Origin of the sequence: Flavobacterium azizsancarii (genome assembly GCF_027980145.1) — a bacterium.
GTDB classification, from domain to species: domain Bacteria; phylum Bacteroidota; class Bacteroidia; order Flavobacteriales; family Flavobacteriaceae; genus Flavobacterium; species Flavobacterium azizsancarii.
Genome location: NZ_JAMZNK010000022.1, coordinates 1 through 57,671 on the forward strand (window position 1 = coordinate 1; position 57,671 = coordinate 57,671).

The 57,671-nt window shown below is 33.5% G+C and carries 55 protein-coding genes, 1 tRNA gene and 1 pseudogene; 23 read left to right on the forward strand and 34 right to left on the reverse strand.

Annotated elements, in window-relative coordinates:
- Positions 1-282: 282 nt before the first annotated feature.
- Entirely contained in the window at positions 283-1,485 is a 1,203-nt protein-coding gene (locus NJT12_RS13725) for an alkaline phosphatase family protein (protein ID WP_271336489.1), read from the forward strand.
- A gap of 246 nt (positions 1,486-1,731) precedes the next feature.
- Here the strand turns inward: NJT12_RS13725 and NJT12_RS13730 are convergent, their stop codons facing one another.
- The 3 genes from NJT12_RS13730 to NJT12_RS13740 all read right to left on the reverse strand — a co-directional run bounded on the left by NJT12_RS13730 (position 1,732) and on the right by NJT12_RS13740 (position 4,648).
- Positions 1,732-3,261, reverse strand: coding sequence for a SulP family inorganic anion transporter (locus NJT12_RS13730; protein ID WP_271336490.1), 1,530 nt, complete (start codon positions 3,259-3,261; stop codon positions 1,732-1,734).
- A gap of 124 nt (positions 3,262-3,385) precedes the next feature.
- Positions 3,386-3,598 carry a hypothetical protein gene (locus tag NJT12_RS13735; protein ID WP_271336491.1) on the reverse strand — a complete coding sequence of 71 codons (213 nt, stop codon included), beginning with the start codon at positions 3,596-3,598 and terminating at the stop codon, positions 3,386-3,388.
- A 69-nt stretch (positions 3,599-3,667) separates the two neighbouring features.
- Positions 3,668-4,648, reverse strand: a complete 981-nt coding sequence (locus NJT12_RS13740; protein WP_271336492.1) for a hypothetical protein — start codon at positions 4,646-4,648, stop codon at positions 3,668-3,670.
- 180 nt (positions 4,649-4,828) lie between these two features.
- Between NJT12_RS13740 and NJT12_RS13745 the strand changes: the two genes are divergently transcribed.
- The 3 genes from NJT12_RS13745 (at position 4,829) to NJT12_RS13755 (ending at position 7,334) form a co-directional block, all read left to right on the forward strand.
- A complete protein-coding gene (locus NJT12_RS13745; RefSeq protein WP_271336493.1) occupies positions 4,829-5,830 on the forward strand; it encodes a sensor histidine kinase in 1,002 nt (333 codons plus the stop codon).
- Complete coding sequence (locus tag NJT12_RS13750) at positions 5,800-6,513, forward strand: LytR/AlgR family response regulator transcription factor (RefSeq protein ID WP_271336494.1); 714 nt, start codon at positions 5,800-5,802, stop codon at positions 6,511-6,513. The genes NJT12_RS13745 and NJT12_RS13750 overlap by 31 nt, the downstream gene beginning before the upstream one ends.
- A 353-nt stretch (positions 6,514-6,866) precedes the next feature.
- Positions 6,867-7,334 (forward strand): hypothetical protein, encoded by a 468-nt coding sequence (locus NJT12_RS13755; protein WP_271336495.1) that lies wholly within the window; start codon positions 6,867-6,869, stop codon positions 7,332-7,334.
- A 271-nt stretch (positions 7,335-7,605) separates the two neighbouring features.
- Here the strand turns inward: NJT12_RS13755 and NJT12_RS13760 are convergent, their stop codons facing one another.
- From NJT12_RS13760 to NJT12_RS13770, 3 genes are all read right to left on the reverse strand, one after another.
- Positions 7,606-8,247 (reverse strand): S24 family peptidase, encoded by a 642-nt coding sequence (locus tag NJT12_RS13760; protein WP_271336496.1) that lies wholly within the window; start codon positions 8,245-8,247, stop codon positions 7,606-7,608.
- 726 nt (positions 8,248-8,973) lie between these two features.
- Positions 8,974-9,579: a YkgJ family cysteine cluster protein gene (locus tag NJT12_RS13765; protein WP_271336497.1), complete on the reverse strand. Its 606-nt coding sequence runs from the start codon at positions 9,577-9,579 to the stop codon at positions 8,974-8,976.
- A gap of 142 nt (positions 9,580-9,721) precedes the next feature.
- Positions 9,722-10,147 (reverse strand): DoxX family protein, encoded by a 426-nt coding sequence (locus NJT12_RS13770; protein WP_271336498.1) that lies wholly within the window; start codon positions 10,145-10,147, stop codon positions 9,722-9,724.
- A 243-nt stretch (positions 10,148-10,390) separates the two neighbouring features.
- On the opposite strand from NJT12_RS13770, the gene NJT12_RS13775 reads away from it, so the two are divergent.
- From NJT12_RS13775 to NJT12_RS13805, 7 genes and pseudogenes are all read left to right on the forward strand, one after another.
- A complete protein-coding gene (locus NJT12_RS13775; protein ID WP_271336499.1) occupies positions 10,391-11,620 on the forward strand; it encodes a TMEM143 family protein in 1,230 nt (409 codons plus the stop codon).
- 99 nt (positions 11,621-11,719) lie between these two features.
- On the forward strand, positions 11,720-12,235 hold the full coding sequence (locus NJT12_RS13780) for a thioredoxin domain-containing protein (RefSeq protein WP_271336500.1): 516 nt from the start codon (positions 11,720-11,722) through the stop codon (positions 12,233-12,235).
- 259 nt (positions 12,236-12,494) lie between these two features.
- Positions 12,495-12,959 (forward strand): Mpo1 family 2-hydroxy fatty acid dioxygenase, encoded by a 465-nt coding sequence (locus tag NJT12_RS13785; RefSeq protein WP_271336501.1) that lies wholly within the window; start codon positions 12,495-12,497, stop codon positions 12,957-12,959.
- 90 nt (positions 12,960-13,049) lie between these two features.
- Entirely contained in the window at positions 13,050-13,535 is a 486-nt protein-coding gene (locus tag NJT12_RS13790; protein ID WP_271336502.1) for a YfbM family protein, read from the forward strand.
- 46 nt (positions 13,536-13,581) lie between these two features.
- Entirely contained in the window at positions 13,582-14,307 is a 726-nt protein-coding gene (locus NJT12_RS13795) for a hypothetical protein (RefSeq protein WP_271336503.1), read from the forward strand.
- Positions 14,308-14,392: 85 nt separating this feature from the next.
- Positions 14,393-15,125 (forward strand): annotated as a pseudogene (locus tag NJT12_RS13800) (YggS family pyridoxal phosphate-dependent enzyme).
- 29 nt (positions 15,126-15,154) lie between these two features.
- Positions 15,155-15,874 (forward strand): AAA family ATPase, encoded by a 720-nt coding sequence (locus NJT12_RS13805; RefSeq protein ID WP_271336505.1) that lies wholly within the window; start codon positions 15,155-15,157, stop codon positions 15,872-15,874.
- 8 nt (positions 15,875-15,882) lie between these two features.
- Here the strand turns inward: NJT12_RS13805 and NJT12_RS13810 are convergent, their stop codons facing one another.
- The 3 genes from NJT12_RS13810 to NJT12_RS13820 all read right to left on the reverse strand — a co-directional run bounded on the left by NJT12_RS13810 (position 15,883) and on the right by NJT12_RS13820 (position 18,449).
- Entirely contained in the window at positions 15,883-16,902 is a 1,020-nt protein-coding gene (locus NJT12_RS13810) for a hypothetical protein (RefSeq protein WP_271336506.1), read from the reverse strand.
- A 59-nt stretch (positions 16,903-16,961) separates the two neighbouring features.
- Positions 16,962-17,528, reverse strand: coding sequence for a DUF417 family protein (locus NJT12_RS13815; RefSeq protein ID WP_271336507.1), 567 nt, complete (start codon positions 17,526-17,528; stop codon positions 16,962-16,964).
- Positions 17,529-17,600: 72 nt separating this feature from the next.
- Positions 17,601-18,449, reverse strand: coding sequence for a helix-turn-helix domain-containing protein (locus tag NJT12_RS13820; protein WP_271336508.1), 849 nt, complete (start codon positions 18,447-18,449; stop codon positions 17,601-17,603).
- A gap of 459 nt (positions 18,450-18,908) precedes the next feature.
- Between NJT12_RS13820 and NJT12_RS13825 the strand changes: the two genes are divergently transcribed.
- Positions 18,909-19,616: a DUF2071 domain-containing protein gene (locus tag NJT12_RS13825; RefSeq protein ID WP_271336509.1), complete on the forward strand. Its 708-nt coding sequence runs from the start codon at positions 18,909-18,911 to the stop codon at positions 19,614-19,616.
- A 111-nt stretch (positions 19,617-19,727) separates the two neighbouring features.
- Here the strand turns inward: NJT12_RS13825 and NJT12_RS13830 are convergent.
- From NJT12_RS13830 to mraZ, 15 genes are all read right to left on the reverse strand, one after another.
- A tRNA-Arg gene (locus NJT12_RS13830) sits at positions 19,728-19,801 on the reverse strand.
- A gap of 76 nt (positions 19,802-19,877) precedes the next feature.
- Complete coding sequence (locus NJT12_RS13835; RefSeq protein ID WP_271336510.1) at positions 19,878-20,327, reverse strand: GatB/YqeY domain-containing protein; 450 nt, start codon at positions 20,325-20,327, stop codon at positions 19,878-19,880.
- 270 nt (positions 20,328-20,597) lie between these two features.
- Positions 20,598-22,640, reverse strand: a complete 2,043-nt coding sequence (gene ftsZ, locus NJT12_RS13840) for a cell division protein FtsZ (RefSeq protein WP_271336511.1) — start codon at positions 22,638-22,640, stop codon at positions 20,598-20,600.
- Positions 22,641-22,721: 81 nt separating this feature from the next.
- Positions 22,722-24,146 (reverse strand): cell division protein FtsA, encoded by a 1,425-nt coding sequence (gene ftsA / locus NJT12_RS13845; protein ID WP_271336512.1) that lies wholly within the window; start codon positions 24,144-24,146, stop codon positions 22,722-22,724.
- A gap of 6 nt (positions 24,147-24,152) precedes the next feature.
- Positions 24,153-24,875 carry a cell division protein FtsQ/DivIB gene (locus tag NJT12_RS13850; RefSeq protein ID WP_271336513.1) on the reverse strand — a complete coding sequence of 241 codons (723 nt, stop codon included), beginning with the start codon at positions 24,873-24,875 and terminating at the stop codon, positions 24,153-24,155.
- A complete protein-coding gene (murC, locus tag NJT12_RS13855) occupies positions 24,862-26,211 on the reverse strand; it encodes a UDP-N-acetylmuramate--L-alanine ligase (RefSeq protein WP_271336514.1) in 1,350 nt (449 codons plus the stop codon). Before murC ends, NJT12_RS13850 begins: the two co-directional genes overlap by 14 nt.
- Positions 26,212-26,364: 153 nt before the next feature.
- On the reverse strand, positions 26,365-27,450 hold the full coding sequence (gene murG / locus NJT12_RS13860; RefSeq protein ID WP_271336515.1) for an undecaprenyldiphospho-muramoylpentapeptide beta-N-acetylglucosaminyltransferase: 1,086 nt from the start codon (positions 27,448-27,450) through the stop codon (positions 26,365-26,367).
- A gap of 42 nt (positions 27,451-27,492) precedes the next feature.
- On the reverse strand, positions 27,493-28,812 hold the full coding sequence (locus NJT12_RS13865; RefSeq protein ID WP_271336516.1) for an FtsW/RodA/SpoVE family cell cycle protein: 1,320 nt from the start codon (positions 28,810-28,812) through the stop codon (positions 27,493-27,495).
- A 77-nt stretch (positions 28,813-28,889) separates the two neighbouring features.
- Positions 28,890-30,224 carry a UDP-N-acetylmuramoyl-L-alanine--D-glutamate ligase gene (gene murD, locus NJT12_RS13870; protein WP_271336518.1) on the reverse strand — a complete coding sequence of 445 codons (1,335 nt, stop codon included), beginning with the start codon at positions 30,222-30,224 and terminating at the stop codon, positions 28,890-28,892.
- The gene (gene mraY / locus NJT12_RS13875) at positions 30,225-31,457 is read right to left on the reverse strand and encodes a phospho-N-acetylmuramoyl-pentapeptide-transferase (protein ID WP_271336519.1); all 1,233 of its coding nucleotides are present in this window, start codon (positions 31,455-31,457) and stop codon (positions 30,225-30,227) included. It lies immediately after the preceding gene.
- 81 nt (positions 31,458-31,538) lie between these two features.
- Positions 31,539-33,002, reverse strand: coding sequence for a UDP-N-acetylmuramoyl-L-alanyl-D-glutamate--2,6-diaminopimelate ligase (locus NJT12_RS13880; RefSeq protein WP_271336520.1), 1,464 nt, complete (start codon positions 33,000-33,002; stop codon positions 31,539-31,541).
- Complete coding sequence (locus NJT12_RS13885; protein ID WP_271336521.1) at positions 32,999-35,008, reverse strand: penicillin-binding protein; 2,010 nt, start codon at positions 35,006-35,008, stop codon at positions 32,999-33,001. Before NJT12_RS13885 ends, NJT12_RS13880 begins: the two co-directional genes overlap by 4 nt.
- Positions 34,999-35,346, reverse strand: coding sequence for an FtsL-like putative cell division protein (locus tag NJT12_RS13890; RefSeq protein WP_271336522.1), 348 nt, complete (start codon positions 35,344-35,346; stop codon positions 34,999-35,001). Before NJT12_RS13890 ends, NJT12_RS13885 begins: the two co-directional genes overlap by 10 nt.
- A 16-nt stretch (positions 35,347-35,362) precedes the next feature.
- Positions 35,363-36,271, reverse strand: coding sequence for a 16S rRNA (cytosine(1402)-N(4))-methyltransferase RsmH (gene rsmH / locus NJT12_RS13895; RefSeq protein ID WP_271336523.1), 909 nt, complete (start codon positions 36,269-36,271; stop codon positions 35,363-35,365).
- Entirely contained in the window at positions 36,246-36,719 is a 474-nt protein-coding gene (gene mraZ / locus NJT12_RS13900) for a division/cell wall cluster transcriptional repressor MraZ (protein WP_271336524.1), read from the reverse strand. The genes rsmH and mraZ overlap by 26 nt, the downstream gene beginning before the upstream one ends.
- Before the next feature lie 378 nt (positions 36,720-37,097).
- Here mraZ and NJT12_RS13905 point away from each other — a divergent pair, with 378 nt between their 5' ends.
- Both NJT12_RS13905 and yihA read left to right on the forward strand, forming a co-directional pair.
- Positions 37,098-37,862, forward strand: coding sequence for an alpha/beta fold hydrolase (locus tag NJT12_RS13905; protein WP_271336525.1), 765 nt, complete (start codon positions 37,098-37,100; stop codon positions 37,860-37,862).
- Between the two features lie 42 nt (positions 37,863-37,904).
- Positions 37,905-38,525 carry a ribosome biogenesis GTP-binding protein YihA/YsxC gene (yihA, locus tag NJT12_RS13910; RefSeq protein ID WP_271336526.1) on the forward strand — a complete coding sequence of 207 codons (621 nt, stop codon included), beginning with the start codon at positions 37,905-37,907 and terminating at the stop codon, positions 38,523-38,525.
- Between the two features lie 162 nt (positions 38,526-38,687).
- Here yihA and gldC read toward each other — a convergent pair whose 3' ends face one another.
- Positions 38,688-39,023, reverse strand: a complete 336-nt coding sequence (gene gldC, locus NJT12_RS13915) for a gliding motility protein GldC (RefSeq protein ID WP_029273283.1) — start codon at positions 39,021-39,023, stop codon at positions 38,688-38,690.
- Positions 39,023-39,982, reverse strand: coding sequence for a gliding motility lipoprotein GldB (gene gldB, locus NJT12_RS13920; RefSeq protein WP_271336527.1), 960 nt, complete (start codon positions 39,980-39,982; stop codon positions 39,023-39,025). Before gldB ends, gldC begins: the two co-directional genes overlap by 1 nt.
- A gap of 99 nt (positions 39,983-40,081) precedes the next feature.
- Here gldB and nadE point away from each other — a divergent pair, with 99 nt between their 5' ends.
- On the forward strand, positions 40,082-40,888 hold the full coding sequence (gene nadE / locus NJT12_RS13925) for an NAD(+) synthase (protein WP_271336528.1): 807 nt from the start codon (positions 40,082-40,084) through the stop codon (positions 40,886-40,888).
- 93 nt (positions 40,889-40,981) lie between these two features.
- The gene (locus tag NJT12_RS13930; RefSeq protein WP_026730588.1) at positions 40,982-41,611 is read left to right on the forward strand and encodes a response regulator transcription factor; all 630 of its coding nucleotides are present in this window, start codon (positions 40,982-40,984) and stop codon (positions 41,609-41,611) included.
- 1 nt (position 41,612) lies between these two features.
- On the opposite strand, the gene dnaG is transcribed toward NJT12_RS13930, so the two are convergent.
- The 7 genes from dnaG to NJT12_RS13965 form a co-directional block, all read right to left on the reverse strand.
- A complete protein-coding gene (dnaG, locus tag NJT12_RS13935; RefSeq protein ID WP_271336530.1) occupies positions 41,613-43,676 on the reverse strand; it encodes a DNA primase in 2,064 nt (687 codons plus the stop codon).
- A 127-nt stretch (positions 43,677-43,803) separates the two neighbouring features.
- Complete coding sequence (locus NJT12_RS13940; RefSeq protein WP_271336531.1) at positions 43,804-44,832, reverse strand: hypothetical protein; 1,029 nt, start codon at positions 44,830-44,832, stop codon at positions 43,804-43,806.
- 160 nt (positions 44,833-44,992) lie between these two features.
- A complete protein-coding gene (locus NJT12_RS13945; RefSeq protein WP_271336532.1) occupies positions 44,993-45,733 on the reverse strand; it encodes a hypothetical protein in 741 nt (246 codons plus the stop codon).
- Positions 45,720-46,280, reverse strand: coding sequence for an RNA polymerase sigma factor (locus NJT12_RS13950; RefSeq protein ID WP_271336533.1), 561 nt, complete (start codon positions 46,278-46,280; stop codon positions 45,720-45,722). The genes NJT12_RS13945 and NJT12_RS13950 overlap by 14 nt, the downstream gene beginning before the upstream one ends.
- Positions 46,281-46,591: 311 nt before the next feature.
- The gene (locus NJT12_RS13955) at positions 46,592-48,511 is read right to left on the reverse strand and encodes a DUF2207 domain-containing protein (RefSeq protein WP_271336534.1); all 1,920 of its coding nucleotides are present in this window, start codon (positions 48,509-48,511) and stop codon (positions 46,592-46,594) included.
- A 13-nt stretch (positions 48,512-48,524) separates the two neighbouring features.
- Positions 48,525-49,079, reverse strand: a complete 555-nt coding sequence (locus NJT12_RS13960) for a LemA family protein (RefSeq protein WP_271336535.1) — start codon at positions 49,077-49,079, stop codon at positions 48,525-48,527.
- A 60-nt stretch (positions 49,080-49,139) separates the two neighbouring features.
- Complete coding sequence (locus tag NJT12_RS13965; protein ID WP_271336536.1) at positions 49,140-50,117, reverse strand: polyprenyl synthetase family protein; 978 nt, start codon at positions 50,115-50,117, stop codon at positions 49,140-49,142.
- Between the two features lie 162 nt (positions 50,118-50,279).
- Here NJT12_RS13965 and NJT12_RS13970 point away from each other — a divergent pair, with 162 nt between their 5' ends.
- Positions 50,280-51,140 carry a hypothetical protein gene (locus NJT12_RS13970; protein ID WP_271336537.1) on the forward strand — a complete coding sequence of 287 codons (861 nt, stop codon included), beginning with the start codon at positions 50,280-50,282 and terminating at the stop codon, positions 51,138-51,140.
- Positions 51,141-51,224: 84 nt separating this feature from the next.
- On the opposite strand, the gene rlmN is transcribed toward NJT12_RS13970, so the two are convergent.
- Positions 51,225-52,268, reverse strand: coding sequence for a dual-specificity RNA methyltransferase RlmN (gene rlmN, locus NJT12_RS13975; RefSeq protein ID WP_271336538.1), 1,044 nt, complete (start codon positions 52,266-52,268; stop codon positions 51,225-51,227).
- 411 nt (positions 52,269-52,679) lie between these two features.
- Between rlmN and NJT12_RS13980 the strand changes: the two genes are divergently transcribed.
- The 6 genes from NJT12_RS13980 (at position 52,680) to NJT12_RS14005 (ending at position 57,619) form a co-directional block, all read left to right on the forward strand.
- Entirely contained in the window at positions 52,680-53,273 is a 594-nt protein-coding gene (locus tag NJT12_RS13980; protein ID WP_271336539.1) for a YceI family protein, read from the forward strand.
- A 442-nt stretch (positions 53,274-53,715) separates the two neighbouring features.
- Positions 53,716-54,285 (forward strand): YceI family protein, encoded by a 570-nt coding sequence (locus tag NJT12_RS13985; protein WP_271336540.1) that lies wholly within the window; start codon positions 53,716-53,718, stop codon positions 54,283-54,285.
- Between the two features lie 5 nt (positions 54,286-54,290).
- Positions 54,291-55,673, forward strand: coding sequence for a hypothetical protein (locus NJT12_RS13990; RefSeq protein ID WP_271336541.1), 1,383 nt, complete (start codon positions 54,291-54,293; stop codon positions 55,671-55,673).
- 5 nt (positions 55,674-55,678) lie between these two features.
- Complete coding sequence (locus NJT12_RS13995) at positions 55,679-56,230, forward strand: hypothetical protein (protein WP_271336542.1); 552 nt, start codon at positions 55,679-55,681, stop codon at positions 56,228-56,230.
- A 268-nt stretch (positions 56,231-56,498) separates the two neighbouring features.
- Positions 56,499-56,864 carry a hypothetical protein gene (locus NJT12_RS14000; protein ID WP_271336543.1) on the forward strand — a complete coding sequence of 122 codons (366 nt, stop codon included), beginning with the start codon at positions 56,499-56,501 and terminating at the stop codon, positions 56,862-56,864.
- A gap of 113 nt (positions 56,865-56,977) precedes the next feature.
- The gene (locus tag NJT12_RS14005; protein WP_271336544.1) at positions 56,978-57,619 is read left to right on the forward strand and encodes an O-methyltransferase; all 642 of its coding nucleotides are present in this window, start codon (positions 56,978-56,980) and stop codon (positions 57,617-57,619) included.
- Positions 57,620-57,671 lie beyond the last annotated feature (52 nt).

The following is a 57,671-nucleotide window of genomic DNA, read 5'->3' on the forward strand; positions in this document are numbered from 1 at the left end:
AAAAGTTTATAGAAGACCATTTTAGCCCAAATTTACATTTTTCAAGAAACACTCTGTAAATCTACTAGTATAATAAAAGAAAGAGGTCGTCTTTTCAGACAACCTCTTTTTTTTGCCACGAATTTTCACGAATTATTTTTCTAATTATGGCGCATAAAAAATTCGTGAAAATTCGTGGCAAACTTTTTTCACATCTCCTGGCAAACTTTTCTTTAGTTTAACATTCTCTTTTTAATTAAAAAATCGTTTATCAGTAAATTTGCAGTTATATAAAATTGCAAAATGAGAAAACTCACCACTCACCTATTATCTTTCACATTCTTACTTCTTACCACTCTTGCACATTCCCAAACCAATAAAGATACTTACGTCGTTCTGGTTTCCATGGATGGATTTCGTTGGGATTATCAGAAACAATTTAATCTCCAGAATCTAAAACAAATTGCAAAAGAAGGTGTTCATGCTAAATCAATGCGACCTTCTTATCCAAGTAAAACCTTCCCTAATCATTATTCGATAGTTACAGGTCTTTATCCGGATCATCACGGCATCATTAACAACGTATTTTATGATGCAGCGCTAAACGAATCTTTTGCACTATCTACTAACGCTAAAAATGATTCCAGGTTTTATGGTGGAAATCCAATTTGGAATGTAGCGGAGCAACAAGGGATAAAAACGGCTTCTTTTTTCTGGCCGGGATCTGATACCGATCAAAAAAGACCAACTTACTATAAAAATTACGATGATAAAATCCCATACGAAACCAGAATCGACACGGTTCTAAAATGGTTACAGCTTCCGGAAAAACAACGACCTCATCTTATTACTTTATATTTTGATGAACCCGATCATACCGGACATAATTTTGGACCGCTTTCTCCGGAAAACAAAAAAATGGTAATCAAAATGGATTCGATTATGGGAGAATTATCCCGAAAATTAGATAACCTATCCATCGGGAAACAAATTAATTTAATCATTGTTTCAGATCACGGAATGGCAGCTATCAGCAATGATAAAAAAGTTGTTATTCTGGATTATCTAAAACCGGAATGGCTGAACTACAAAGCCGTTATTAATCCTATTATGAGTCTTCAGGCAAAACCGGGTTATCAGGATTCAATTTATAAAGCTTTAAAGAAAGTCCCTCATATTAAATTCTGGAGATCTGGCGAAGTTCCTAAAAGACTGCATTACGGAAAGAATCCGCGTGTGCATGATTTTGTTATTGAAGCTAAAAAAGGATATAGTTTAGCGAATAGTAAAACTCAAAATATAAAAGGCGGAACGCATGGCTATGATAATAAAGAAAAAGATATGCAGGCCATTTTTTATGCAAAAGGTCCCGCTTTTAAAGTAGATAAAGAAGTTAAAACGTTTCAAAATGTTTCTGTCTATCCTTTAATTGCACACCTTTTAGATCTTAAAATTGATGATGTTGATGGAAAATTTAGCGAAGTAAAGAATATGCTGGTAAATTAGAGAATGCGTCAGTTAAAAAATTTTAAAATTGAATTAATATACTTATTTCCTACTATTAGAAATATACGAATAGCCCCAGTTTTAGCTGGAGATATTGAATGAAGTGGAAAAGGCTTTAGCCGAACTTTAAAGTTCGGCTAAAGCCTTTTAGAATTTTATTTTTTACTCCAGCTAAAGCTGGAGCCTATTAAAAAAACTTCATTTTTAAGACATCGTAATTAATTATCTAATTGACACATTCTCTAATTAACTAACGACTTTATAGGTAGGATCTTCAATCATATTTACTTTAATAACAGCTTCGGCATTTTTAAGCAATGCGATACAGTCGGGACTTAAATGCTGGAGCTCCACTATCTTATTAAGCTGATTGTATTTCTTTGTTAAACTATTCAGTGCTTCAATTGCTGACATATCAGCAACACGGCTTTCTTTAAAATCGATAATCACATGATCCGGATCGTTTGCAATATCAAATTTTTCTATAAAAGCTGCTGCCGAACCAAAGAAAAGCGGTCCGTAAATTTGGTAATGCTTTACTCCTGCTTCATCAATAAAATGTCGGGCGCGAATTCTTTTAGCACTTTCCCAGGCAAAAACAAGTGCCGAAATAATAACCCCAATTAAAACTGCCAAAGCCAGATTATGCAACACAATAGTAACTATCGCCACTAAAATCCCCACAAAAATATCATGTTTAGGCATCTTGTTGATGATCCTGAAACTTGACCACTCAAAAGTCGTAATTGCAACCATCATCATAACTCCTACTAAAGCCGCCATTGGTAATTTGCCAATTATGGGGGCTCCAAAAAGTACGATTACTAAAATAGTCAAAGAAGCAATTATTCCTGAAAGCCGGGCTCTCGATCCCGCTGAAAGATTTACTAATGTTTGTGCAATCATCGGGCAGCCTCCCATCCCGAAAAAGAAACCATTTAAGACATTAGAACTTCCCTGAGCAATGCATTCTCTATTACTATTTCCTTTTGTTCCCGTAATTTCATCGACAAGATTCAAAGTCAACAAACCTTCTGTCAGACCAACTGCGGCAACAATTACAGAATACGGGAATATAACTTTGAAGGTCTCAAAAGAAATTGGAATATTCGGAATATGAAACGGAGGGAATCCGCCTTGAACAGATGCAATATCTTCGACTGTTTTTGTTTCAATATTAAATACAAGTACAAGGACAAAAACTACCACAATAGCGACCAAAGAAGCCGGAATTGCTTTTGTAAGTTTCGGAAAAAGCAATACGATCCCAATTGTTAGCGCAACTAAACCCAGCATTATATACAAAGGCGTTCCTTGCAACCACGAAGTCTGACCGTTTACAATAGTTTTAAATTGTTCTAATTGCGACATGAAAATAACGACCGCCAATCCGTTTACAAAGCCGAACATAACGGGTTGTGGCACCAATCTTATAAATTTTCCGAGTTTAAAAAGACCTATGCAAATCTGGACTACACCGCCAAGTGCGACGGCTGCAAAAACATATTCTAAACCGTGGGATTTCATTAAGGCAATCAAAACGATAACGGTTGCTCCTGCTCCGCCAGAAATCATTCCGGGTCTTCCGCCAAAAATCGCAGTAACCAAACCTGCAATAAAAGCAGCATATAAACCTGTCAAAGGCGGAAAACCTGCTAAAATAGCAAATGACAATGATTCCGGAATCATCGTCATGGCAACGGTTAAGCCTGCTAAAATTTCGTTTTTGTAATTGACTTTTTGGGAAAAATCAAAGAGTGAAAGTGCTTTTTTCATAAGAGCACAAATTTAAAAAAATAATGCGCACAAACAGAAGAAAGCTTTCTTACTTAAAAAGGAATTTTAGAACTGTTTCAACAACAGTAAAACCAAAGAAATAATAAAATTTATCATATTATAATTATTCTAATTTTATACAAGTATATCCCAGACAATTTACATAGTCTATAATGTTCTTTGGTTCTAGATCTATACCTTCTACGCGTAATATCTTATCACAATCTTCTAAATCAAAATTAATTTTATAATCAGGAAATTGGGTCTGAATAACGGCAATAATGTAATTTGTATCTGCTTCTTTCTGAACATTTGTTTTAAAAACTTCAACCACCATAATTATTTATTTTAATGCTATATCAAATAATAAACGAACTATAGAATTGCGCTAAATCACGAATTCTGATCAAAAAGGATTATAAGAAATTCCAAACCTAAAATATCCCTGAGCATCTTCTTTCTGATCATACACATAATTAGACGTTTGTTCACCCCTTTCTGTTACACGCGTACTCAAAATATTATTGATACCCGCTTTAAATAATCCGTTTATTTTGGATGAAAAACGATATTCATACGTAAAACCGGACTTCAATTCTAATTGATTTAACTCATAAATTCCTTTTAAATCTGGCATTGATATATTTAAGTAAAAACTTTCAGAGTTTAATTCAGTACCTAAGGAAATTCTTCCATTTTCCAACAACCCTCTTCTGAACAGCAAACGCTGTGGAAGAATGAAGTCAATATCCCAATTTGAGTTTTCGAATTTATGATTATAAGTAAAAAGAGGTGTGACTGGTATAATCGACGAAGGATCTAACATGGCCAGAGCACCAATAGTGATTGTAGTATTGGCGGTTCTTTTAAGAACAATATTGGCGGTAACAAAACCTTTAACACGCTGTACATTATCTTCGTTCCCGTCGACTGTTGCCGTTGCATTGTAAATAACCGGTTTCTTAAAAAGCATTGACATATATGTTGCGCTCACTGCTCCGGCAAAATAATGAATTTCCTGATTTGGCCTGGTGTATGGCACTGCCGAATTAACATTATAAATATCTCCAAAACCATACGTTTCATATTTATAACGCAAAGAACCTGTTACAACAAAACGTTTTGATTCGGTTGCATAAAAAGGAACATTAATTGCTACTTTTAGTCGGTTGTGCGTATCGATCCTGCCTCTTTCCGAACGGTTTCCAAAAAGCTTCGAATCAAAATTTGTTGGCCCCAACTGTTCGTATTGCACATCAAAGATTCTCGTGGTCGGAAATTTATCTGTTATCGATTTTACAACCGTTTTCATTGGCGCATCTTTTTCCTGAGCCATTGTTCGTATAGACGCACATATGAATAAAACGTACAAGAATTTTGTTTTCATAAATTGGTGTAAAATTAAATTTGTTTAAAAAAGACTTAAAAACCCAGGCAAAAGTAATTGCCAAGCTTCTATTATAATAGCAAATTTATACAAACGGCGTAACATTTATACCAATGGCGTTTGCATAATTTATGCTTCGCAAAGCTTTACAAACTATAATATTAGACTATTTTTGCCGTTATGAAAATTCTTAAAATTTATCAGAACTTTTTTCTCCGAAACCTCATTGTAAATGCACTTATTTATTTGGTAATTCTGGCTTGTGTTTATGATGAAGTAAAATTAAGCGGACACCACTGGACTTATATTTTCAGTAAAATCGGAGTAGGCTATTTCCCTTCTATTGTTTGGGTAACGTGCTTCAACATCTTTATTATTAAACCCTTTTTATTTCAAAAAAAAATTAAGACCTTTTTTATATTGCTTGTCGTTTATTGGACTGCATTTTATTTTTTCATGAGCTGGCTTTTTCCAGTAGTAGGTCTGGGAGCCTTAAAAACCCTTCAGATTCTTTCTCTTATTATCAATGGAATCTTTTTTTATTTTATTCACGTTGTGATCACCAAAAAAATTACGGAGGCAGATAAGGATATCATGAATTTCAAATCAGAGCTTTCGTTTTTGAAACAGCAATTGAATCCGCATTTTTTACTAAATGCCATGAATAATTTATACGGAGAATCCTTATCTGATCCTGATAAATTACCGGACAGAATCCTGAACCTTTCAGACATGCTGCGCTATCAGATTGAAGCTTCTAAAAAAGATTATGTTTTATTAGAAGAAGAAATTGCGTTTATAAAAAAATACATCGAATATTATACTTTCCAGAACGAACGGCTTGTGGTTACCCAGAATTTTGAAGGCAATTTTGACAATATCGATATTCCGCCTTTGTTCTTTTTGCCTTTGGTAGAAAATGCCGTTAAATTCTCTGCAGAAACTTCTAAACCTTTTATTATTGTAGATGTAAAGGTAAAATGCAATCAATTGTCTTTTACTGTAAAGAATAATTATCTTGATGAGGGTTCCAGACTTTCAAGTACGGGAATTGGAATCGAAAACCTAAAAAGGCGTCTTGAAGTTTATGGATTAAAACATGAACTGAACTGTAAGAAAGAAAAGAATATCTTTATCGTAAAACTAAATATATGGCACTTACCTACCGCTGTCTTATCATAGACGATGAATCTCCGGCACATAAAGCGCTCGCATCGCATATCTCTAAATTTGATGATCTGGAACATTCCGGAAGTGCTTTTAGCGGTATGGAAGCGGTAAAAATGCTCAACGAAAACGCGTACGACATTATCTTTCTGGATATTAATATGCCTGTAATCTCCGGCGTTGAACTGATGGAACTACAACCCAAAAGACCACTTACCATTGTAACAACGGCTTATTCTGATTTCGCTCTTTCGGCGTATCAAAATGATGCGATCGATTATTTGCTTAAACCCATATCGTTTGAAAAATTTTCTAAGGCAATCGAAAAAGCTAAAACTTATTACTCAGGAAAAAACGCAAAAAAGGAAATCAGTACTTGCGAAAAAGTACTTTCGCAACGCATAAATGGCCAAATGACCGACACGCTTTTAAGTGATATTATTTATATCGAAAGCCTGGGCAATTATATGAAGTTATACAACAAAAAACTAAAATCGCCTATGATTATTTATGGTTCGCTGGCAAGTATAAGTAGCGAAATTGACAGTACTGATTTCCTGCAAGTCCATCGTTCTTTTATTGTAAATACCCGCGAAATTAGTTCTGTAACATATAAATCTCTCACAATGTCTAATAATGAAATTATTCCTGTGGGAAGGAAATATCAGATTTTATTGGACAACTTGATAATTAGGTAATGTAAAAAAATCAGATAATTTAAAAAGCTTAATTTTTATTGACTTTTCTGTATTAAAAACAAATTATAAGACGATTATCAATTCTGAAACATCCTATTATCTCGATTAATAACCGGAAATAAACCCGACAGGTTTCAAAAACCTGTCGGGTTTAGAAACAGCAAATTATATAGAATCAATAACTGTCATTAAAAATTAAATCTGCATTAAAAAGGCAGTATTAAAATTCAAAACTTGTTATTTTACTTGCTCATAATTCTTTACTTCTAAAAAAAATGATTATCAAACTAATTTTTCTTACATAAATAATTATATTCGCCAAGCCACAGATCCTTTTAATTAATTGTCGAAAAATGATGCTTTTTAAGTCCCTATTTAAGAAATCAACTTTAGAATGCCCAAGATGTTTAGGTACAACATTTGTAGACTGGGATGATATACACCGTTTACAAAGGGTGTTAAAATGGGCTCCTGGGCCTTGTGCATATTGTTTAGGCACGGGAACAGTTACCAGAGAAATGATTGAAAAAGTTCCTGTAGATTACACTTATCTTACGATAGATTTACCGGAATCTGAAATGGACAAAATAAAAGAAGGTGACGAAGAAATACTGGAAAAAGGAAGAATACACGAGCTTTTTTTAGACAATCTTATAAAATATGTTGAAGATCAATACTTAAAAAACAAAATGGATGCCGAAAGTATTGCCAATCTATACTTAACGACTGAAGACGAAACGGCTTTATTTTCGTTAGAAAGAGAGAATCTAATACAATATATTGAAAAGATAATTGAATTGAAAAAGACTGAACTTAATTAGATTCAAAAAACACACCCTTTTTATCGCGGAAACAGATTTTCGAAAAGCATTACAGCTTCCCGTTTTTCTCCAAAAAAAAATCCCAAAAACACGTATAAATACGCATTGTCAGATTTTTTTTTATTGCTAAAATTGCAGTAAATAATTTTTACTTGAGATTATAATTTTCCTTTCCGGAAAATTATTAAAATGTTGTCATTTTTTTGGAACAATTAAATGAGATTTCTAATCGGTATTAACGATTAAAATCTCATTTTTTTTTTGACTTATCTTAAAACAAAGAATTGACTCTTATAAAACCTTTTACTAAAGCTAGTGCTTTTATACTGCTTACAGGAAATTCTATAGTTTGATGATCTGGGTTTAATGCTACAAATTGCACGTATGATTCACGTTCAGATTGTTTTAAATAACGGGTAAAAAAAGATTCATTGCCGTAATTATTTACATAAATCAAATACATTTCGCCCCAAATAATATTGTTTTGGAGATTAAATATCTTTTTATATAAAGCAATATCTCCGCTCTTTAATAAAGGATGCATACTATCGCCAGTTACATACAATGCTCCGTCGCAATTAGAGGTTTTTGGAACACTTATAAACTCAACAGGCTTTTGATTTTCATTGTCACCAAACAAATAGATAATTCCCGCAGTGGTTTGAATATCATAAAGTGGTAAGTCAGGATTTTCTTCTACTTTATCTAATTTTTTATAGAATCTTCTGTCATTTTCTTCTAAAATATTTAATTTTATCATATATCCGGTCCCGGTTAAAAGCCAATTTAGGTCAATATCCGGGTATCTTTTTATGATATTTTCTAATTTATCCAGTCCAATTGTTTTGTTTTTCTTCAATTGACTGGCAAATGAGCCATTAGACATGCCTATTTCTCTTTCGAAAGCACTCACTCTAATACCCTTATAATCAATATACTACTTGATTCTCTGTAACGTATTTTCTAACATAAAGCTATTTTTTAGAAAAAATCCTACTTTTTATCTGTTAGTTAGTAAATATCCTACTACATTTACTACTCAATAAGAAACAAACTGAGCAATGGACAAACCTACGATCAGGGTATCATTAAGGCTTTGGCAGAGAAATACAGGATAACTGCTTTTTATGTTCGACAGTGTTTAAGCGGTCATTATAATAGTAGCACAGCAGATAATATAAAACTGGATTACAAATCGTTAGAAAAAAAACTGCAGACGACTTATTTAGTTTTCATAAATAAATAAATCCCAGAATGATTTGCAGTAAAAAACGGTCTTTACCTGAAGCATGGAGATCGCGCCTCGTTTAGGATGTTTTTTAATATAAAAATCTTGCTTTTTTAACTTAAGCAAAAATTACGGCAATAATATATCACAAGCAGTTTTGAATTGTATTCTGAGTTTTTTTATAAATATTTATAGTTAGTAAGTTGGTTAAATTTAAATACAATAATTTTTTTAAGTTCATGTTTTCTTTATTGTTGTATTATAAATGGGGGAGGTACCTACTACTCCCTCATTTTTTATAGAAGTGATACATAATTGCATTGTTTTTTAAACTAACTGATTGCAAATTTGCATTATCAATTTTCATAGCTATTAGAATATTCTTTACTTTAATATTTCTACAATCGTTTTTTATGCAATATTACCCAATCCATCAGGAAATGGTCTGTAAGCATAATAATGCAAAACTTCTTCGATTGCTATCTTTAACGCCTCGTTTATAGGGAGCAGAATAACTCCCATTCTGAGATCAATTTGTGCCAGTTGCATGTAATAATTGGTAAAAATAGGAACGTTTATTCCATTATTAATTGCTTCTTCGGCCTTCTCAAAGTTTTCTTGTTGCTGTTCTTTTATGATTCTGCAGGTAGCCAGTCTTAGTTTTCCGTATTTATCAGTATTGGCAGCATAACCAAAAAGTCGGCATATTAATCCGCGATAGCGATAATTACTGCAGCTCCCTTTATGTTCTAATACTGAAAGCGGACGATATATAAGGCAATTGTTTGAAGTCGTATTGTTTAATAATACTAAGGTTTCTTCGGCTTTTCCATTTAAAAATAAATGAAATGCCCACGGCAAAAATTCCAAAGGCGAAGCATCAATATTTGGTGTCGTACAGCATTTACCGCAACCTGCGTTACAATACAAATGTGTCTCTGACTGGAAAGCAGTAATTTCAATTTCCAGGCGGTCAAATAATTCTTCAACCTGCCTAACTTTATCTTCTATTGCCATCTTTTTTGTGTAAGGTAGGCTAATAGAAATGACTCTGGCCAGAAGTGCGATTTAATTGGGAAAAATAAAACAAAATCCAAATTACAAAGTATAAACTTCGAGCCTTTACTTATGGTAATTTCATCATTTAAAAACAGTTACATTACAATCCTTTGATTTTTTTGGATATAAAAGCAAGGGCATTAGTAGACCATAAAGCGAGAAAAAACAGTACGGGCTGAAAAAACAATCGCATTAAACGGGCTTGATCTGTGTCGAGTCCAAAAGCATCTGTACCATTTAAGTATTGAGCGATATTTCCCGGAAAAACCAATACGTAAAATAGTGCCAGCGCGATTCCTGCGTGTACTTTATACTTTGTTAGAAATATCATACTCAGACCTAATATAATCTCAACGATTCCGGAGAGTATGACAACGAGGTCTTTATTAACAGGAACCCAATTAGGGACTTGTGCCTGAAAATCGGTTCTTTGAAAAGTAAAATGACCAATGGCGGCCGTTATCATGAAGATTCCCAAAAGTATCCTGAAAAAATTCTGAGCTTTAGATGTTTTTATATTTTCCATATCAAATATTTATTGCTTAAGTTTTGTTTCTCTTAAAAAGTGATCTTCTCAAATTTACAACAATATAAAGTACACTTTTTTTCAAAGTTTTTATATCATTGTTGTTTAATATCCATGTGATTAACCTCATTGAGCTTCTCAATAAAATAACTAATTTTTAATTCAAAATCAGTTCAAAAATCAAATTTCCTATAGTACTTTTGCGTTCTCTGAATAGCCCAAAATTAAAGCCCAAAAATCTGTATGACACGAGAACATTATATTCCCTTTAACAAGGAATTCTTACTCGAACAACAAATTACCTCTTTCTCTGAAGATCAAAAAAAGGTCGACGATTTCAAGAAATTATTTGATATTATCGAACATTATTTTCATTATGAAGCTTTTAATCTCAACCGAAATCTAAAACAACATTACGCCTTATTCGATCCGGATTTAAGCCTTAAGGAACGTGAAGAATTTTTAGGCAAAAGTGATTTTAATATTTTCAAAGAAACACTTCTTAAGGTTTTAGAACAGGGAAATTATCGTCGTATTGATGAGGAAACTTTAAAGAAAGCTTTTGAAGATTCAGATTTAATTGGCTTGAATCTTTCTATAGATTTTAATGCTTTTAAAGATTATGAACTCTACGTTCGGGGTCATCATAAAGCGAAGGAAAAAGTTAAGAAGTTTATTTTCTGGAAAAAAGAAATTGAGATCGACTATTATGATCGTGTCCTGATTTACCTGAACTATAATGAGAAAGATTATCTAAGTGAGAACAAGGTAAAATTAGGCAAAATGCCTATTGATCCAGGAACTATTGCTTTAAAAATCTTTAAACGTGTTCCTAAAAACGACATCGAAACAATTTTTCCAAATGCAATACCGAGAATGTCTGCCAAAGACAAATTATTCTTTTGGGTTCCTGGTATTGGCGGCGGAATCTCATTATTAAGTACGACTGTAATTCCGGCTTTGATTGGCATGTATGCGGCATATCAATCTGGCGAGGCAATTGATTTATTAAATAGTAAAGCCTCTCTTAATCAAGGCTTAATTGCGTTGGGAATATTGTCGCTGTACTTGTTTCGCCAATACAGTAATTTTGTCAACAAGAAGATCAAATATTCTAAAATACTCTCGGATAGTCTTTATTTTAAGAATCTGGGAAACAACAGCGGCGCCTTTTATTCGCTATTAAACTCATCTGAAGAAGAAGTGCTTAAGGAAACTGTTTTGGCTTATACTTTTTTATACAGAAGCAACAAACCTTTGACTGCTGACGAACTTGATGAGCAGATTGAAAACTGGTTTCTAACTCAATTAAAAACGGATCTTGACTTTAACGTAAAAGACTCTTTACTGAAACTAAAGAGCATTGGTCTTGGTGTAGAAACCAACGGAAAATGGGAAGTTATTGCTTTAGACAAAGCGCTGATCACGATTGATGAATTGTGGGATAATGTTTTTGAGTATAACCAGAAGTAGGTTTATAACATTCTTTAAGCTTAATGATTATGAATGAACAACAAAATATTTTTTTTTATTTCTAATTTATTCTAAATTCACTTCAAATTTACAAACCTTATGAAGTCATTATTGAGCCTTTTTTTCTTGGTCTTTTTTTCTGTTCTTTCTTCTGCACAAAATAATAAAGCTAATAAATTAGACTTAATTATTTTAGAGAATCACTATACTCTCAAACAATATGACAGTATTGTAAATAATGAATTTAAAAAAGGGAAAATCCCTGTACTTTATTATAGCGCAAGCTGGTGTGGCCCATGTGTGAAATTTAAAAAAATGATTAAAGAAAATAACCTGTTTAAAACGAAATTAAAAAATTTTACTTTTATTCAGGCAGATGTCTCTTCTCTTTCTAACTGTGAAAAAGATACCATAAAACTAGGTGATATTTTAGGTTGCAGAGACTGGCAGAATTTTGTACCGCGTTTCTCAAAAATAGGTAAAAAAGGCGAAGATTTGAATTTTATAATGGGGTCTTCCTGGTTCATGGAACAACCTTATAGAATTGATGATTTTATAAAAATGGTGATGACGCCAAGAAGAGAAAGATTTATTTTTGAAAGCCTGAAAAAGTAATAAAAATAAACAGCTGGCGAGCTTAATCAAACTAAATCCGGATCAAGCCAAAACTTGATAACCTTTAATTTTCGTTAACGTTCTATTATCAATCTTTTTACTTATTAAAAGACAAACGAAAACACACAAATAATAGTTTTATTTGTGTGTTTTTTATTATGCTTCAAAAATTTTCAATTCAATTTAGTTTTTTATCTGCTATCGATCAACCAAAAAGAAATTTCATTAGATTTACGTAACTAACCTTAAAACCAAAAAGATGAGAACATTAGAGCAATGGTTTGCAGAATATGCCGTAAGTCATCAAAACCCAAAAAATAAGGCCATACATTATGTATGTGTTCCGGCAATTTACTTTTCTATAGTGGGATTATTAATGAGTATCCCGAGTGGTATTATTGCCAATACATTAAAATTAAATGCGCCTGTTATGGAAAATTGGGCCATCGTAGTACTCATTTTTGTACTCATTTTTTATATTCGGTTATCTGTTTCTATGGCTATTAAAATTGCTGTTTTATCAGCTATTTGTCTTGTGGTAAATTATTATATCGGGCAAATTGTACCTTTATGGATCTTCTCTATTGGTATTTTTATAATCGCATGGATCGGACAATTCTACGGACATAATATTGAGGGCAAAAAACCTTCTTTCTTAAAAGATCTCCAGTTTCTGATGATTGGTCCGGCTTGGGTTGTTGAAAATTTATTTTCGAAGAAATAAAAAAAACACCCGTAAATTTATAAAAAGACAAACACACTATAAAACCCTGAATCTATTTAATTAACCAAACTTACTTTAAGCCGTATGGGAATGATTGCCAATTTACTTCGTGTTACACCTACTGAACTAAAAACTTATTTAAACGACAGTACTCTTCTTGAAGAAAGGATTTATAGTCCTGATGCCGACAAAGATTTTAACCTGAAAGATATAGACAAAGCATGGGATGCTATTATTTTTTTATTAACAGGTGATAATATTCAAAATGCCAATAATCCGCTTGTTCAGGTTCTCTTTAGCGGGCAAATTATAGATGAAGGACAGGATTTGGGTTATGGTCCCGGTCATTACCTAACACCTAAACAGGTAAAAGAACTTAACAGTAAAATCTCAGTTTTTACAACCGAAGAGCTGAAACAAAGATATAATCCGGAAAAGATGACTGAAATTGATGTTTATCCTTCTATTTGGGATTCTGAAACGTTTGAATATGTTGATTTTTATTTTAAACGCTTACAGCACGTTTATGCTGAGGCGGAGAAAAACGGACAGGCTATTATAACTTTTTTGAGTTAAACAATTACGCCTTACTTTTATTAAGCGTTATTAAACAGCATAAAATATGAAGACAGGGGCAGATAATGAGATTGAGATTGAAAACTACGATATTTTTACCTACAGAAGAATCAGACGTGCCATTGGTTATCTGGGTATAAGTCTTCCGATACTTTTAGTGGTGTTTTCCCTGGTTCCTTTTTTTCAAACTCCACTTCAGTTTTCTATTAGCCATTATTACTATACTAATTTGCGGGAAATTTTTACCGGAACTTTGTGTGCCGTTGGCTTATTTCTGATTCGGTACAAAGGTTTCGGAAATGCTTCGATCCTGAAGAACGACAATTTATTAACCAATATAGCAGGAATTATGGCTTTGGGTGTGGCTTTGTTTCCCACAAATCCAGATGATTTCAAGGCCAAAATTTATACTTTAATTCCATATCCTGAAAAATGGCTTGGCTGGCTTCATTATGGTTTTGCTGCTCTTTTGTTTTTAATATTGGCTTTATTGGCAATTAATGTTTTTACTATTGGGCAGGAAAATGAAACAAAAACTCCTAAAAGTATCCTGAACGAAAACAATATTTACAGGGTTTGCGGTTATTCGATTATAGTATGCATCATAATGATCCCAACTTTCGAAATATTAAAATTGTTTCCTTATTCGACTTTGATTTTTGAGGCGCTTTCTCTTTTTGCTTTTGGAATTGCATGGCTAATAAAAGGTCGCGCTTTGGGGGATAAAGGGGTAATTGGTCAAAAATTGTATCAGGAAAATAATCCGGGATGATACCTGCACAATTCCTAAACTGGACTATTGCTTATACTTAAAACTGGATCACGCTCACGTTTTGAGCAACTCTTAGTTTTGCAGAATGAAAGAGTTAATAATTTCGAATTTAAAAGAGGTTCACAATCGCATTAAAAATGCCTGTGAACTTTCCGGCAGAAATGTGTCTGATATACAATTGCTGTTAGCCACTAAAACTGTTCCTTTCGAAAAAATAAGAATTGCGATTGAAGCGGGGGAAACTTTAATTGGCGAAAACAAAATGCAGGAATTACGGGATAAAGATTTCGGATTAAAAGAATTAAATACAGAACGTCATTTTATTGGCCATTTGCAAACTAATAAAATAAAAGATGTCCTGAAATATGTTTCATGTATTCAGTCTTTAGACCGGTTAAATCTTGCGCAGGAACTAGACAGGCAATTGCAAAAAGAAAACAGGAACCTCGATGTTTTTATTCAGGTCAATACTTCTTTTGAGGAAAGTAAATTTGGACTTCGTCCTGATGAAGTAATTTCTTTCATAAGGGAAGTAAAAAAATACGAAACTTTGAATATTAAAGGGTTGATGACAATTGGTTTATTAGATGTTGAAAAAGAAAAAATGCAGCCATCCCTACGTTTATTACGACAAATAAGGGATGAGATTTATGCCGAAGGAATTGAAAACATGCAACCATTAAAGCTTTCTATGGGAATGTCTCAGGATTTAGAACTGGCAATTGCCGAAGGTTCAGACATGGTCAGGATTGGTTCGTCGGTTTTTGGAAACCGATTTTTTAGGAAAAGAAATATGGAATGAGAATATTGCAGAATAAACTTTAATTTTGCATCAAATAAAACTGAAATGAATCTATACGAGCTGACTGTAAACGATACCGAAAAAATAGCATTAGATGACTTACTTTTTAGTGACGAGAACAAAGCTGCGTTGCTGCAAACTATTAAGGAGCACGAATACATTGAGGAATTAAAAAAATACAATCTTAAAGTAGACAATAAAATATTACTTCATGGTCACTCTGGCTGCGGTAAAACGACGACGGCAAAAGCTATTGCTGCTGCTTTGAACAAGAATATCGTAATCATGAATCTGAGTACTTTAATTAACGCGCGAATTGGCGAAACATCAAAAAATGTAAAAGCTATATTCGAAAAGGCTATCAGAGAAAAGGCTGTATTATTTTTAGATGAATTTGACCAGATCGGAAAAAGCCGTGACAGCGACGATAAGGATGTGGGAGAAATGAGACGCCTTGTTAATACGATCATTCAATTGATAGATTATTTCCCGTCTGATAGTTTGCTTATTTGTGCAACAAACCATTATCATTCTATTGATACTGCTTTATTGCGACGATTTCAGATACGTTTACAATTTGAAATGCCTGACGAAGGTGAACTGGATCTTTATTATGATAAAGTACTGGCTGGTTTTCCTGAGCATTTACAGGATATCCTGCGCAAATACAATATTTCTTATGCTGAAGCTAAAGATTATATTCATACTACAATGAAAAAACAAATTATTGCTGAACTGGACCTTCAGAAACTTTTACAGCAATAATTATAAATTCATTCCGGATACTCTTTTTTTCTTTGTCTGCGGTTGGGTCGCTGCATTCCGGATCTTATAAAACCGGGTACAAAACAAACTAATAGATGCTCACGTTTCCAATTGTAACATTTCAGGAAAAAAAACATGGAGACAAACAAAAAAATCGCTGCTCCCACCGCCACCTGAACGGGATATAAAAGTATATTTTCCTGAGGAATAATCATGGGAACAAGGGCAATGGCACAAGCTGGAGCAAATGGTTTCCTGACAATTTCAAAAAGAGAAAAAAGGCTGACAAATAATAATAGTACCGTATATACCAGAGGCAGACGTAATATTGTATGGACATAATACTGAAAAAATGTTCCTAAAATGGCAGCAATTATAACGACCATATAAACTTGTAATGGACGATTGCGAAACCCTGACGATGACGAACTAAATTCTATAAACATAACGATCAATGGCGGCACAATAAATAATAATCTCCCTGTATATGCCGGAATTGCAGCTATGAGGATTAACCAAAAAAATAATCTGGCCCAATGCTTTATACTATGTTTGTAATATCCCTTTTTTTTATCAAAAGCAATAACCTGGCGCAATGCATTTTTCTCCAGAAGCCACTGTCCGGAAACAACTAAAAGGCTCATCACAAAAACAGAAGCAGGATAAACAAATGAATCTGTTCCTAATAAAACCGGCAACATCGCAGCTGACGTTATGGGAATTAATGTGGTACGTGTCAAAATAAGACAAAGCGAAGTAAATGCAAATGAAATTGCAATATTGATTAAAACAGGAAACGAAGAATAACGAACCAGTAAAACTCCAAAAAAAGCACAAACTGTCATCAACACGACAAGCATTGATCTGCTCACTCTCCATATTTTTTTATCAATAACCCACAGACCTAGTACTAATGCGGCCATTTCAGGAAACAGTATTTCTTTCTGGCCAAACCATTCTGATGCACCAACCATTGAACCAATTATAAGCAGGGCAAAAAAATATCGGATTAATTTGATTTTATTCACTTTTAAAACTTTGTATTTTGACTTTGATACATTTTTCTTCGCTTTTCAGCCTTTTTGTTTCAATATTTCAAGAGCTTTTTAGCACAGTCAGAAGCGACAATTAAACCTCCTGCCATCATAATAATATCTTTTATAACCAATCTTCCGGCACCTGAAAGATAAGGAAAACCAAAATTTGGTGTTGTTATATCTCCACCTAAATTGGGAACCCAGACTTCAGGAGTAGTAATTAGAAAAGTAAGCGTAACTATTGCCATTCCCGCTGTGAGTAATCCGCCAAGAAGTCCTAAACGATTATTAAATATACCCAAAAAAGTAAGCAATCCAATCCCTATAATTACCGTTCCTAACACATATGAAAAAGTATAAGTTCCGTTTTGTTTATTCCATTCAATGTTCTTCAGCACTACTTCACCTTCTTTATTTTTATGGTCTTTATATTCATTTGAATTATTACTATAAAAGAAACTCATTAAAGGACTATTTGCTACAAAAGGAACGATTCCGTCTGCTTCATATTGAAAGAACTTAAGCCCGCCAATCCATACCATTACGATACAAATGGCGATTCGCATTAAATTAAAAAATTGACTTTGTAATTTTGCTAACGTTTCTAAGATACTCATCTTCTTGTTGTTTTAATATTTACAACAAAATTACTTGCATCTGCTTCTGGTTACAATGGACAAATAGGGATATTATCTGGACAAATCTGCTACAATAGATATCCCAACATTTTCACGAAAAGCTGTAGGGGTAATTTTTGTATGCTTTTTAAAATATCGGCTGAAATAATTCTCATCATCAAAATTTAATTCAGCAGCTATTTCTTTCATACTCTTGTAGCTAAGATGAATCATTTTTTTAGATTCAAGTATAACCCTTTCATGAATTAATTCAGATGGTGTTTTCAGAAAATGCTGTTTGCATAATTTCGAAAAATTATTGGGCGAAATCCCCATTTGAGCAGCGTAAAAAGAAGGCTGTCTTTCTTTATAAAAATTATTTTCAAGTAAGGTTTTAAATTTCATTAACGGATGATGTATATTCTTCTCCTCTTCAATAACAAGATCTTTTGACTTAATTTTGCTGCATAATGCAAGAATCAATTGCAGATAAGCTTTTACTACAGATTTAGAATAAGTATCCGCATTTTCTATTTCAACAATCAGTTTTCCTAAAATATAATCCAGTTCTATATAATCTTCCGGTTCAAGATTTATATAAGGCTGCTGGTATATATTATTAAATAAAAGACCATTGCAAGCCACTTCTTTTTTATGGTATTCTATGCAATAAAAGTCACCATGAAACTGAAGTCTTCTTGTTGTAATTGGCTTTTCTGTACTAAAATAAATAATTTGATATGGAGTCGTAAATAGGGCTATTTTACCTTCAAAAACATATTCTGTCAGATCTACACTTATTTTTCCACTTCCTTCCAAAAGAAAAATATTATACATAGGCGAACCTCCACATTGATTGATATAACCTGTGGTGCATTCCTGAATCGTACAGTCTTCTTGATTTGTTTGTTCTTCTTTCATTCGTAATTTTAACTTAAACGCTATTCTTCGTTTTCAATACACAGTTGCGCAAGCTTAACAAATATTGCATAAAAACTATTACAGATTTCTACACCGAAACCATTGCTTCTTTATAATAAAAATTAGTTTTAAATTAGCAATACATCAAATGTCGTAAAAATGTCGTGAGATAACCGTTATCGAATTATTCTTTTTAAAATAATTTTGAGATACAATAGATCAAAACAATATAATTTGATTGGAACATTTAAAATCCTATAAATGTAATTTTAGAATCTCTTGTTAGTAAAAAAAATGATCTGCAACTTGTATCAATAAAACTAGTTGCCTGGTAAAAATAGTTATATATTAGTCTTAAAAAAACAAAAACAGTTCCTTAAATCTTTCCAATTGATCTGATAAAAGCTATTTTACGGCAGATAGAAGTGAGTTATGCTCTTTAGTAAAACTGATACCGAAATGAAAATTCCAACCCTACACGGATATATCGAAAGAAGAATTTTAATCAACTTTACAGCTGACCCAAAATCTGTAGAAAAGATAATTCCGTTTCCTTATAGACCAAAAATATACAAAGACAAAGCCATAGTTGGAATTTGCCTAATAAGACTAAAAAACATAAAACCAAAAGGATTTCCTAACTTTATTGGAGTAAACTCAGAAAACGGCGCTCATCGTATTGCTGTTGAATGGGACGAAAATGGTGAGATAAAATCAGGCGTTTATATTCCGCGAAGAGATACTTCGTTAAAGTTAAACACACTTGTTGGCGGAAGAATATTTCCGGGCAAACATTATCATGCAAAATTTAATGTGGTCGAAAAAAACGGAAATTATCATATTAATTTTAAGAGCTCAGATAATACTGAAATATTGATTGATGCCACAGAAACAAAATTATTTAGTGATAAATCAATTTTTGAAACATTAAGTAATGCTTCCACATTTTTTGAAAATGGCGACCTTGGATATTCGCCCAATAAAGACAAATTTGATGGATTAAGATTGAAAGCATATAACTGGGAAGTCAGACCTCTTGACATAATGAAAGTAAAATCCAGCTTTTTTGAAAATGAAGAAATTTTTCCAAAAGGATCTGTAACTTTTGATAACGCATTACTAATGACAAACATTGAACACGAATGGAAAAGTGAAAGTGATAGATAAGAGTGAAGAAACTCAGAACTACTATTCTTTATACAAACACAATTTACCAAACAATTAAAAAAAAAAGACATAAAAAAACCTATTTCATCTCGAAATAGGTTTTTTCTTTTGTGACCACGGAGGGGTTCGAACCCCCAACCCTCAGAGCCGAAATCTGATATTCTATCCAGTTGAACTACGTGGTCAAAAAAATAAATTTTCAATCTTTTAAATTCCAAATACCCACTTTACAATTGGAATTTGGAATTTATATTTTGGACTTTAAACTAGTAACTTCTTAACAATAGTAGAAATTGTTTTTCCTTCAGCAGTTCCGCCTAGTTGAGCAGACGCTAATCCCATAACTTTTCCCATTGATCCAATTCCAGACGCACCTGTTTCTGCAATAATTTTTGCAATTACAGCTTCTACTTCTGCTTCGCTTAATTGTGCAGGAAGAAATTTCTCGATTACAGCAATTTGCGCTAATTCTGGCTCAGCCAAATCAGGACGATTTTGTTCTGTAAAAATTCTTGCACTTTCTTTACGGGTTTTAACTAGTCTTTGAAGTAATTTAACTTCATCGTCTTCTGTTAATTCTTCTTTAGAACCTGAAGCTGTAGCAGCTAATAACATTTCAGATTTAATTGCTCTTAATGCTTCTAATGCTACTGTATCTTTTGCTCTCATGGCGGTTTTAATGTCGTCCATGATTAATGTTTGTAAACTCATCTTATTTTTTATTTAAATAGGTAAAACCTATAATTGACATGAATAATTGAAATCGTGCTCTTGACTTATAGTAAAACACCAATCATTTGTCAGGCTGAGCGAAGTCGAAGCCATTTTAGGTAATTAACCTTCGACTTCGCTCAGGGTGACAATATTTCTTAAATATAAATACTTTTAAAGTCAAATTTTAAATTCTGTGCGAAGATAAAAAAAATAACCCGAAAATTAAATCCAATTTTCGGGCTATCTGTATTTATTATTATCCTAAAATTAATCTACGTTGTCGTGCAAAAATGAATTATTTGAACGCAATTGCAAATCGTTGTTACTATCTGTTCCAACTGATATTCTAGAATTGTTATTATTTGATTGAGAATTAGACAAATCGATACCTAATCTTTTGTAAGCCGGCTCTTTTTCTAACTCGTCAATTCTTGAAACATTATTATGGAATTTATAATTAAATTCTTTTAGTTTCTTTCTTCTTTCTTCAGCTCTTAATCTTAATGTTTCTTCGATTGTTAATTCCATCGGAGAAACTTCTGAAACTGTTGTAAAGTTTCCTTCACTGGCAAAATCAACTTTTTGTTTCATGGTGATATTTAATTCCGCAGGAATTACTTCTTCTACCACTTTATCAGCAGGTTTTGATGCCACTAAGTCATTCTCTACCTCCATATATTCTTCTAACGAATATTTGATGATCCCTTTATCTGAAAGTTCAGTTACCGGTACAAATTGTACTGGATCATTTACTTTGATATTACGGGTTTCATTCGATAATTCGAATAAAATTTTATTCTCTTGCTGAGCAACCGGTTCTTTTTTAACTTCAGGCTCTGATCTGAAAAGAGGTAAGTCAAAAGAAAAAGTGGTTTGTTCTTCTCTTTCAAAAGTTCTTTGCTGAACTTGTTGAACAGGTTTTACTTCCTGAACAATTTGCGCTTCCGGAGATGAAATCGTAAAATCAATATCTGTAATAGGCGAAACAATTTCGAATGTTACATCCAGGTTTTTAATAAACTCAGACATTACTACTAATTCATCCTGATTCATTGACGGAGCAACGGGAGTAACTTCAACCGGTGTAACTGCAATTGGAGCAACTACAACTGGAGCAACTTGTGTAGGTGTAAATGGAGTTACGATATCTTCATCATCATCCATTAAATCAAAAACAATTTTCTCTTCTGATTTTGCAGTAGGTGTTTCAGCATTTACATCAAAAGAAGTAACCGATTTATTCGTTAAATTATGAACGCTTCTTTGTTCATCTTCTAACGTATGAATGATTTTTTTAGGTTCTGTATTTACAATTTCATTTTGTTGTTCAACATCAAAACCTGTTGCAATAATAGTCACGGCAATAGCATCACCAAGAGTTTCGTCTTCACCAACTCCCATGATAATATTAGCATTATGACCTGCTTCTACCTGAATGTGATCATTGATTTCTCCAATCTCATCCAATGTAATTTCGTTTGATCCAGAAACGATAAGCAACAATACGTTTTTGGCTCCTGTAATCTTGTTGTCGTTTAACAACGGAGAATCCAATGCTGAAACGATAGCATCTTTCGCTCTGTTCTCACCCGCAGCAACAGAAGATCCCATGATAGCTGTTCCGCTGTTTGATAAAACAGTTTTAGCATCACGTAAATCGATATTTTGAGTATAGTGGTGCGTAATTACTTCAGCAATACCTCTTGAGGCTGTTGCCAAAACTTCATCCGCTTTAGAGAATCCTGCTTTAAAACCAAGATTTCCGTATACTTCTCTTAACTTATTATTATTAATTACAATTAACGAATCGACTTGCTTACGCAATTTTTCGATTCCTAAAAGCGCTTGTTCCTGACGCACTTTTCCTTCAAACTGAAAAGGAATAGTTACGATACCTACAGTAAGGATTTCTCTTTCTTTTGCCAATTGTGCAATTACCGGAGCTGCACCAGTACCTGTTCCACCACCCATACCAGCGGTAATAAACACCATCTTAGTACCACGGTCTAACATTTTTTCGATATCGGCGATACTCTCAATAGCAGATTGCTGTCCTACATCAGGATTTGCTCCTGCTCCAAGACCTTCTGTAAGGTTCATACCTAACTGAATTTTATTAGGTACAGAACTATTCTGCAGTGCCTGTGAATCAGTATTACAAACGATGAAATCAACGCCTTTAATACCTTGTTTAAACATATGGTTGATAGCATTACTACCACCTCCACCTACACCTATTACTTTGATAACATTTGATTGGTTTTTTGGTAAATCAAATGAAATACTTCCAAATTCTGAGTTGCTCATCATCTTTTTGGTTTTTGAAATTCTTATTTAATACATTTTTTACTTCTTGACTTGGGGCCAATAGTAATTCCTTTTCTCTTATTATTATTCTGCGTTGTCTAAAAAATCTTTGATTTTGTCGACATATCTATCAAAAAATGATCTTCTAATTTTAGTTTCCGTAGATTCTTCCTTAGATACATTATTCCTAACAACTTCTCTTGTTTCTTCAATAGTTTCTACTCTTTCAACGTAGTTTTCTTCAACTTCGTATCGTTGCTGTACAGGTTGTTGTACCGGAGGCGGAACATTTCTGTATACTACCTTTGTCTGTTCGTTTACAATCTCCATTCTCACAGCACTTTGTGTACTGTTTTCGATACTGTTCATTACCAAACCAACTGCTGTTGCAAACAACGGACTAGAAATTTCTTCGCTTGAATTGCCTGCTAAATGCTCGTTTGGATATCCAATTCTGGTATCCATACCAGTAATGTATTCTACTAATTGCTTAATATGTTTAAGCTGAGCACCACCACCTGTAAGAACAATTCCTGCAATTAATTTTTTACGGGGATCTTCATGTCCATAAGCTTTAATTTCTGCAAAAACCTGCTCTACAATTTCTACCACTCGGGCATGAATAATTTTAGATAAGTTTTTAAGCGAAATCTCTTTTGGCTCTCTTCCTCTTAATCCGGGAATAGAAACAATCTCGTTGTCTTTATTTTCTCCCGGCCAAGCCGATCCGAATTTTATTTTTAAAAGCTCTGCTTGTTTTTCGATAATTGAACAACCTTCTTTAATATCGTCTGTAATTACGTTTCCTCCAAAAGGTATCACTGCAGTATGACGAATAATACCATCTTTAAAAATGGCTAAATCTGTTGTTCCTCCACCAATATCAATCAAAGCTACTCCTGCTTCTTTTTCTTCCTGACTCAAAACGGCATCTGCAGAAGCTAATGGTTCTAATGTCAATCCTGACAATTCGATTCCTGAACTCTGAATACATCTTCCCACATTTCTGATCGATGATGCCTGCCCAACTACTACATGAAAACTAGATTCTAATCTTCCACCGTACATTCCGATTGGTTCTTTTATCTCAGACTGCCCGTCGATTTTAAATTCTTGTGGCAGAACGTGAATAATTTCTTCTCCCGGTAACATCGCCAGTTTATTTACCTGGTCGATCAAAAGCTGAATATCTTTTTCTCCAATTACTTCTTCCGGATTATTACGGCTGATGTAATCTGTATGCTGTATACTTCTAATGTGTTGTCCTGCGATCCCTACAACGACATCTTTTATTTTATAACCTGAATTATTTTCGGCTTCAAGTATTGCTTGTTGAATCGATTGGATAGTTTGCGTGATGTTGTTTACAACTCCTCGCGCAACTCCTAAACTTTTGGATTTCCCAATACCCAAAATTTCCAACTTACCATACTCATTCTTCTTGCCGATCATGGCAACTATCTTTGTCGTTCCAATATCTAGACCTACTGCAATGTTATCTTTTTCCATTTTCTATTATTTTGTGCAAACTACTTGTTCCGTAAACCTAAGGTCAATTTTATTGTATTTATATAACGAACTATCTAAAACCGCTTTCTGAAAAAAGGCTTTATAGTTATTAAATTTCTCATCAACATTCATCGTTCTGCCAAAATCGATGAAGTAATTATAATTTCTATTAAACATTTTTAAGCTTCCATTAGGCATAATTTGAATTGCAATGATGTTTTTTCTCAAAAACGCATCGTCATAAATTGTGCGAAATAGCGCCGCTAAATCTTCGTTATTTTTTTCATTTATTGCCCCGGAAACAAGCGGAACTCTCGCAGTATAATTGTCTGACAAAGGCATTTTATTACCCTCATAGTCAATATAAAAAGAGGCATCACCATCATAAACTCTCGCTATTGGTGTCTTCTGTTTTACTACTGCTTTTAGAACACCATCGATACTTACAAAAACATTTGATTTTTCAATCATCTCTTGCGTATCAAGGGTTTTCTCAATCTTATTCAAATCTAGTTCATCTTTTCGGATACTGGAAGCGTCTTTTTTATTTTCTATCAACAATTTATTAACCGTTTCCGGTTTCACAAAAAGCGTATTTTCCCCTACAAAAACAACAACAGATTTTTTTAATTTTCGGTCACCATTTCGATGTTTAGCGAAAGAATATAAAAATAAAACGAGTCCTAAAATGAGAATTAATCTAATATTTGTCCAATTAAATATTTTCATTTAGCATTTTTTTGATTGACGGAACCATCTCTCCAATATCACCAGCTCCTATTGTTACAATTATTGGCGCATCACTGGCTTTGATCTCCGCTAATAAATCACTTTTTGCAACAATTTTCTTATTCGAATTTGTCATTTTTCCCAACAACCACTCTGATGTAATCCCATCCATCGGTAATTCGCGTGCCGGGTAAATATCCATTAAAAATACTTCATCAAACTGAGACAGGCTTTCTGCAAATCCATCAACAAAATCTCTTGTTCTGCTGAACAAATGAGGCTGAAAAATTGCCAGTACCTTAAGTCCGGGATACAACTCAGTAACTGCCTGATGTACCGCATTTATCTCTGTTGGATGATGTGCATAATCATCTATATAAACTAATTTATCAGACTTAATCTGATACGAAAAACGTCTTCTGATTCCGTTGAATGAAGCAATGGCTTTTGCAATCAAGTCGGTCGGGGTGCCAAAAGTCTTCGCCATCGCAATAGCCATCAATCCATTCATTAAATTGTGCTTTCCGGGCAAACCAAAATGCAGATCTTTCATGATCTCTGATGGTGTCTGAACATCAAAAACATAACTCCCATCTTCTATACGAACATTAAAAGCCTTATATACAGCATCTTCATTTATAGCACATTGTACTCCTTCAAGTGGTAACTCTTTTGTTATAAACAGCTTAGTTTTATCTTCTACTTTATTGGCAAATTCAACAAACGAAGCCTCAATTGCCTCACTTGTTCCGTAAATATCCAAATGATCTGCATCCATTGACGTAATACAGGCAATATTGGGATGTAAATGCAAAAACGAACGATCGAATTCGTCAGCTTCTACAACTGTCACAGTCTTTCCGCTTCCAATTAAGTTAGAATTGTAATTCTCAACAATTCCACCAACAAAAGCCGTAACATCAGCTCCACTTTCATATAAAATATGACCTAAAATACTTGAGGTTGTAGTTTTTCCGTGTGTACCGGCAACTGCAAAACTAAAAGTGTCTTTTGTTATAATTCCTAAAACTTCGGCACGCTTTTTAATCTCGTAATTTCTTTCGATAAAATAATTCCACTCTGAATGTGTTTTTGGTACAGCCGGAGTAAAAATTACCAGTGTATTTTCAACAAAATAATTAGCAGGAATCAGATTTATGTTATCTTCAAAATGAATATCAATACCACTTTCAATTAATTCACTCGTCAGCATTGATGGTGTTTTATCGTAACCCGAAACCTGTTTCCCGATATTTTTAAAATAACGGGCCAGTGCACTCATTCCGATGCCTCCAATGCCTATAAAATAAACGTTTTGTATTTGATCTAAATTCATTTCTATTTGTTTTTGAGCTATTTACAGATTACTTTCTTATATAAGAAACTAGTAATTAAGCCTTTGTATTTTTCTTACTTTAATAACTCAAAACGCTTAAAAATAGCGTTCTAAATTTTTTATTATGTTCTATAATTATCAGATAAAGTTATATTATAACAACTTTCTAATCTGATCTACAATTACTTTCACCGCATTTGGCATTGCCAGCTTTTTAATATTATCACTTAATTGTTTTTGCTTTCCCTGATCTTTCAGTAAAGCTTCAAAAACAATACTAAACTGAGTGTCTAATTCTGATTCTTTCAACAAAATAGCTCCTTTTGCATCCACTATCGCCTGAGCATTTTTAGTCTGATGATCTTCGGCTACATTTGGTGATGGAATAAAAATTACCGGTTTCCCAACAATACATAATTCTGAAACTGATGATGCTCCTGCACGAGAAATAATCACATCGGCTGCAGCATATACAAAATCCATTCTTTCGATAAAATCAACTACTCTTACGTTCTGCTGATTGTGTTTTTTATATTCTTCAAAATATAATTTACCGCATTGCCAGATTACCTGAATATCCTGCGAAAGCATATTTTGCAGTTCTTTCTCAATTAACTGATTAACTCTTCTTGCTCCTAAGCTCCCGCCTAAAACCAACAATGTTTTTTTATTAGGATCTAAACCGTAAAAAGCAATTGCTTCATCACGTTTACTCTCAATATCTATCAGATCCTGACGAACCGGATTTCCGGTTAAAATAATCTTTTCTTTAGGAAAAAATCTTTCCAGATTCTGGTAAGCCACACAAATTGCATTAGCTTTTTTACTCAATAGCTTATTCGTTATTCCCGGGAATGAATTTTGCTCCTGAATCACAGTTGGTATTCCCGCTCCTCCAGCTGCCTGTAACAACGGTCCGCTAGCAAAACCACCTGTACCTATAACTACATTTGGCTTAAATTGTCTGATAATTCTACGCGACTCCAGCAAACTTGTTGCCAATTTTAACGGAAACATCAAGTTTTGCAAGGTTAATTTTCTCTGTAAACCAGCAATCCAAAGACCTTTTATTTCATAACCCGCCTGAGGTACTTTTTGCATCTCCATTTTATCTTTGGCACCAACAAAAAGAAATTCAGCATCAGGAAATTGTGCTTTTAATTCATTAGCAATAGCGATTGCAGGATAGATATGCCCTCCTGTTCCACCACCACTTAATATGAATTTATAATTTGTCATATTTTTAAAAGTTATTCGCTTTAAAAATTATTCTTTTTAATCTTATTTATTTAATACTGCATTCATCGGATTTCTGGAATTATCCTCAATAGAATACATTCCTTCTTCTTCATACACCTCTTGCTTTTCATCACCAATCAAATCTTCTTCGGCTAGCTCTTTGTCAATTAATCTTTGAAGTGCTTCTTTTCTTCTTTCTTTTTCTTCTAGCTCTTCAGCGATTTCTTCGTCTTTTTTGGTCACACTAATAATGATTCCGAGAGAGAAACAGGTCATCCAGATCGAACTACCTCCACTACTGATCAACGGGAGTGTCTGCCCTGTTACCGGCAATAATTCTACTGCAACTGCCATATTGATCATCGCCTGAAATATCATAGGAAAACCGAGCCCGACGACGACTAACTTCCCAAATAGCGTATTGGCTTTATGCGATGCAATTACAAATCTGAACAATAACAATAAATACAAGACCAAAATTGCTACTCCGCCAACCAAACCATATTCTTCGACAATAATCGCATAAATAAAATCAGAAGACGATTGTGGCAAAAAGTTTTTCTGTACACTTTTTCCAGGTCCAACTCCACCAAACTGCCCTGACGCTATTGCGATTTTAGCTTTCTCTATTTGATAATCATCTTCATCCGGTTTATCAGTGGTAAAGTTCATAATACGACTTTCCCAAGTTGACACCCTGCTAAAGAATCTTGAATCAGGAAAGGCTTTGGCTATCAAAAGGAAAAACAAAAGCATTGCAATTCCTGAACCTATGATAAAACCAATATATTTTAATGGATACCTGCCTATAAATGTTAACATAATTACCATTGAGAATATCAACGCGGTGGTTGAGAAGTTCGCTGGTAAAATAAGCGCCAATGTTATAAAAACCGGTAACCAAAGTTGTATTAATGATGTTTGAAACGGCTCATTTTCATCTCTTGCTTTCGACAAATAACGTGCTACATAAATAAACAATATACTAGCTGCCAGAGTAGAAGTTTGAAATGTAATACCTATAAATGGTACTTGAATCCAACGACTTGCATTTGCACCGGCTATTACAGTTCCTTTTAAAAGCGTATAGGCCAATAAAACCCAAACTACCGGAAGCGCTACTTTCGAAATCGCCCTGAAATAATGATACGGAACTCTGTGCACCCAATAAATAATCAAAAAACCAATACAAATATGAGCCAGATGTTTTACCAAATAACCCAATGTATTTCCGGTTCCGTGACCTATATATGCCAAATTACTACTCGCACTAAAAACAGGCATAAACGAAAACAACGCCAATAAAGCCACGAATGACCATATTACCCTATCTCCTTTAAGTTTGTTTACGAGTTCTTTCATAATCTTTTTGTTTCAGGTTTTTCTTATTTCAGGTTTCAGTTTTTCCTCACGTGAAACCTGAACTTGAAACTTTTTTTCTACAAGTTATGTACAGCTTGCTTAAATTGCTTTCCTCTGTCTTCGTAGCTTTCGAATAAATCGAAACTTGCGCAGGCTGGAGATAATAAAACAGCATCTCCTTTTTCTGTTAAACGTTGTGCCGTTTTTACAGCATCGTTCATATTATTAACTTCTACCATGATATCAACAACATTACCAAAAGCATTAATAATTTTATGATTATCAACTCCCAGGCAAATAATTGCTTTTACTTTTTCACGAACTAATGACATCAATTCGTTATAATCATTTCCTTTATCAACTCCTCCAACAATCCAAACCGTAGGAACATTCATGCTGTCTAAAGCAAAGAAAGTTGCGTTTACATTTGTTGCTTTTGAATCATTGATATATTGAACATTCTGAATTTTTAATACTTTTTCTAAGCGGTGTTCAACACCTTGAAAATTAGATAAACTTTCACGAATTGTTGCATTTCTAATTTGCATCAACTTTGCTACAGAGCTTGCTGCCATTGCGTTTTTCATGTTATGTTTTCCTTCTAACGCAATGTATTCTGTTTCCATTGTAAACTCTTCTTGGTTGATCTTTATTTCCATTTTGTTGTTATTTATAGAAGCCCCTTCATCAAATTGTTTCGTTAACGAAAAAGGAATTAATTTTGCTTTTGTTGTGTTGTTCTTTAACCATTCTGCAATTGCCTCATCATCTGCATCGTAAATAAGATAATCGCTTTCGGTCTGATTCATTGTTATTCGAAACTTTGAATCGATGTATTTTTGATATTTATATTCGTATCGATCTAAATGATCCGGACTAATATTTGTAATAATGGCAATATCCGGCCTGTAATCTATAATTCCGTCGAGCTGAAAACTGCTTAATTCAAGGACATATGCATCGAATTTATTTTCGGCTACCTGCCAGGCAAAACTCTTTCCAATATTTCCTCCCAAGCCCACATTCAAACCAGCAGATTTTAACAAATGATGTGTCAACATCGTTGTGGTCGTTTTACCGTTGCTTCCGGTAATCCCAATTGTCAGAGCTTCAGTAAAAGGTTTAGCAAATTCGATTTCTGAAATCACTTTGATTCCGGCAGCGATAAGCTTTTGTACTATGGGAGATTTCTCAGGAATTCCGGGACTTTTCATCACCACGTCGGCGTTTAAAATCAGGTCTTCAGTATGTTTTTCTTCTTCCCAAGCAATTTTATTAATGATAAGAACTTCTTTATAACTCTCCTTTATTTTTCCAAAGTCAGATACAAAAACTTCGTATCCTTGTTTCTTTCCGAGAATAGCCGTTCCAACGCCACTTTCTCCTCCGCCAAGTACTACCAATCTCTTCATCTATCTAAGTTTTAAAGTAACAATTGATAATATGGCTAACATGATTGCAACGATCCAAAAACGGGTTACAATTTTACTCTCATGATATCCTTTCTTTTGGTAATGATGATGCAATGGCGACATTAGAAAAATTCTTCGCCCTTCTCCAAAACGCTTTTTGGTATATTTAAAGTAACTTACTTGTAAAACCACTGAAAAATTCTCTACCAAAAAGATTCCACACAATAAGGGAATCAATAATTCTTTACGAACGGCAATAGCTAAAACCGCAATGATTCCTCCAATAGTCAAACTTCCTGTATCTCCCATAAAAACAGATGCCGGATAAGAATTGTACCACAGAAACCCAATTAGAGCTCCCACAAATGCAGATATAAAAACAGTCATTTCCCCAGAATTAGGGATGTACATAATATTTAGATAATTAGAAAAAATAATATTCCCTGAAACAAACGTAAATATCCCGAGTGCCAGTACCGAAACTGCCGAAGTTCCTGCGGCAAGCCCGTCAATTCCATCCGTTAAATTAGCTCCGTTAGAAACTGCAGTAATAATAAATATCACAACCGGAATAAAAATCAACCAAGCCCATTTTTCATATCCTTCACCAGTCCACGCTAATAATTCAGCATAATCAAATTCATTGTTTTTTACGAAAGGAATCGTTGTTGCAGTTGATTTTTCTTCTATTGGTGCAGGCAAAACAACAGCTGTATTTGTCGCAGTTCTAAAAACATCTGTTCTACCGGTATCTGTTCTTACTGTTACTGCAGGATTAAAATAAAGAACCGCTCCAACTATAATTCCCAAACCAACTTGTCCTATAACTTTAAAAATTCCTTTAAGCCCTTGTTTATCTTTTTTGAATATCTTGATATAATCGTCTACAAAACCAATTGTCCCCATCCAAAGAGTAGTTACAATAAGCAATACTATATAAATATTGTGCAAACGAGCAAACAACAAAACCGGTACCAGTGTAGCAAAAATGATAATTAATCCTCCCATTGTTGGAGTTCCCGCTTTTTCATTTTGACCAGCCAGACCTAACTCACGAACAGTTTCGCCAACTTGTTGTTTACGCAAAAAGTTTATAATTCTTTTTCCGTAAATCGTTGACAAAAGCAAAGAAAGCATCAATGCCAAAGCCGATCTAAAGGTGATGTACTGAAAAACACCTGTCCCTGGGACATCCATTGTTTTGTCTAAATACTCAAATAAATAGTATAGCATATATTTTATATTTTAAATTCCAATCTTGAAATTCCAAATTCCAATTTTGTCGTGTGGTATTTTAGAATTAAAATTGATTAATTATTTATTTAGTTGATCTAAAATTTCTTTTACTGTTTCCATATCATCAAAATGATGGCGAACACCATTTATTTCCTGATACGTTTCATGACCTTTACCGGCAATTAAAACAATATCATTTGGCTGAGCCAATTGACAAGCTGTTTTAATCGCTTGTTTTCTATCGGTAATTCTCAATAGTTTTTTATAATTATGCGCTTCGACCCCTTTTTCCATTTCATCCAAAATCACTTCAGGATCTTCATTTCTCGGATTATCCGAAGTTAAAATTGCTTTATCACTAAGATCTGTAGCAATTTTAGCCATAATTGGCCTTTTCGTTTTATCTCTGTTTCCGCCACAACCTACAACTGTAATTAGTTGCTCATTTTTAGTACGGATATCGCCTATTGTTTTCAAAACATTATCAAGAGCATCCGGAGTATGTGCATAATCTACAATCGCTGTAATATTACCAGCCGAAACAATGTATTGAAAACGACCTGAAACACTCTCTAAATCAGACAGTAATCGCAATGCTTCAAGACTATCCATTCCTAACTCTACAGCAGTACCGTAAATCGCTAAAACGTTATAAGCATTAAAAGTCCCTATCAATTTTACCCAAACTTCATTATCATTCACTTTTAATAGTAATCCTGATAATTGACTTTCTAATATTATTGCTTTAAAATCAGCATAAGACTTTAATGCATAAGTGAATTTTCTCGCAACTGTATTCTGCAACATCACAGGCCCGTTTTTATCATCGATATTTGATAAAGCAAAAGCTGTTTTTGGCAATGAATCAAAAAATGACTTTTTTACATCTCTGTATTCTGCAAAAGTTGAGTGATAATCTAAATGATCGTGCGATAGATTCGTAAAAACCCCGCCCACAAAATGCAACGCTTCTGTACGTTTTTGGTGAATTCCATGAGAACTCACTTCCATAAAACAATGTGTAACACCTGCTTCGATCATTTCATTTAAATAATGATTGATTGTAATCGAATCCGGAGTTGTATGTGTTGCTTTATATTCTGTTTCATCCACCATTATTTTCACGGTTGACAACAAACCAACTTTAAAACCTGCTTTTTGAAACAACTGAAACAATAATGAAGCAATTGTTGTTTTTCCGTTTGTACCTGTAACACCAACTAATTTTAATTTTTCAGAAGGATTTCCAAAATAATTAGCTGCCATAAAAGCCAAAGCAGTATTCGTATCTTTTACTTTAATATAAGTGACTCCTTTTTCAATATTTTCCGGCAATGCATCACAAATAATCGCAACAGCTCCTAATTGAATTGCTTTTTCTATATAATCGTGACCATCAGAAAGCGATCCGCGAATTGCTACAAAAACATCATTCGCTTCAATCTTTCTTGAATCAAACTCAATTTTATGTACATCAATTTCCGTCGAACCCGTTACAGACTCAATAGCTACTTTATATAATATGTCTTTCAGTATTTTCACGATAATTCTAATACTATTGTTGTGTTTTTACTAATATTTTCTCCAGCCTGTAATGACTGTTTTTTTACTTTTCCTACTCCATTAACTCTTACTTTCAAACCTAAGTTTTCCAGTAAAGCGATTGCATCCATTCCCGGCATTCCTTTTAAATCCGGAATCTGATTTGATTTTTTTCTGGATTCTATATCATACTTATCGTAACTGATTTCTTGCTTTGAAATTTTAGAATCCAGTTGCTTAATTTTATTTGTCGAAGGCGCATCTGTAAATATTTTTTGGGCAATTCTTTTAAAAACCGGCCCTGCAACATCTGCTCCGTAATAATTATTTTTTGATGTATTTGGCTTATGAACCACTACAATACAAGAATATTTAGGATGATCTGCCGGGAAATACCCAACAAAAGAAGATGCATAATACAATGCTGACTTTCCTTCTTTACCACCATAGTTTACCTGCGCTGTTCCTGTTTTTCCTGCCATCGAAAAATCTTTCGAATACAACTTAGAACCAGTTCCTTTTTTTACCACATTAAGCAATACTGCTCTAATTTTTTTGATAGTTTCAGGAGAACACACCTTTGGATTAATCACTTCAACATCAAACTTTTTGATGGTTTTGTTCCACTCTTTAATTTCTGAAACAAATTGAGGCTTTACCATTACTCCATTATTGGCAATTGAGTTATACAATGCCAGCGTTTGCATTGGCGTAACCGAAACTCCGTAACCAAAAGCCATCCATGGCAATGAAACTCCTGACCAATGCTTGTCTCCCGGTTGTGGTATGTAAGGTCTTCCTTCTCCTTGAAAATGCAATCCCAGTGTTTTATTTAAGCCGTAACTATTAATATGATTGACGAATTTTGATGGATTGCTTTTATAATTATCATAAACCGCCTGAACCATTACTGTATTAGACGAAAGTTCAAAACCACGTGCTAACGAAATTTTACCGTAACCTCCTCTATGCGAATCACGAACAGCACGACCATAATATCTCACTTCTCCTCCATGACTGTCAAAAACAGTACTTGTATCTGCAACTTTATCTTCTAAAATCGCCATTAAATCAACTAATTTAAAAGTAGATCCTGGCTCATGAGACTCTGCTACAGCATAATTTGTAGTTTCATAGTACGATCCGTCTTCTGCTCTTCCTAAATTTGAAATCGCTTTTACATGACCTGTTTCTGTCTCCATAACTACCACACAACCGTGATCTGCTTCGTATTCTTCTAACTGTTTCAATAAGGCATGGTGCGCAATATCCTGAATAAAAACATCGATTGTCGAGATAACATCAAAACCATCTTGTGGGTCAACTTCATTGACATCACGAATAGGTTTCCATTGTCCTTTTGCAATTTTTTGCTTTAAAATCTTACCGTCTTTTCCATTCAGATAATTTTTAAAAGCCCATTCAATTCCTTTACCAACCTCTACTCCTGTTGCAGGATCGATACGATCATAACCAATTGTTCTTTCGGCAATTTTTCCTATCGGATGTTTTCTAACAGTTTCCTGTTCAATTATAATCCCACCTTTAAAAGCTCCTAAATTAAATAATGGAAAACCTTTTATTTTTACATATTCAGTATAACTCAAATTACGCGCGATCAGATAATATCTATTTTTATTAGCTCTCGCTTTTCTTAGATCTTTTTCGAAATAACTTCCTGTTTTATCTAAAACTGTTGCCAGTGAATCTGATAATGCTTTTACATATTTTTCAAAAGTTTCTGTTTTTGGCGCTTTCGCATCAAAACGAATCTCGTAATTAGGAATTGATGTTGCCAATAAACTTCCGTCAGCAGAATAGATGTTTCCTTTGTTTGCCGGAATTACAAAATTTCTAACCGTACGCTGTTTTGCCAGTTTTCTATAATAATCTCCTTCAACCCATTGAATATTGGTTAACTTAACAACAATAGCAATTGCCATCACAAAGATGAAAACTGCTACGAGGTAAATTCTGTAGGATATATTTTTATCGTCTACTGCCATATTCTTTTAAAGAAACCTTTTTCTTCTTCTTTTTTTACTTCTATTTTAACCGGAGGAACCGTTGACGGAAAAATCTGTTTTTCAAGCATTTTATCCGATATTGTTGATTCCATCTTCAACTTCATTAATTCTGAACGACGATCTACAAATTCAGATCGCAATTCTTTTACTTCATTATTCAGCTTTGCAATTTCAAAAACCTTTTGTTCGTATCGTTGTGTATTGGCAATCATCAGAATAGCAAGTAAAATGATAAAAACAATAAAACGCCAGTTCTTTACCGCGTCATCGTTTAATAAAAATCTTGCTTTTAATATGCCAAATACTCCACCTTTCATTTTCTACCTATATATATTATATCTTCTCAGCAATTCTGAGCTTTGCACTTCTTGCTCTGTTGTTGATTTTGATCTCGGCATCATCCGGAACAATCAACTTTCCTATCGTTTTAAAAGGAACAGAAAAATTTCCGAAGAAATCACGTTCCGGCTCACCTTCAAACATTCCGTTTTTAATAAATCTTTTTACCAATCTATCCTCTAACGAATGATAAGAGATAACAGAAAATCTTCCGCCCGGATTTAGAATTTCAAGAGATTGCTCGATAAATTCTTTTAAAACATCCATTTCCTGATTTACCTCGATACGAATTGCCTGATAGATCTGAGCCAATATTTTATTACGCACTCTTTCCGGTAAATATTTTGCCAGAACATCTTTTAATTCATCTGTAGTTTTTATTGGCAGATGTTCTCTTGCCTCTACAATTGTTCTTGCTAAAACCGGTGCATTCTTCAACTCCCCATAATCAAAAAAAACACGACGTAAATCCTGTTCTTCATATTCGTTAACCACACGGTAAGCATTTAAATCATTTTTCTGACTCATCCGCATATCGAGTTCGGCATCAAATCTTGTCGAGAACCCTCTTTCCGGAACATCAAACTGATGCGATGAAACACCTAAATCAGCCAAAATTCCATCAACACTTTTAACACCATGAAAACGAAGAAATCTTTTTATAAACCTAAAGTTCTCATTAATTAAGGTAAACCTTTCATCTGGTAACGCATTTGCCAATGCATCTTCGTCCTGATCAAAAGCAAATAATTTTCCGTTTGGCCCTAATCGTTTCAAAATCTCTTTTGAATGACCACCGCCACCAAACGTAACATCTACATAAACGCCATCTGGTTTAATATTTAAACCATCAACTGTAGGATGAAGCAAAACCGGATTATGATATTCCATTGTCGTCGTCATTAATATTTCCCATTACTTCTTCGGCTAAATCTGCAAAATCCATATCTTCGCCGCTTATTGATTTTTCATATAAATCTTTATCCCAAATCTCCACAATATTAACCGCAGATGAAAAAACCACATCTTTAGAAATACCTGAAAAAGCTACCAAGTCCTTTGGAACCAATAACCTTCCCAATGCATCAATCTCTACTACTTTAACTCCAGCAGTAAATCTTCGAATGAAATCATTGTTCTTTTTTACAAAACGATTCAGCTTGTTGATTTTTTGCATCATCAAGTTCCATTCTTCCATTGGATATAATTCTAAACACGGCTGAAAAACAGAGCGCTTCAAAACGAATCCGTCCTGAAGAGAAGAAGCCAATTGCTTTTTCAAGGGTGCAGGCATCATTAGCCTCCCTTTAGCATCGACTTTACACTCATATGTTCCAACAATTGTGTTCAAGAAAATTACATTAATATGTTACACAGCAAAAATATAAAAAATATTACCACATTTTACCACTAAATACCACTTTGTTAATAAGTTTAACCACTTTCCTACCACCCGGCTTAATTTATGGACAATCAATACTTTAACTTATAATTAACGAATAGTCAATAACATTTCGACATCAAAAAAATAATGCATAATATTTCTTAAAAAATTAGTTATTATGCAGTTTTCTTAACATTTAGGAAACACACCAAAACACCCTATAAAAGCTGATTTTTAAACACTTACATATTCTACTAAAATTATCTAGTTAAAAAACGGTAGCAAAAATCCATTTTTATTTATTAAACCCTATATTTGTCCCAATTGAAATTGGCATTAAATTAAATGGACAAACACTACAAAAAAGAAGGCAAATACAGCTATTATGAAGCTGGAGAAGGAACTCCTATCGTTATTTTACATGGCTTAATGGGAGGCCTTAGTAACTTTGATGCTGTAGCAGAATATTTCCCAACGAAAGGATACAAAGTTGTTATCCCGGATTTGCCAATATACACCCAAAGTATTTTAAAAACCAACGTAAAAAGCTTTGCTAAATACGTGAAAGACTTTATCACTTTTAAAGGCTTTGACAAAGTTATTTTACTAGGCAACTCCCTTGGAGGACATATTGCTCTTTACCACACTAAGTTATACCCTGAAAAAGTAGCAGGATTAGTAATTACCGGAAGCTCAGGTCTTTATGAAAGCGCTATGGGAGACAGTTACCCAAAAAGAGGAGATTATGAATACATCAGAAAGAAAGCTGAAGATGTATTTTATGACCCTAAAATTGCAACTCCGGAACTTATTGACGAGGTATACGCAACGGTTAACGATCGTATCAAACTGATCAAAACCCTAACAATTGCAAAAAGCGCCATTCGTCATAATATGGCGAAAGATTTACCAAAAATGACAGTTGAAACCTGTATTATCTGGGGTAAAAACGATGCTGTAACTCCACCCAATGTGGCCGAAGAATTTGATAAATTATTGCCTAATTCAACTTTATACTGGATAGACAAATGTGGACACGCTGCTATGATGGAACATCCTCAGGAATTCAATGCAATTCTTGAAGAATGGCTCGTTAAAAAAAATTTATAGCACTAAACTTTCGACTTTAAGGAGGTCTTAAACACAAAAAACATGAAAATTAATACCGCCGAATTTATAATCAGTAATTCTGAAGTTGCAAAATGTCCACAGGATTTTTTGCCGGAATATGCTTTTATCGGAAGATCAAATGTAGGCAAGTCCTCTTTGATCAATATGCTTACCAATCATAAAAATTTAGCTAAAACTTCAGGAAGACCTGGAAAGACACAGTTAATTAATCACTTTAAGATTAACAACAATTGGTTTTTGGTCGATTTACCTGGTTACGGATACGCTAAAGTATCTAAAAAAACGAAATCTGTTTTTCAGCAATTCATTACAGATTACTTTGAAACCAGAGAACAACTAGTTTGCGCTTTTGTTTTGATTGATATTCGTCATGAAGCACAATCCATAGACATTGAATTTATGTCATATATGGGAGAAAGCGAAATTCCGTTTTGCATCATTTTTACCAAAGCAGACAAAATCAGCAAGACAAAAATCGACTCGCATATTGCAGCATACAAAAAACAGATGTTTGCCAATAACTGGGAAGAAATGCCTCATTATTTCGTGACTTCTGCTACAGAACAAACAGGAAAAGACGAAGTTTTAAACTATATTGACGAAGTTAATCAGGAGGTTTTTAAAAACAACTCGCAATTTTAAATTCCAATAAAAAAATTCCAATTTTCAATTTCTGAGGTTTATCAGAATGTGAAAAATAAAAAAAATCCCAAATTCCAAGTTTTAATTGGAATTTGGGATTTTTTATTTTATTAGAATTTCTTTCCTGTGTTGGAATTTAAAATTTCAAAAATTGGAATTTAACTATTTCGTTAGTTCCAGTTTTTCCGCAAAATAATCACAGAAATCTTTCATTGTATCTGACATTTTTTCGTCATCTGTTGCACGTTTAAAAGTATCCGACATTGCTACGAGTGTCTGATGAAAGAAAATCTTCATTTCATCAACCGGCATATCTTTTGTCCACAAATCAATACGCATCGTTTCTTTGGCTTTACTATCCCAAATAGACAACATAATTGCTTTTGCTTCTTCAGCCTGAACACCACCGTCTTGTGCGCTCCAAGTTAATTTTTCCGGCACACGGTTTTCATCTAATTCTATATTGAATCTAATTTCTGAGTTTATTGTATCTGACATTACTTCTTAGGTTTATATTTTGATTTTTCAAAAATTTCTTTTGCATTTACTTTTAATAATTCCGGCAAGGTTACATTAGTATTATTCTTCATGTATGATCGCACCATTTGCCATCCCAGCCACGCACCAATTCGTCCGGGTGATTCATTGTCGATTTCTAAATAGAACTTAGAAAACGGAGCAGGTGCAATAAATCGTGTTGTTAGTTTTGGATCATCGCTGTACAACATTTCATTTTCGATAAAAAAGCGCCACATATATGCTTCATTTTCCTGACACCATTTTATTTGTTCTGCTGTATAACCCATTTTTTCAGCATCTGTATATTCAGGCAGAAGCAGATCTTTTGCGTACAGCTGTTTTCCTTCAAAAATCATTTGCGAAACCAGGTTTTTATCCTGAAAAGCGGGAATATTTCTGTAAGCAAAACTAGAAACTACATCTGGCATAATTTGTTTCTCTTCGAAATTCTGCTTAATATAATTTGGGAATTCATAAAACTTATGTTCTTTTCCCAAATACAATTCCAAAGCTACAATTACCAGACTATCTGCATAAATGGCTTTAGCATTATAATCCATTTCTCCAATTACCGTAATTACTTTAGGAGTTTTTGTTTTTGGAAAATAATACTTAACGTGCTGGAACAACTTATTAAATTCCTCTCGCACAGGTTCAAAATTGGAATATTTTTTCTGTACTTCTGCATATACTTCTTTCCAAAGCGGATCCTGCATTTTTTTTAACCATATATCATCTTCGATGCCTGCCGGAAAAAAGAACGGATATTGTTTTTTTACTTTAGCTAAATCTTCTGGTTTAGTTTCAAAAAATACTTTATCAAAACGCTCTACTTTAATATCAACCGGTATTTCTTCGACTTCTTTTTCTACTTTAGTTTTTTGCTCACAGGACAAAAAAAACAAGCACAGAACCATTGCAAAGCGATAAATTTTCATTTTATTTTAATTAGATTTGTGTTGCTGGATTTTAAGTAAATCTATACTTAAAAAATATTCTGCAAATATACATCGCTACATCTTAAAACCTGAACTATTATGGCTAAAAAAAGTACCATCCAGACAGAAAAAGTAAATACCCACATTGTAGAGTGGTTAAAAAATTATGCTAACAATGCAAAAGTAAACGGTTTTGTAATTGGAATTTCAGGTGGAGTTGACTCTGCTGTTACTTCTACACTATGCGCTCAGACAGGTTTAAAAGTTTTATGTGTCGAAATGCCAATTCATCAGGCTCCAAATCAAGTTTCAAGAGGAAGAGAACATATTGATCAATTAAAAAAACGTTTTCCGAATGTTTCTGATGTAGAAACTGACCTTACAGCTACTTTTGAAGCTTTTAAAACTGCGGTGCCAAAAACAGATAACGAAGCCAAAGTGAGCTTATCATTAGCCAATACACGTGCTCGTTTACGAATGACATCTTTATATTATTTAGCGGGACTTAATGGTTTGCTAGTTGCAGGTACCGGAAACAAGGTAGAAGATTTTGGCGTAGGATTTTATACTAAATACGGTGATGGCGGAGTCGATTTAAGTCCAATTGCTGACTTAATGAAATCGGATGTTTATGCTCTTGGAGCATTTTTAACAATTCCTGAATCAATTTTAACAGCTGCGCCTACCGATGGATTATTTGGAGACAATCGCACGGATGAAGATCAATTAGGAGCAAGTTATGACGAACTTGAATGGGCAATGTTGGCCGCGGAGTCAGGAAAAACGCCAGCTGACTTCACTGGGAGAGAAAAATCTGTCTTTGAAATTTATAAACGTTTAAACACCAGCAACAAGCATAAAATGGACGCAATTCCGGTTTGTATAATACCAAAAACGTTAAAATAAAACATTTTAACATTTGTCTGCAATTAATTACAGAATTTATTTATTAATTTTACAGTTCCAAAAACATGAACAATTCTAAAAAAGGTAAAAATTATGATTAAAGTATGTCTTGCAGACAATCATCCTGTGACTCACTTTGGCGTTAAGTCTTATTTTAAAGACCACGATCAAATTTCAATTGTTGCCAACGTAGGCAATTTTTCAATGGTTAGAGATATCCTTCAGACAAAGGAAATTGACATCCTAATTCTCGATCTAGAGCTGGAAGGGCTTTCGAGTATCTTCGAAGTGAAGTCGATTTTGAAAAATTTCCCAAAAACAAAAATTGTAATTTTTAGTGACCTCGCTGAACAAATGTACGCTCCAAATGCAATTAAAGCAGGAGTTTCCGGGTATGTGCACAAAACAGAAAAACTTGAAACTTTAGGTCTTTCTATCATTAAAGTACATGAAGGTAAAATTATCATCAACGAAACTGTACGTAAAAACATGGCTCTTATTGCTAAACAAAGCAAAAGTGAGCGTTTGTACAGAAAACTTTCGAATCGTGAGATCGAAGTATTACGTTACTTAAGTGATGGTAAGAAAAACAATGAAATCTCTAAAATCTTAAATCTGAACGAGAAAACGATCAGTACTTACAAACTAAGATTATTGACTAAATTAAACGTTACTAATTTAGTTGACTTAGTAAATAAGGCTAAGACTTTAGAAATTATTTAAATTAATGGTATCGCGACATTACTCGTCCTAGTTTTTTTGAAAACGAATTAACTAATTTCGAGTAATCAACAACCATAGACAAAAGCTCTGTATTATCTGTACTATCAGGTTTTATAGAGCTTTTTAATTCCTGGATGATTTTATCAACCAAAAACCAACGCATAGACATAATAGTTTCAGTAACATATTGTGCAATCGTTTCGTGCTTCATTTTCGAAAAGATATTCTGACCTTCCCAATCATGCAGTGTCACTCTTTCATCTTCCATTAAAATATCCGTTACTTCCTGAGCAAAATCAGGCTGTAAACGCATTAAATATTGTTCGAGACTAAATTTTTCATTCTGGTTAAAAAATCCAATTAAATCTGTAAAGATATCACGAAACAAATTATTAGACAGTTCAACCTCATCTTCCTGCAAACTCAAATAAATACGCTCATAAACTTTGTACTGCCTCTTTTCAGAAACCATTACAACTTCACCTTCGTCATTATTTTTTAAAAGTACATCTTCAAATTCTTCTGTTTTATCTCCGTAAAGCAATAAAATCTCAATTACTTTTCGCTCCAGGCGGTATAAAATATCAACTTTTTCTGTTGGTTCTGCTGCAAATCCCGGTTCACCCGGATAATAATCCTCTGGTGGCCCATTTCTTGGATCTTCCGGATCTCCTCCTGAATAACCTGTGTTTTGCGGGCTTTGATTTCTAAAAACTTCAAAAGGTTTCTGTTCCTGTTTTTGTTTTTTATTAACATCAGCAAGATCTTTTTGAATAAGCTGAGCCAAAGTACTCACAAGTACCTGCTCAGAAATATCCATAATTCTGGCACATTCCTGTGTATAAATTTCACGCTGAATACGATCGGGAATTTTCGAGATACTAACGACCATATCACGAATCAAATCGGCTTTTTTTATAGGATCGTTTTTAGCCTCTTTCATTAAAAGTGACGCCTTAAACTGTATAAAATCTTTACTGTTTTCATCTAAATAGGCAACTAGATCATCGTGAGACGTTTTTCGTGCAAAACTGTCCGGATCTTCTCCGTCAGGAAAAGCACAAACTCTCACGTTCATTCCTTCTTCCAGAATCAAATCGATTCCTCGAACAGAAGCACGTAATCCTGCAGCATCTCCATCAAAAAGAACTGTAATATTTCTTGTAAGACGATTTATTAAACGAATCTGATCCGGCGTTAAAGCTGTTCCTGATGAAGCTACAACATTTTCTATTCCGGCCTGATTGAATTGAATTACGTCTGTATAACCTTCTACCAGATAACAATTATTTTGCTTGGCGATCGATTGTTTGGCCTGAAAAATACCATAAAGTACTTTACTTTTATGGTAAATATCACTTTCCGGCGAGTTTAAGTACTTCGCCGCTTTTTTATCATTTGTTAAAATACGTCCTCCAAAACCTAAAACACGTCCGGACATACTTTCTATCGGGAACATAACACGACCTTTAAAACGGTCAAAAGGGCGATCTTCTCTAGGAATTGTCAAACCGGTACTTTCCAGAAATTCGAGCTTATAACCTTTACCTAAAGCTTCTTTTGTCAAAGCATCCCAGGTTTCCGGCGAATATCCTAAACTAAATTTTTTGATGGTTTCATTAGTAAAACCTCTTTCCTTAAAATATGAAAGTCCAATTGCTTTTCCTTCTTCTGAATTTAAAAGGGTTTTATGAAAATAATCCTTTGCAAATTCTGAAACCAGGTACATACTTTCACGAACATCCGTCATGGCTTTTTCAGCATCGGTTTGTTCTGTCTCTTCGATCTCGATATTGTATTTTCTGGCTAAATACCGAATGGCTTCAGGATAGGTAAACTGCGAATGTTCCATCAGGAATTTAACAGAGTTCCCTCCTTTTCCTGTACTAAAATCTTTCCAGATTCCTTTGGCAGGTGACACCATAAACGACGGAGAGCGTTCATCTGAGAACGGACTCAGTCCTTTGAAGTTACTCCCTGCACGTTTTAAATTAACATAATCACCGATAACCTCCTCTACACGAGCAGTTTCAAAAACAGAATCAATAGTAGCTTGTGAAATCAAAACGTAAAATATTTAAAAAATTTGAAGTCTGTAAAAGTACATAAATCAATCTTGAAATTTGGAGATTTCAAATAAAAAAAAGCGCTTCTTTCGAAGCACTTCTTTCACTAACTAATTAACTTTATTCTTAATTTAAATCAAGCCTCAATCCTAAAGAAATATTATTTTCTTTTACAGGATTATCCTTAAACAATGGGTTTAGATCATATTTTGCATACAAACTCAAAGCTTTGTAACCTACGTAAGAACTTAATCCGTAAATAAAATTATTTACATTGTAATCTCCTTTTATTGTTGTTTTATAATCTAGATCGTCCTGATCAAATTTTAAGATTTGTTTTGATTTTACATTGATTCCTGCATAACCACCAATCCCGAAACGGAAACTTTTATGTGTTCTAAAATAAGTCTTTCCGTTACTGACCTGTGGCTTAGAAAAATCAAACTCTAAATGTAACGGCAACACGACATAAACATTTCTAAAACGTGATTCGTCAAGATTAATCGCATTTGTTTGCAAAACTGTCTGATCACCGTTTACTACAAAACTTCTGTTATCTGTTGGGCGAATATTATTATACATCAATGATAGCCCGTATTTAGCATGCAATAAATTATCATTTTTCATTAATCTGGAGTTATAGGTAAAACCCCATTCGTAGAAATGCGAACCGATAAAACTGTAATTAGCATCCTGAAGTTTTCCATCTACCATCATGTTGTTTAAACCCATTGCAAATACAAATTGCGAAGTGGTTCTTTTTTCTCCATGAATTGAATCCTTATCTCTTTTGGGATCCCAGCGAATAACATAAATATGAGATGAATCCTGCTCTTTTATTTTTCCATCGACTTTTTGCTGCACTAAGTCATTAAGTTCATTTTGAGCTGCAGTTACTTTTTCCTCAATGATTATTGCTCTGGCTTCTGCTAATTCTTTTTTGCGTTTATCTGCTTGTTCCTGCGTAATTTTCCCTTCAGACAATTGAACGTTTACAGTTTCTACTTCTTCTTTCAAAGCTGCCTTTTCTTCTTTTGTAACCTTTTCTATTTTATTGGCAATTTTCTTTGCTTTTGATTCAAAGGTTTCCTGACCCAGAACCTTACTAACAAATAAGAAGACGAGGATAACAAGGTAAAGTGTAAAATTTTTCATGATTGATTTTTTTTTAAATTGATTGATGATTGATGATGATTATTTAATTATTAAATGCAAATTCTACATTCTATATTCATCGGGTTAAAACCCGACGCTACAATATGAATCGTTCCTCCGGAACTAAAATCTATATTCTTATTTCTTTCTTCTATTCTCTCTACTCCTGTTGATTTCGATTTGCCAAAGCCACTTTTACGGTTTGATAATTCTTATTTACTTTAGTAATCACTTTTTCCCTAAACGAAAGTTCTAATTCTCCATCGACCTGATTGAGGAGATCATTTGGATTGATCCTGATTTTTGATTTTGGCTTAACTGAATTTTCAGCTACTACAGTTTTTTCTGCCGTTTCTAATAATTGCTCTGCTGTTTCTTTTTTAGAAGTTTCAGCAACTGAAGTTTTACTATTGATTGTTTGTTTTTCCTGATTGTTTTTGATGATGATTGAAGACTCCGCTATTTGATTTGATTCATTTTTTATGGTTTTATTTAGTTTTACATTACGATTCTTTTCTTCTTTTGCTGGATTGGATATTGGCGCTTTTTCTGAAATTGCAACTTCTGTTTTATCAGAATCGATTACATCTAAAACTGGTTTTGCAACAGTATCTTTTTTTACTTGCTGTTCTATTACAACATTATTTTTTGGTGTTTCAACGATACTTTTCTTCTGATTAAAAAAGAATGTGCCAACTAATAGAAACCCAACGATACTTGCTGCGACATATAGCCATCTTTTTTTCGAAGCTTGTAGTGAGCGAAGTCGAACTATAGGCTTTGTTTTTTCTTCAGCAACGCTTAGCATTGCGTCTAATCGATCCCAGGCCTTATCACTTGGCTCGATAGTACGTTGATTTAGTTTTTCACGGAAATCCTTTTCAAAATTATTCGGTTCCATATTCTTGTTTTTTTAATGCATTAATCTGTGTTTGCAGCATTTTTCTTGCGTGCGATAATTGCGACTTCGATGTTCCCTCATTGATTCCTAACATCTTTGCAATCTCATTGTGTTTGTATCCTTCTATAGCATATAAATTGAAAACCATTTTATAACCGTCCGGCAAGGCATCTATTAAAAACTGAATTTGATCTATTGAAAACTGATTGTCAATTGCATTAAAGCTTTCTTCGATATAAATTTCATCTTCGGTAAATATTATTTTTTTCTGAACTCTTAAATACGAAATACACTCGTTCACCATAATTCTTCGAATCCAGCCTTCGAAACTTCCTTTGTGTTCAAATTTATTTAAGTTGGTAAACACTTTCATAAAAGCCGTAATCATTACATCTTCTGCCAATTGAATGTCTTTTATATACTGTCGACAAACACTAAGCATTTTCGAAGAAAACCGACTGTATATCTGCTGTTGTGCTTGTCGATTATTGTCGACAGCCAACTTTATAATTTCGGTTTCTTCTTGATGTAAACGGATAATTTTCATTAATAAGCCTTTGGTTTTTGGTTTAGTAACAGTCTTCTATTAGCATAGACGAGTGAAGTTATAAAATGGTTGCACGGAGAGGAAAAAAAAATCAATAAAAAAATACACATTCCAAAACAACAGGAACAAACAGCTGATTTACAACAAACTGAAACCGATTATTAAATTAAAAAAAAATCTAATTATCTTTTTTTTGGGCAAGATAATCTAAACCAGTCCCAATCGAAAACAAAAAAACCCTGCACTATTTTAAATACTGCAAGGTTTTCTTTGATAATGATATTTTAAAAACAACTGGTGACTGGCACATTTTACCAACCGCCGCCGCCGCCGCCTCCACCTCCACCTCCGGAGCTTCCGCCACCTGAACTTCCGCTGCTCCAGCTTCCACTGCTTCCGCTGGAACTACTGGATGAAGAACGTGATGATGCAGGAGGATTAGGGTTAACTGCCGCGCTGTTGACAGAATTTCCAAAACCGGACAAGAACATTGCTGGCTGTCTATAGAATGTATCATCGCCCTGATACCAAGCAGGATCGTATTTGGCCAATTCTAAAACTTCTTCAAATTGTTTTCCCCACTCTATCTCGACTCCTAATGCAATCGCATACGGAAATAATTTCTCGAATAATTGAGGCGTCAGTTCAGGAGGATTTAACATGTTCATTCGGTCTTTTTCTGCCGTTTGCAGATAGAGCTTAAATCCTTCCAATCTATGTAATGCCTCTGCGCCTTTTTCTGTATACTTTCCTAAAGTTTTTACATAAATTATATACATAAGAAAAACAACTCCAATAGCAATCATATGTACCGCGCTTAAAAAAGAAATCGAAGCAAAAAAGATAAATAATACCGCAGGTAAAATAAAGAAAGCCAAAATACCTCTCAAAACAAGCTGGCCAACGCCTATGTCTTTTTTTGTAAACCAATAAGTTAATCCCGAAACTGCAACGATCAATCCTGCATAAAATGGATAATTATAATATCCATTATTGTTAGAAAGCAACTGATAAGTAAGTCCTGCAATCAAAAAAACAGCAAAACCAATCCATTTTTTTCGGGTATTATTTTGATAATAGTCTTCTAAATTTATTTGTTTGTTTATTGTTTTAAGCCATTTAGAATATGCTTTTTCGAAAATCTTATAATTAGAGTCGGTTACTTTTATTTTATCTTTTTTTGTAAAACCGCTTATTATATCTGATTCTTCTATACTCAGAGCACTTGATTGCCTGTTTAAAACTTCTATCTCATAGGTATGTTTGTTTGTAAAAATACCATTTTCTGTGGTTGACAAAATTCTAATCGCACCTTTTACTGAAGCATTTATAAATGATGCCATATAGGTTTTATCAAGTATTTTTCTGTGATATACATATCCTATAATCGCAGGAGACCAATCAAAAGGCGGCATAAATTCAGGCATCACTGCTTTTTTAGCGGGATCTTTGCCGTATTTCTTCCAACTAAAAAAGAAGAAAAGTGCCATTCCTATTCCGTAAATACCGGTCCACAAATTTGTTTTTATTTGTTTATAAAAAGAAGCTGATTCCTGAAGAAAAGTAGGCGGATCAACAATTCCTTTAGCAAACGATGCCGCAACTGTCAATCCTTCATTTGCACTAAGCTGTACAGTTCCAAAACTGGCAACAGTATGATCATCATTTAAGGAACCAATGCAATTTGATTCTGTCGATCCTGACAATCCCGTATAACAATGGAAATTCTCGAATTTATTATTTTCTGATGGAAGTGAAATCTCGCAAGTTGCTTTATCGATCGGCAAATTCCAGCCATTTCCTGTTACATTCCAATACAACTCATCATATTGATCGAAATATCCAATCTGAAATGGAGCGGTATAACTAATTTCATAATCATATATACCACTTTGTAATTCAAGATCTTTGTTTCCTATATAAATTTTCCAGTCGCCTGATTCTTCTTTTGTAAAATACGACTCAGTCTTTCCATCTTTTTTTACGGAATTTATAGTGTATTGCACATCAATCTCATGACCATCTTTATCTTTTCTGGTCAATGGTAAAATTCTTAAAAGTCCGTGTCTAAAAATATTGCCTTCGGCATATATAGAGATTTTTTCGACAACATTAATATGACCTGATTTTTCGATTTTAATTTTAACATCAAAATTCAAAATTCTTTCCTGGGCTTGGGCCTGATAGAAGAATATAGAAAATAAAACGAAGAATATTTTTCTTAACAACATATTATAATACAATTTAAAACTGAACTTTTGGGGTTTCTCTCTGTTTTTCATCTTCTAATTCAAGGAAGTTTTTCTTAGGAAAACCAAAAGAATTAGCAACAATATTACCGGGAAATGATTCTACCGCAATATTATAATCTCTAACTGTTGCATTATAATATCGTTTTGATCTTTCTACTTCAGTTTCTATTTCGCTTAGTTCTTCCTGCAAACTCAGAAAATTTGTATTGGCTTTTAGATCAGGATAATTTTCTGCCAATGCAAAAATAGTTCCCACGGCATTCCCTAATTTTTTGTCTAATTGTAATTTTTCATCTTCACTGCCAGCATTCAAAGCCTGATTACGAAGATTTACAATATTAGCAAGTGTTTCTTTTTCGTGCGTTAAGTATCCTTTTACGGTTTCGACAAGATTAGGAATTAAATCAAATCGTTTTTTTAGAATAACATCTATTCCGCTTAATGCTTCTTCGAGCATATTGCGTTTAGAAACAAAACTATTATAGAGCACTATCAGGTAAATACCTATAATGACAACAATTGAAAGTATTACGAGTAAAATAATCATATTTCATTATTAAATTAGAATCGAATTTAACAATAAAAATATTAAAAATTGATTGTGGAATTATTTTTTTCTTTCTATAACGTAGTTGACCATCAAAATAAGGGCATCTTTAAATTCAGAATCAGGAAAATTCCTTAATAAAGAAAGCGCTTCTTGTTGAAATTCAACCATTTTGTTTTCGGCGTAAGTCAGACCATTATTATTTTTTACAAAAGCAATTACTTCTTTGACACGTTTTTTGTCTTTATTGTGGTTCTTTATGGAGTTTATCAACCACTTTTTTTCTTGCGGAGTACAAGTATTTAAGACATGAATCAAAGGCAGCGTCATTTTTTGCTCCTTAATATCTATTCCGGTTGGTTTGCCTATAGCTTCTTCGCTATAATCGAATAAGTCATCTTTGATTTGAAAAGCCATTCCGATAAGTTCACCAAACATTCTCATGTTTTCTACCTGAATATCATCTTCGATTACTGATTTTGCTCCAAGAGCACAACAAGCTGCAATAAGTGTAGCTGTTTTTTTTCGGATAATTTCATAATAAACATCCTCGGTAATATCTAGTCTTCGGGCTTTTTCTATTTGAAGTAATTCTCCTTCACTCATTTCGCGAACAGCAACTGAGATAATTCGGAGTAAATCGAAGTCACCATTATCTATAGAAAGCAATAATCCTTTAGACAATAAATAATCTCCCACTAAAACGGCAATTTTATTTTTCCAAAGTGCATTAATAGAGAAAAAACCGCGACGGCGATTACTGTCATCTACAACATCATCATGTACTAAAGTTGCTGTATGAATAAGCTCAATTACGGATGCTCCTCTATATGTTCTCTCATTTACAATACCTCCGGAAACCATTTTTGCTGTCAAAAAAACAAACATAGGACGCATTTGTTTTCCTTTTCGGTTTACTATATAATAAGTGATACGGTTCAGTAAAGCCACCTTAGAAGTCATCGATTCATGGAACTTTTTTTCAAAAAGTTCCATCTCGTGAAAGATAGGCTGTTTTATTTGAGAGGTAATATTCATTTCGATCCCAAATATACTATTTTAAATAAAAAAACGTTGTGTATTTTAAGTTAGTATAACAATAATTTAGTACTAATTAAAAAAAACTCTACCAGGATCATTTTTTTTAAAGCCTAATTTGAATTCATTATTTAAAAAGTAAAACTACGTAAACAATTTACTATGAAAACAAAATTTTTATTTATTGGACCATTAGCCGCTTTATCCTTTTTTATTAGCTGTAACTCTGATGAGAAAACAAACGAGGTAAAAACTACGGCAATCTCGAACGACGAAATTGTTGCTACTTCTAAAATTGATGCCTCGATTGAAGATATAACCAATATTGCCGACGATCAATTTAATGTTCAACAAAACAGCACTGCTAAATCTGGCGGAACTATAAAAAGTTTTCTTCCGGCTTGTGCCAAAATTACAACGGTCCTAACAAATAATACATGGACAAAAACTGTTGATTTTGGCGCTGAAGGCTGCACGCTTGACAATGGAAACATCATTAAAGGAAAAATGATTCTTTCATTTGCAAATGATCTCTCTGCTTCCAGCCAGACTATCAGCTATACTTTTGAAGGATTTTATCATAATGGCAAAAAACTTCAGGGAAATAAAAGTATTGTTCGAACTATAAAAACAACTAATCTATTTGCAACGGCACATCCGGTTTCGGCTGCAACTATAGATATGACTATTACTTTTGATGACGGAAAAGTGTACACTAGAAAAGGTGCTTTGGTAAAAGAGACGGTTCCCGGCTACGATACCTGGCTTAATTGGGAAGACAACGCTTATTTAGTTACCGGAACCGGATCGACTACTTTCCCAAACGGAGATGTTCTTTCAACTGAAATTACAACACCACTGGAATTTGAAGCCTCCTGCAAAAAACCATTTGCTGTAAAAGGAGTCGTTTCTGTAACTAAAAATGGAGCTACTGCTGTTATTGATTACGGAGATGGCAATTGTGATACGCTTGCAAAAATAACAAAGGATGGGACAACTACAGAAATTGAACTGAAAAAATAAATATCCTTTTTGCCCAAAAAAAAGCATTAAAAGCAAGAACCAGTCTCGTTTTTAATGCTTTTTTGTTGATATCTAAATACTAATTTATCCTTCTTTATTCGCTAATTGCCCGCAAGCAGCATCAATATCTTTACCTCGGCTACGACGTACTTTAACTACTACTCCAATGTTTTCCAATGCTTTTATATAAGCCATAATAGACTCTTCTGAAGCTTGCTGGAATTCTCCGTCATCAATTGGGTTATATTCAATTAAATTTACTTTGCATGGTACATATTTACAGAATTTAACCAAAGCGTCTATTGAAGCCTTATCGTCGTTGATTCCTTTCCAGACTACATATTCGTATGAAATTTTATTCTTCGTTTTTCTGTACCAATATTCTAATGACTCTCGTAAATCTGCCAACGGAAAGTTTTTACTAAAAGGCATGATACGCGCACGAATTTCATCTATGGCTGAATGTAAAGAAACTGCCAATTTGAATTTGACATCATCATCGGCCATTTTTTTAATCATTTTGGGTATTCCTGAAGTCGATACCATAATACGTTTTGGCGACATCCCCAAACCTTCAGGCGATGTAATCATATCAATGGCTTTAATTACATTGTTATAATTCATTAAAGGCTCTCCCATTCCCATAAAAACAATGTTCGAAAGCGGATGATTGTGGTACAAGCGACTTTCTTTATCGATTGCAATAACCTGATCGTAGATTTCTCCCGGTTCCAGATTTCGCATTCTTTTTAAACGTGAGGTAGCACAAAAATTACAATCTAAACTACAACCTACCTGACTTGAAACGCAAGCTGTTGTTCTGGTATCTGTGGGAATCAAAACAGATTCTACCACTAAACCATCGTGCAGCCTAACTGCGTTTTTTACTGTACCATCACTGCTGCGTTGCATTGTATCAACCTTTATATGATTGATTACAAAATTATCTTCGAGCATAGAACGAGTTGATTTGGCAACATTTGTCATATCCTCAAAACTATGTGCTCCCTTGCTCCATAACCATTCATAGACTTGATTGCCACGAAAAGCTTTGTCATTATTTTCGACAAAAAAATCGCGTAACTGATCTTTTGATAAGGCTCGTATGTCTTTTTTCTCAATTTGCATAGTGCAAAGTTAATCACTTTTGTCATTTTTTTTGACTTTTAGATGCTTTCTTAATCAAACCAATAAAATTTTGAAAGACTAATTAATTTTTTAAATGCGAATTGAATCTTAAAAAACGATCCAAAAATGCTTCTCTGCACCAAAAACAAAAAACAAGGCAGTTAATTATTAAACAAAAGAAGAATTAACTATCAAAACAAATATTTAAAGTAATACATTTACCACAAAATTATCCAACCACAAATTACTCCTCATTTTTGTATAAAAATCATCAACATGATTTTTATCATTCCATTTTCAATGTTTGCACAATAAATTTGATATCAGAAATCAAATTCAAATTATGATTCTATAAAAACTATTGAATTATAAACTTCTTCATTCATCTGATTAACCTATTACAATATCAAAATGAGAGCAATTAAATCAATTTTATTGACGGTGATTTTTACAACATTTTCACTACACACACAAGCACAAAGAAATTATACTGTAGCAAAATCAACTTTTGAAGTTTCGGGAACTTCAAACATACACGACTGGGTAATGAAATCTACAGAAGGTAGCGGAACAGCAAACCTGACAGCTAATGATTCTAAACTAATTAATATAAACGGTCTGACTATTACGCTATTAGCAGAAAGCATAAAAAGCAGCAAAACAAGTATGGATGATGTAGCCTATGTTACAATGGAAACTAAAACATACAAAAATATCAAGTACGTTTTAAAATCTGCTTCTAAATTAAATGAAACAACCTGGAACATAACAGGAACTTATACTATTGCAGGAACAAGCAAAGAATACAAAACTCAGGTTAATGTAATTGCCAGTAATGGAAATTTTATCCTTAAAGGATCTAACCAAATAACTTTTGCTGATTTTGGAATGTCTACTCCAACAGCAGCTCTTGGAGTTGTCAGAGCCGGAAAAGAACTAACTGTAATTTTCAACATTACTTTAAATGATCCTGCCAAAAATGATAATAATTTAGTTATTAAATAGTATTTAAATACTTCAATCATTTATTCTAAATATTGAACTTAATCCCCTCATAAAAACAGAAAACTACTATATCTTATTTATAGTAAAAGCTACATAAGGAACAGGTATTTTATTAAAAGCAGAAAAATTATAGCAATAATTTTTCTGCTTTTTTTTTGACTAAAAAGTTCCGAAAATCTGTAATTATTCAAAAATGATTCTACTCTGTTTAAAAACTATTCTAAGTTTTTAACCTTTTTAAGCAGTTTATCAAAAATGCAAACGATGTAGTTAGATAATACAATTTTAATAAAAATTTAACAATGACTTATATCATAATATTCTCTTAATGATCCCTCTAAATTTGATACAAGTTAATAAGGTAAACAATTAGTACTAACTTAAAATTGACTTAAGATTTTATAATTTTTTTTAAACAAACATGACAAAAAACAACAGCATTATGAAAACGACAAGAATAAAACTATTGGCATTAGTGGTTTCTTTTTTAGGAATAACTTCAATTGCAACTGCACAAAGAAATTACACATTAGATAGTAAATCTACATTTTCAGTTTCAGGTACATCAACATTACATGATTGGGAAATGAAATCAAGTTCAGCAACAGGAACTGCAAACCTGACAATCACAAACTTTAAACTAACTGAGATAGAATCGCTATCTATAACTCTTTTAGCAGAAAGTATTAAAAGCGAGAAAAAAAGCATGGACAAAGTAGCGTATGAAACTTTAAAAACCGACAAGAATAAAAGCATTAAATATGTTCTTAAATCTGCCGAAAAAGTAAACGAAACTACTTGGGAACTAACCGGGACTTATACAATTGCCGGAGTCAGCAAAGTACTTAAAACGACTGTAAAAACAACTGTAACAAAAGAAGGTCTGAACATACAGGGAACAAACAAAATCACTTTTACTGATTTTGGGATGAAATCTCCAACCGCAATGTTAGGCACCATCAAAACAGGTCAGGATTTGACTTTAAAATTTAATTTAAACTTTAATATATAATTATCATGAAAAAAATCTATCTACTATTTATAGCATTAGCAAGCACGTTTGCGGCAAATGCACAGCTTAGCTTTGGACATATTCAGAACCAGGTTCCTCGCGATCAAAGAGCTATCAATGTATTCGACGTTAGAAAAGATACAACTGCATATAAAGGTATTAGTGTTGACATAGGTGGTGCATTTGCATTACAATTTCAAGCTATAAATTCGTTCAATCACCAAGGAGATTTTACGGGAACACCAAATGCCGGATACAGATTAAACAATCTGACTAACGATTTTAATTTACCTAATGCTAATATGACAATAGGTGCACAATTAGCAGATGGGGTACGTGTAAATCTAGACCTTTATCTTGCTTCGAGACACCACCATGAGACTTGGGTACAAGGTGGATACTTACAAATTGATAAGTTAGATTTCATTAAAAAAGGTCTTCTTGAAGATGTTATGAAATATACTACCATCAAGATAGGTCAAATGGAAAACAATTATGGTGATGCGCACTTTAGAAGAAGTAATAACGCTTATACTATCACAAACCCTTTTATTGGCAATAATATCATGGATGCTTTTACTACTGAAATGGGAGCTGAAATTTACTATAACAGAAGCGGTTTTGTAAGTATGATTGGAGTAACAAACTCTAAATTAAATCAAAACGTACAAGAAATTATTCCTGGACCTACTACTGCAATTACTCCAGATCAAAATACGACTGTCAGCCCTACGATTTTGGCTAAACTAGGTTGGGACAAACAAGTTGATACTGATTTAAGAATCAGACTTACCGGATCTTATTATCATACAGCAAACTCAAGCGGAAACTTATATTCTTCAGACAGAGCAGGAAGCCGTTTTTATAGTGTTATGACTCACGCCGGTACAATTGGTTACCCAGCTAGTAATATTTTAGATTCTGAAAGTAATAAAGATACCGGGAGATTTAATCCGGGATTTGGCAACTGGGCTACATCATATATGATCAACCCGTTTGTAAAATATAAAGGTTTTGAATTCTTTGGTACTCTTGAATTTGCTTCAGGAGGTGATTATAAAGGAACAGATGATACACGTAATGTCAACCAATATGTTGGAGATTTAGTATACCGTTTTGGAAGCCACGAAAATTTATATGTTGGTGCTAAATACAACTTAGTAGATGGTAAATTAAGAAATAGTGATGCTGAGGCTGTTCAGGTAAACAGATTTGAAGCTGCAGCAGGTTGGTTTATGACTAAAAATATTTTGGCAAAACTTTCATACGTACAACAGAATTACAAAAACTACCAACAGTTTGGAAACGTAGGCGGAGTTTCAATGCCAAATGATTTTTACGGAGGAAAATTTGAAGGACTAATGTTTGAAGCGACAATTTCATTCTAAAAAAGATGAACACAAGATTTTCAATCTTAATTATGGGTTTAGCAGTTTTATTTTTTTTCGGAAGTGCTAAACCCACTTTTTCAGCAGAAGATACAATCTTGGTAATAAATAAAGTTAAAATAGAAATTACCGGAGTATCTACAGTAGGCAAATACAATTGTTCGAATACATTTTTGAAGAGAGATACCCTTTTTTTGAATTCAAACAAAAAAAATATCTTTAATACTGAAATCAAAATGTCTCAATTTGATTGTGGAAACAAAATCATGACTAAAGATTTACAGGGAACTGTAAAAATTAAACAATTCCCTAACAGTACTGTAACGATCACAGATGTAAAACCATTTGGTAAAAATTACAAATGTAACCTTACCTTTTTAATCACTAATAAAACACTTAAATACAAAGATTTCATATTATACGGCTCTGATAATAATATTCATGGATCACTTGATTTAAATTTTTCTGATATTGAGTTACAAGCGCCCGTTAAAATGGCCGGCTTAATAAAAGTCAGAGATGAAATCGTAATTAATTTTAGTTTATATAAAAACTAAAGGATTACAAATCTTCTGTTTTTTTTTTAAAATATTTTCATGTTTTTTTTATTTAATACCCTGAAAAGGTACCTCAGTTTGAGGTACCTTTTTGATTTAGAAAAAAAACGAAACTATAATTTTATGTTTATAAAAACTTGGCACGAGAATTGCCTAGCTCTTAAAAGAAAAATAATCTTACAAAGAGCTCAATCATTTTTAAATATGTATCTTTATTTTTCAGCTTTATAACCTTTTAATTTTAATAACCTTAAAAAAATCAATTATCATGAAAAAACAAATTCTAAGCTTAGCTGTTATCGCTTTATTGGCATTCGCTGTTCAATCTTGTAAAAAAGAAGAACCAAAATTAACAGAAGAAGAATTAACTCTTGGAAACAAAGTTGATACTTTGGCAACAGACGTTAAAGAAATCAAGGACAGCGCGGTAACCAAAACTGAAGGTGCTGCACAAGACGTTAAGGATGCTACTAAAAAAGCAGCCGATGATGTTGAAAACGCTGCTAAAAAAACGGCTACTGACGTAAAAGACGCTACAAAAAAAGGCGCTGAGAAAGTAGAAAATGCTGCTAAAGTTGCTAAAGACGGAACAGTAAAAACTGCTAAAGAAGTTAATGAAGCTTTGAAAAAGTAATTTCTCTTAAAATTCAAAATTGAACCACTCGTTACAACGGGTGGTTTTTTTTTATGCAAAAAAGTGAATGAATATTTTTTGTATTTTTACAATCAAATTTAGAAGACTACAACATGCATTTTATATCACAAGAACTAGAAGACTATATCGAACAACATTCTGAAAAAGAGCCGGAATTATTAGCGAAACTAAACAAAGAAACGTATCAGAAAATACTTTTGCCAAGAATGTTAAGCGGACATTTTCAGGGACGTGTTCTCAGTATGTTGTCTAAATTGATTCGTCCGGTGAATATTCTTGAAATTGGTACTTATACAGGCTATGCTGCCTTGTGTTTGTGTGAAGGAATGCAAGAAAGCGGGCAATTGCATACTATTGATATTAAAGAAGAATTGGTTGATTTTCAGAGAAAATATTTTGACGCTTCGCCTTGGGGAAAACAAATTTTTCAGCATTTAGGAGAAGCTGTTACTATTATTCCAAATCTGGATGTGAAATTTGATTTAGTTTTCATAGACGCTGACAAAGAAAACTATCTGAATTATTGGGAAATGATTGTTCCTAAAATGAATAAGGGCGGAATCATTTTATCTGATAATGTTTTATGGAGCGGTAAAATCCTTGAACCTGTTCATCCCAATGATGTGAGTACAAAAGTACTTTTAGAATATAACTTGCTTTTGAAAAATGATCCCAGAGTAGAGACGGTCTTATTACCAATTCGTGATGGTTTGACGGTTAGTCGGGTGCTTTAGTCACATCTTGTTCAGTTCACACAAGAAACTCGACAAAGATTGGCGAATATCT

Bases quoted from the DNA above. Each gene is read 5' to 3' on its own strand.
- NJT12_RS13745 (WP_271336493.1), top strand. From the start codon at position 4,829: ATGAAAATTCTTAAAATTTATCAGAACTTTTTTCTCCGAAACCTCATT.
- NJT12_RS14000 (WP_271336543.1), top strand. From the start codon at position 56,499: ATGAAAAAACAAATTCTAAGCTTAGCTGTTATCGCTTTATTGGCATTC.
- NJT12_RS13970 (WP_271336537.1), top strand. From the start codon at position 50,280: ATGAAAACAAAATTTTTATTTATTGGACCATTAGCCGCTTTATCCTTT.
- mraY (WP_271336519.1), bottom strand. From the start codon at position 31,457: ATGCTATACTATTTATTTGAGTATTTAGACAAAACAATGGATGTCCCA.
- NJT12_RS13755 (WP_271336495.1), top strand. From the start codon at position 6,867: ATGATGCTTTTTAAGTCCCTATTTAAGAAATCAACTTTAGAATGCCCA.
- NJT12_RS13825 (WP_271336509.1), top strand. From the start codon at position 18,909: ATGAAAATTCCAACCCTACACGGATATATCGAAAGAAGAATTTTAATC.
- NJT12_RS13815 (WP_271336507.1), bottom strand. From the start codon at position 17,528: ATGAGTATCTTAGAAACGTTAGCAAAATTACAAAGTCAATTTTTTAAT.
- yihA (WP_271336526.1), top strand. From the start codon at position 37,905: ATGAAAATTAATACCGCCGAATTTATAATCAGTAATTCTGAAGTTGCA.
- murC (WP_271336514.1), bottom strand. From the start codon at position 26,211: ATGAATTTAGATCAAATACAAAACGTTTATTTTATAGGCATTGGAGGC.
- NJT12_RS13785 (WP_271336501.1), top strand. From the start codon at position 12,495: ATGAGAACATTAGAGCAATGGTTTGCAGAATATGCCGTAAGTCATCAA.
- rlmN (WP_271336538.1), bottom strand. From the start codon at position 52,268: ATGCAAATTGAGAAAAAAGACATACGAGCCTTATCAAAAGATCAGTTA.
- NJT12_RS13795 (WP_271336503.1), top strand. From the start codon at position 13,582: ATGAAGACAGGGGCAGATAATGAGATTGAGATTGAAAACTACGATATT.
- NJT12_RS13965 (WP_271336536.1), bottom strand. From the start codon at position 50,117: ATGAATATTACCTCTCAAATAAAACAGCCTATCTTTCACGAGATGGAA.
- NJT12_RS13930 (WP_026730588.1), top strand. From the start codon at position 40,982: ATGATTAAAGTATGTCTTGCAGACAATCATCCTGTGACTCACTTTGGC.
- gldC (WP_029273283.1), bottom strand. From the start codon at position 39,023: ATGTCAGATACAATAAACTCAGAAATTAGATTCAATATAGAATTAGAT.
- NJT12_RS13740 (WP_271336492.1), bottom strand. From the start codon at position 4,648: ATGAAAACAAAATTCTTGTACGTTTTATTCATATGTGCGTCTATACGA.
- NJT12_RS13990 (WP_271336541.1), top strand. From the start codon at position 54,291: ATGAAAAAAATCTATCTACTATTTATAGCATTAGCAAGCACGTTTGCG.
- nadE (WP_271336528.1), top strand. From the start codon at position 40,082: ATGGCTAAAAAAAGTACCATCCAGACAGAAAAAGTAAATACCCACATT.
- NJT12_RS13905 (WP_271336525.1), top strand. From the start codon at position 37,098: ATGGACAAACACTACAAAAAAGAAGGCAAATACAGCTATTATGAAGCT.
- NJT12_RS13730 (WP_271336490.1), bottom strand. From the start codon at position 3,261: ATGAAAAAAGCACTTTCACTCTTTGATTTTTCCCAAAAAGTCAATTAC.
- murG (WP_271336515.1), bottom strand. From the start codon at position 27,450: ATGACAAATTATAAATTCATATTAAGTGGTGGTGGAACAGGAGGGCAT.
- murD (WP_271336518.1), bottom strand. From the start codon at position 30,224: ATGAAGAGATTGGTAGTACTTGGCGGAGGAGAAAGTGGCGTTGGAACG.
- NJT12_RS13820 (WP_271336508.1), bottom strand. From the start codon at position 18,449: ATGAAAGAAGAACAAACAAATCAAGAAGACTGTACGATTCAGGAATGC.
- NJT12_RS13775 (WP_271336499.1), top strand. From the start codon at position 10,391: ATGACACGAGAACATTATATTCCCTTTAACAAGGAATTCTTACTCGAA.
- NJT12_RS13850 (WP_271336513.1), bottom strand. From the start codon at position 24,875: ATGAAAATATTTAATTGGACAAATATTAGATTAATTCTCATTTTAGGA.
- gldB (WP_271336527.1), bottom strand. From the start codon at position 39,982: ATGAAAATTTATCGCTTTGCAATGGTTCTGTGCTTGTTTTTTTTGTCC.
- NJT12_RS13805 (WP_271336505.1), top strand. From the start codon at position 15,155: ATGAATCTATACGAGCTGACTGTAAACGATACCGAAAAAATAGCATTA.
- NJT12_RS13865 (WP_271336516.1), bottom strand. From the start codon at position 28,812: ATGAAAGAACTCGTAAACAAACTTAAAGGAGATAGGGTAATATGGTCA.
- NJT12_RS13835 (WP_271336510.1), bottom strand. From the start codon at position 20,327: ATGAGTTTACAAACATTAATCATGGACGACATTAAAACCGCCATGAGA.
- NJT12_RS13955 (WP_271336534.1), bottom strand. From the start codon at position 48,511: ATGTTGTTAAGAAAAATATTCTTCGTTTTATTTTCTATATTCTTCTAT.
- NJT12_RS13735 (WP_271336491.1), bottom strand. From the start codon at position 3,598: ATGGTGGTTGAAGTTTTTAAAACAAATGTTCAGAAAGAAGCAGATACA.
- NJT12_RS13950 (WP_271336533.1), bottom strand. From the start codon at position 46,280: ATGAAAATTATCCGTTTACATCAAGAAGAAACCGAAATTATAAAGTTG.
- ftsA (WP_271336512.1), bottom strand. From the start codon at position 24,146: ATGGAAAAAGATAACATTGCAGTAGGTCTAGATATTGGAACGACAAAG.
- NJT12_RS13940 (WP_271336531.1), bottom strand. From the start codon at position 44,832: ATGAAAAATTTTACACTTTACCTTGTTATCCTCGTCTTCTTATTTGTT.
- NJT12_RS14005 (WP_271336544.1), top strand. From the start codon at position 56,978: ATGCATTTTATATCACAAGAACTAGAAGACTATATCGAACAACATTCT.
- NJT12_RS13770 (WP_271336498.1), bottom strand. From the start codon at position 10,147: ATGGAAAATATAAAAACATCTAAAGCTCAGAATTTTTTCAGGATACTT.
- NJT12_RS13780 (WP_271336500.1), top strand. From the start codon at position 11,720: ATGAAGTCATTATTGAGCCTTTTTTTCTTGGTCTTTTTTTCTGTTCTT.
- NJT12_RS13995 (WP_271336542.1), top strand. From the start codon at position 55,679: ATGAACACAAGATTTTCAATCTTAATTATGGGTTTAGCAGTTTTATTT.
- ftsZ (WP_271336511.1), bottom strand. From the start codon at position 22,640: ATGATGAGCAACTCAGAATTTGGAAGTATTTCATTTGATTTACCAAAA.
- NJT12_RS13960 (WP_271336535.1), bottom strand. From the start codon at position 49,079: ATGATTATTTTACTCGTAATACTTTCAATTGTTGTCATTATAGGTATT.
- NJT12_RS13765 (WP_271336497.1), bottom strand. From the start codon at position 9,579: ATGGCAATAGAAGATAAAGTTAGGCAGGTTGAAGAATTATTTGACCGC.
- NJT12_RS13790 (WP_271336502.1), top strand. From the start codon at position 13,050: ATGATTGCCAATTTACTTCGTGTTACACCTACTGAACTAAAAACTTAT.
- NJT12_RS13985 (WP_271336540.1), top strand. From the start codon at position 53,716: ATGAAAACGACAAGAATAAAACTATTGGCATTAGTGGTTTCTTTTTTA.
- NJT12_RS13890 (WP_271336522.1), bottom strand. From the start codon at position 35,346: ATGAAAGGTGGAGTATTTGGCATATTAAAAGCAAGATTTTTATTAAAC.
- rsmH (WP_271336523.1), bottom strand. From the start codon at position 36,271: ATGACGACGACAATGGAATATCATAATCCGGTTTTGCTTCATCCTACA.
- NJT12_RS13725 (WP_271336489.1), top strand. From the start codon at position 283: ATGAGAAAACTCACCACTCACCTATTATCTTTCACATTCTTACTTCTT.
- NJT12_RS13885 (WP_271336521.1), bottom strand. From the start codon at position 35,008: ATGGCAGTAGACGATAAAAATATATCCTACAGAATTTACCTCGTAGCA.
- NJT12_RS13980 (WP_271336539.1), top strand. From the start codon at position 52,680: ATGAGAGCAATTAAATCAATTTTATTGACGGTGATTTTTACAACATTT.
- NJT12_RS13945 (WP_271336532.1), bottom strand. From the start codon at position 45,733: ATGGAACCGAATAATTTTGAAAAGGATTTCCGTGAAAAACTAAATCAA.
- NJT12_RS13750 (WP_271336494.1), top strand. From the start codon at position 5,800: ATGGCACTTACCTACCGCTGTCTTATCATAGACGATGAATCTCCGGCA.